Source organism: Streptomyces sp. 5K101, assembly GCF_046506645.1.
In the GTDB taxonomy this organism is placed as follows: domain Bacteria; phylum Actinomycetota; class Actinomycetes; order Streptomycetales; family Streptomycetaceae; genus Streptomyces.
Genome location: NZ_JBKFFO010000001.1, coordinates 227837 through 284464, shown reverse-complemented (window position 1 = coordinate 284464; position 56628 = coordinate 227837). Strand labels below are relative to the sequence as shown.

General features: G+C 73.1%; 54 protein-coding genes (2 of these 54 only partly in view). 39 read left to right on the top strand and 15 right to left on the bottom strand.

Features of this window, described 5'->3' with window-relative positions; genetic code table 11:
• Positions 1-349 carry the 3' end of a DNA polymerase III subunit alpha gene (dnaE, locus tag ACLB9X_RS01280; protein ID WP_410358290.1) on the top strand. Its footprint begins 3191 nt before the window's first position, so 349 of the gene's 3540 nt are visible here — the last part of the coding sequence; its start codon lies off the left edge, out of view; it ends in the stop codon at positions 347-349.
• A gap of 78 nt (positions 350-427) precedes the next feature.
• On the opposite strand, the gene ACLB9X_RS01275 is transcribed toward dnaE, so the two are convergent.
• The gene (locus tag ACLB9X_RS01275) at positions 428-598 is read right to left on the bottom strand and encodes a hypothetical protein (protein WP_410358289.1); all 171 of its coding nucleotides are present in this window, start codon (positions 596-598) and stop codon (positions 428-430) included.
• Between the two features lie 303 nt (positions 599-901).
• Here ACLB9X_RS01275 and ACLB9X_RS01270 point away from each other — a divergent pair, with 303 nt between their 5' ends.
• The 4 genes from ACLB9X_RS01270 (at position 902) to ACLB9X_RS01255 (ending at position 4695) form a co-directional block, all read left to right on the top strand.
• Positions 902-2143, top strand: a complete 1242-nt coding sequence (locus tag ACLB9X_RS01270) for an NYN domain-containing protein (protein WP_410358288.1) — start codon at positions 902-904, stop codon at positions 2141-2143.
• A gap of 68 nt (positions 2144-2211) precedes the next feature.
• The gene (locus tag ACLB9X_RS01265; RefSeq protein WP_410358601.1) at positions 2212-3177 is read left to right on the top strand and encodes an ABC transporter ATP-binding protein; all 966 of its coding nucleotides are present in this window, start codon (positions 2212-2214) and stop codon (positions 3175-3177) included.
• Complete coding sequence (locus tag ACLB9X_RS01260) at positions 3174-3992, top strand: ABC transporter permease (protein WP_410358287.1); 819 nt, start codon at positions 3174-3176, stop codon at positions 3990-3992. The genes ACLB9X_RS01265 and ACLB9X_RS01260 overlap by 4 nt, the downstream gene beginning before the upstream one ends.
• Before the next feature lie 34 nt (positions 3993-4026).
• A complete protein-coding gene (locus ACLB9X_RS01255; RefSeq protein ID WP_410358286.1) occupies positions 4027-4695 on the top strand; it encodes an ABC transporter permease in 669 nt (222 codons plus the stop codon).
• Positions 4696-5125: 430 nt separating this feature from the next.
• Here the strand turns inward: ACLB9X_RS01255 and ybaK are convergent, their stop codons facing one another.
• The 4 genes from ybaK to ACLB9X_RS01235 all read right to left on the bottom strand — a co-directional run bounded on the left by ybaK (position 5126) and on the right by ACLB9X_RS01235 (position 9141).
• On the bottom strand, positions 5126-5632 hold the full coding sequence (gene ybaK, locus ACLB9X_RS01250) for a Cys-tRNA(Pro) deacylase (RefSeq protein ID WP_410358285.1): 507 nt from the start codon (positions 5630-5632) through the stop codon (positions 5126-5128).
• Positions 5633-5650: 18 nt separating this feature from the next.
• Positions 5651-6391: an LON peptidase substrate-binding domain-containing protein gene (locus ACLB9X_RS01245; RefSeq protein ID WP_410358284.1), complete on the bottom strand. Its 741-nt coding sequence runs from the start codon at positions 6389-6391 to the stop codon at positions 5651-5653.
• 5 nt (positions 6392-6396) lie between these two features.
• Complete coding sequence (locus ACLB9X_RS01240; RefSeq protein WP_410358283.1) at positions 6397-7428, bottom strand: hypothetical protein; 1032 nt, start codon at positions 7426-7428, stop codon at positions 6397-6399.
• 111 nt (positions 7429-7539) lie between these two features.
• Positions 7540-9141 carry an oxidoreductase gene (locus ACLB9X_RS01235; RefSeq protein ID WP_410358282.1) on the bottom strand — a complete coding sequence of 534 codons (1602 nt, stop codon included), beginning with the start codon at positions 9139-9141 and terminating at the stop codon, positions 7540-7542.
• Between the two features lie 202 nt (positions 9142-9343).
• On the opposite strand from ACLB9X_RS01235, the gene hisD reads away from it, so the two are divergent.
• The 8 genes from hisD to hisF are packed head-to-tail and all read left to right on the top strand — an operon-like array spanning position 9344 to position 15109.
• Positions 9344-10666 (top strand): histidinol dehydrogenase, encoded by a 1323-nt coding sequence (gene hisD, locus ACLB9X_RS01230; RefSeq protein WP_410358281.1) that lies wholly within the window; start codon positions 9344-9346, stop codon positions 10664-10666.
• Positions 10663-11805 carry a histidinol-phosphate transaminase gene (locus tag ACLB9X_RS01225; RefSeq protein ID WP_410358280.1) on the top strand — a complete coding sequence of 381 codons (1143 nt, stop codon included), beginning with the start codon at positions 10663-10665 and terminating at the stop codon, positions 11803-11805. The genes hisD and ACLB9X_RS01225 overlap by 4 nt, the downstream gene beginning before the upstream one ends.
• Positions 11802-12395, top strand: coding sequence for an imidazoleglycerol-phosphate dehydratase HisB (gene hisB, locus ACLB9X_RS01220; protein ID WP_177148749.1), 594 nt, complete (start codon positions 11802-11804; stop codon positions 12393-12395). Before ACLB9X_RS01225 ends, hisB begins: the two co-directional genes overlap by 4 nt.
• A 4-nt stretch (positions 12396-12399) precedes the next feature.
• Positions 12400-12567: a hypothetical protein gene (locus ACLB9X_RS01215; protein WP_410358279.1), complete on the top strand. Its 168-nt coding sequence runs from the start codon at positions 12400-12402 to the stop codon at positions 12565-12567.
• A gap of 4 nt (positions 12568-12571) precedes the next feature.
• The gene (gene hisH / locus ACLB9X_RS01210) at positions 12572-13213 is read left to right on the top strand and encodes an imidazole glycerol phosphate synthase subunit HisH (RefSeq protein WP_410358278.1); all 642 of its coding nucleotides are present in this window, start codon (positions 12572-12574) and stop codon (positions 13211-13213) included.
• Positions 13213-13947, top strand: a complete 735-nt coding sequence (priA, locus tag ACLB9X_RS01205) for a bifunctional 1-(5-phosphoribosyl)-5-((5-phosphoribosylamino)methylideneamino)imidazole-4-carboxamide isomerase/phosphoribosylanthranilate isomerase PriA (RefSeq protein WP_410358277.1) — start codon at positions 13213-13215, stop codon at positions 13945-13947. Before hisH ends, priA begins: the two co-directional genes overlap by 1 nt.
• Entirely contained in the window at positions 13944-14357 is a 414-nt protein-coding gene (locus ACLB9X_RS01200) for a RidA family protein (RefSeq protein ID WP_410358276.1), read from the top strand. Before priA ends, ACLB9X_RS01200 begins: the two co-directional genes overlap by 4 nt.
• Entirely contained in the window at positions 14354-15109 is a 756-nt protein-coding gene (hisF, locus tag ACLB9X_RS01195) for an imidazole glycerol phosphate synthase subunit HisF (protein ID WP_410358275.1), read from the top strand. Before ACLB9X_RS01200 ends, hisF begins: the two co-directional genes overlap by 4 nt.
• A 154-nt stretch (positions 15110-15263) precedes the next feature.
• On the opposite strand, the gene ACLB9X_RS01190 is transcribed toward hisF, so the two are convergent.
• A complete protein-coding gene (locus ACLB9X_RS01190) occupies positions 15264-15896 on the bottom strand; it encodes a TIGR03085 family metal-binding protein (RefSeq protein WP_410358274.1) in 633 nt (210 codons plus the stop codon).
• 83 nt (positions 15897-15979) lie between these two features.
• Between ACLB9X_RS01190 and hisI the strand changes: the two genes are divergently transcribed.
• From hisI to lgt, 11 genes are all read left to right on the top strand, one after another.
• On the top strand, positions 15980-16345 hold the full coding sequence (gene hisI / locus ACLB9X_RS01185) for a phosphoribosyl-AMP cyclohydrolase (protein WP_410358273.1): 366 nt from the start codon (positions 15980-15982) through the stop codon (positions 16343-16345).
• Between the two features lie 11 nt (positions 16346-16356).
• Positions 16357-17853 (top strand): anthranilate synthase component I, encoded by a 1497-nt coding sequence (locus ACLB9X_RS01180; protein ID WP_410358272.1) that lies wholly within the window; start codon positions 16357-16359, stop codon positions 17851-17853.
• 14 nt (positions 17854-17867) lie between these two features.
• On the top strand, positions 17868-18506 hold the full coding sequence (locus ACLB9X_RS01175) for a TIGR02234 family membrane protein (RefSeq protein ID WP_410358271.1): 639 nt from the start codon (positions 17868-17870) through the stop codon (positions 18504-18506).
• 102 nt (positions 18507-18608) lie between these two features.
• On the top strand, positions 18609-18863 hold the full coding sequence (locus tag ACLB9X_RS01170) for an HGxxPAAW family protein (protein WP_410358270.1): 255 nt from the start codon (positions 18609-18611) through the stop codon (positions 18861-18863).
• 531 nt (positions 18864-19394) lie between these two features.
• Entirely contained in the window at positions 19395-19841 is a 447-nt protein-coding gene (locus tag ACLB9X_RS01165; protein WP_410358269.1) for a DUF2752 domain-containing protein, read from the top strand.
• Positions 19842-19953: 112 nt separating this feature from the next.
• On the top strand, positions 19954-20763 hold the full coding sequence (gene trpC, locus ACLB9X_RS01160) for an indole-3-glycerol phosphate synthase TrpC (RefSeq protein WP_410358268.1): 810 nt from the start codon (positions 19954-19956) through the stop codon (positions 20761-20763).
• Between the two features lie 7 nt (positions 20764-20770).
• Positions 20771-21016 (top strand): tryptophan biosynthesis modulator TrpM, encoded by a 246-nt coding sequence (trpM, locus tag ACLB9X_RS01155; RefSeq protein WP_410358267.1) that lies wholly within the window; start codon positions 20771-20773, stop codon positions 21014-21016.
• Between the two features lie 119 nt (positions 21017-21135).
• Positions 21136-22428 (top strand): tryptophan synthase subunit beta, encoded by a 1293-nt coding sequence (gene trpB / locus ACLB9X_RS01150; RefSeq protein ID WP_410358266.1) that lies wholly within the window; start codon positions 21136-21138, stop codon positions 22426-22428.
• Positions 22425-23240 (top strand): tryptophan synthase subunit alpha, encoded by an 816-nt coding sequence (trpA, locus tag ACLB9X_RS01145; protein ID WP_410358265.1) that lies wholly within the window; start codon positions 22425-22427, stop codon positions 23238-23240. The genes trpB and trpA overlap by 4 nt, the downstream gene beginning before the upstream one ends.
• Before the next feature lie 63 nt (positions 23241-23303).
• Positions 23304-24152 (top strand): DsbA family protein, encoded by an 849-nt coding sequence (locus ACLB9X_RS01140; protein WP_410358264.1) that lies wholly within the window; start codon positions 23304-23306, stop codon positions 24150-24152.
• A gap of 158 nt (positions 24153-24310) precedes the next feature.
• On the top strand, positions 24311-25285 hold the full coding sequence (gene lgt, locus ACLB9X_RS01135) for a prolipoprotein diacylglyceryl transferase (RefSeq protein WP_410358263.1): 975 nt from the start codon (positions 24311-24313) through the stop codon (positions 25283-25285).
• 606 nt (positions 25286-25891) lie between these two features.
• Here lgt and ACLB9X_RS01130 read toward each other — a convergent pair.
• The 7 genes from ACLB9X_RS01130 to ACLB9X_RS01100 form a co-directional block, all read right to left on the bottom strand.
• Positions 25892-26695: an HpcH/HpaI aldolase/citrate lyase family protein gene (locus tag ACLB9X_RS01130; RefSeq protein ID WP_410358262.1), complete on the bottom strand. Its 804-nt coding sequence runs from the start codon at positions 26693-26695 to the stop codon at positions 25892-25894.
• Positions 26692-27906: a CaiB/BaiF CoA transferase family protein gene (locus ACLB9X_RS01125; RefSeq protein WP_410358261.1), complete on the bottom strand. Its 1215-nt coding sequence runs from the start codon at positions 27904-27906 to the stop codon at positions 26692-26694. Before ACLB9X_RS01125 ends, ACLB9X_RS01130 begins: the two co-directional genes overlap by 4 nt.
• Positions 27903-28790: a ribokinase gene (rbsK, locus tag ACLB9X_RS01120; RefSeq protein WP_410358260.1), complete on the bottom strand. Its 888-nt coding sequence runs from the start codon at positions 28788-28790 to the stop codon at positions 27903-27905. The genes ACLB9X_RS01125 and rbsK overlap by 4 nt, the downstream gene beginning before the upstream one ends.
• Complete coding sequence (locus ACLB9X_RS01115) at positions 28787-30352, bottom strand: ADP-ribosylglycohydrolase family protein (protein WP_410358259.1); 1566 nt, start codon at positions 30350-30352, stop codon at positions 28787-28789. The genes rbsK and ACLB9X_RS01115 overlap by 4 nt, the downstream gene beginning before the upstream one ends.
• Entirely contained in the window at positions 30349-31563 is a 1215-nt protein-coding gene (locus tag ACLB9X_RS01110) for an ADP-ribosylglycohydrolase family protein (RefSeq protein WP_410358258.1), read from the bottom strand. Before ACLB9X_RS01110 ends, ACLB9X_RS01115 begins: the two co-directional genes overlap by 4 nt.
• A 75-nt stretch (positions 31564-31638) precedes the next feature.
• The gene (locus ACLB9X_RS01105; protein WP_410358257.1) at positions 31639-33195 is read right to left on the bottom strand and encodes an ADP-ribosylglycohydrolase family protein; all 1557 of its coding nucleotides are present in this window, start codon (positions 33193-33195) and stop codon (positions 31639-31641) included.
• Between the two features lie 45 nt (positions 33196-33240).
• Positions 33241-34293, bottom strand: a complete 1053-nt coding sequence (locus ACLB9X_RS01100; protein WP_410358256.1) for an ADP-ribosylglycohydrolase family protein — start codon at positions 34291-34293, stop codon at positions 33241-33243.
• 219 nt (positions 34294-34512) lie between these two features.
• Here ACLB9X_RS01100 and ACLB9X_RS01095 point away from each other — a divergent pair, with 219 nt between their 5' ends.
• The 10 genes from ACLB9X_RS01095 (at position 34513) to ACLB9X_RS01050 (ending at position 47811) form a co-directional block, all read left to right on the top strand.
• A complete protein-coding gene (locus ACLB9X_RS01095; protein ID WP_410358255.1) occupies positions 34513-35241 on the top strand; it encodes a VIT1/CCC1 transporter family protein in 729 nt (242 codons plus the stop codon).
• A 419-nt stretch (positions 35242-35660) separates the two neighbouring features.
• Positions 35661-40220, top strand: coding sequence for a glutamate synthase large subunit (gltB, locus tag ACLB9X_RS01090; protein WP_410358254.1), 4560 nt, complete (start codon positions 35661-35663; stop codon positions 40218-40220).
• Positions 40213-41673 carry a glutamate synthase subunit beta gene (locus tag ACLB9X_RS01085; RefSeq protein WP_410358253.1) on the top strand — a complete coding sequence of 487 codons (1461 nt, stop codon included), beginning with the start codon at positions 40213-40215 and terminating at the stop codon, positions 41671-41673. Before gltB ends, ACLB9X_RS01085 begins: the two co-directional genes overlap by 8 nt.
• Before the next feature lie 271 nt (positions 41674-41944).
• A complete protein-coding gene (locus ACLB9X_RS01080; RefSeq protein WP_410358252.1) occupies positions 41945-42688 on the top strand; it encodes a vWA domain-containing protein in 744 nt (247 codons plus the stop codon).
• A complete protein-coding gene (locus tag ACLB9X_RS01075) occupies positions 42685-43269 on the top strand; it encodes a HutD family protein (protein WP_410358251.1) in 585 nt (194 codons plus the stop codon). Before ACLB9X_RS01080 ends, ACLB9X_RS01075 begins: the two co-directional genes overlap by 4 nt.
• A gap of 109 nt (positions 43270-43378) precedes the next feature.
• Positions 43379-43852 (top strand): pyridoxamine 5'-phosphate oxidase family protein, encoded by a 474-nt coding sequence (locus ACLB9X_RS01070; RefSeq protein ID WP_410358250.1) that lies wholly within the window; start codon positions 43379-43381, stop codon positions 43850-43852.
• A 325-nt stretch (positions 43853-44177) separates the two neighbouring features.
• Positions 44178-44381, top strand: a complete 204-nt coding sequence (locus ACLB9X_RS01065) for a cold-shock protein (protein WP_290114082.1) — start codon at positions 44178-44180, stop codon at positions 44379-44381.
• Between the two features lie 89 nt (positions 44382-44470).
• Positions 44471-46063 carry a DEAD/DEAH box helicase gene (locus tag ACLB9X_RS01060; RefSeq protein ID WP_410358249.1) on the top strand — a complete coding sequence of 531 codons (1593 nt, stop codon included), beginning with the start codon at positions 44471-44473 and terminating at the stop codon, positions 46061-46063.
• A gap of 911 nt (positions 46064-46974) precedes the next feature.
• The gene (locus ACLB9X_RS01055; protein ID WP_410358248.1) at positions 46975-47385 is read left to right on the top strand and encodes a ribonuclease domain-containing protein; all 411 of its coding nucleotides are present in this window, start codon (positions 46975-46977) and stop codon (positions 47383-47385) included.
• 39 nt (positions 47386-47424) lie between these two features.
• Positions 47425-47811, top strand: a complete 387-nt coding sequence (locus tag ACLB9X_RS01050) for a barstar family protein (protein ID WP_410358247.1) — start codon at positions 47425-47427, stop codon at positions 47809-47811.
• 24 nt (positions 47812-47835) lie between these two features.
• On the opposite strand, the gene ACLB9X_RS01045 is transcribed toward ACLB9X_RS01050, so the two are convergent.
• Both ACLB9X_RS01045 and ACLB9X_RS01040 read right to left on the bottom strand, forming a co-directional pair.
• Positions 47836-49533 carry an ankyrin repeat domain-containing protein gene (locus tag ACLB9X_RS01045; protein ID WP_410358246.1) on the bottom strand — a complete coding sequence of 566 codons (1698 nt, stop codon included), beginning with the start codon at positions 49531-49533 and terminating at the stop codon, positions 47836-47838.
• A 23-nt stretch (positions 49534-49556) separates the two neighbouring features.
• A complete protein-coding gene (locus ACLB9X_RS01040; RefSeq protein ID WP_410358245.1) occupies positions 49557-50465 on the bottom strand; it encodes a hypothetical protein in 909 nt (302 codons plus the stop codon).
• Between the two features lie 262 nt (positions 50466-50727).
• Here ACLB9X_RS01040 and ACLB9X_RS01035 point away from each other — a divergent pair, with 262 nt between their 5' ends.
• From ACLB9X_RS01035 to ACLB9X_RS01015, 5 genes are all read left to right on the top strand, one after another.
• Positions 50728-51447, top strand: a complete 720-nt coding sequence (locus ACLB9X_RS01035) for a S1 family peptidase (protein ID WP_410358600.1) — start codon at positions 50728-50730, stop codon at positions 51445-51447.
• 340 nt (positions 51448-51787) lie between these two features.
• Complete coding sequence (locus ACLB9X_RS01030) at positions 51788-52675, top strand: helix-turn-helix domain-containing protein (RefSeq protein ID WP_410358244.1); 888 nt, start codon at positions 51788-51790, stop codon at positions 52673-52675.
• Positions 52676-52686: 11 nt separating this feature from the next.
• The gene (locus tag ACLB9X_RS01025) at positions 52687-53013 is read left to right on the top strand and encodes a chorismate mutase (protein ID WP_410358243.1); all 327 of its coding nucleotides are present in this window, start codon (positions 52687-52689) and stop codon (positions 53011-53013) included.
• 179 nt (positions 53014-53192) lie between these two features.
• Positions 53193-55682, top strand: coding sequence for an aminopeptidase N (gene pepN / locus ACLB9X_RS01020; protein ID WP_410358242.1), 2490 nt, complete (start codon positions 53193-53195; stop codon positions 55680-55682).
• A gap of 898 nt (positions 55683-56580) precedes the next feature.
• Positions 56581-56628, top strand: partial view of a pyridoxal phosphate-dependent decarboxylase family protein gene (locus tag ACLB9X_RS01015; RefSeq protein ID WP_410358241.1) — the 5' portion only. It continues 1323 nt past the right edge of the window; only the first 48 of its 1371 coding nucleotides appear in the window; it begins with the start codon at positions 56581-56583; its stop codon lies beyond the right edge, outside the window.

Genomic DNA, 56628 nt, shown 5'->3' with positions numbered 1-56628 from the left:
GTCCACGCAGCTCGTCGAGGACACCGTGGTGTTCGTCAAGGGGCGGCTCGACAAGCGGGAGGACGTCCCGCGCCTCGTCGCCATGGAGCTGATGGTCCCCGACCTGTCGTCGGCCGGGACCAACGCGCCGGTCGTCGTGACCATCCCGACCGTCAAGGTCACTCCCCCCATGGTCAGCCGCCTCGGCGAGATCCTCAGCCACCACAAGGGCAACACCGAGGTGCGGATCAAGCTCCAGGGTCCGCGCAAGACCACGGTGCTCCGGCTCGACCGGCACCGGGTCCAGCCCGATCCCGCCCTGTTCGGCGACCTCAAGGTGCTGCTCGGCCCGTCCTGTCTGGCCGGCTGAGCCGTCCGCCGGGACACACGAGACGCAGAAGGGGCGCGCCCGTCGTCACGGGCGCGCCCCTTCTGTTGGCCACAAGCGTCAGTTGTGGCCGAAGCGCTTCTGCCGGCCCTTGTGGGCCACATCGGACGGCGTCACCTGCGTCGCGCGCTGCTCGGCCTGCGCCTCCATGGACGACCTGGTCGCCTCCTGGCGGCCGCGCTCGGCCGGCGAGGACTTCTGACTGCGTTCGCGGTTCTTGTTCTTGGCCATGGTCGGTGCCTCCTGTGGGGTTCTAGGGGCCAGGGCCGCTGTCAGACTCACATAGGGGAATAACCAGCGCACTTTGGATCATTGCGGACCGTAATCGCCTGCCGGAGTACTGGACTCGACGACCCGCCACGCCGATGATCGAGTTCCGGCCGTTAACGCTGCGGCAGTCGGGCAGACTCGAAGGAAACCCGGAACAATCCCCGATCCGGACCTTTCCCGACCTCCGAGTCCCCACGGCCACCGGACGAGCGGTGATCGCGGAAGGACTCCCGGGAACGTCGCCGAAAGAGTCCCCGAAAGAGGGTGGAGCGCGTGGACCGCTGCGTCGTCCTGGTGGACGCCGGATATCTGCTGGGCGCCGCCGCGAGCCTTCTCGCGGGAGAACCGGCGCGGTCGCGGATCACCGTCGATCATTCCGCCCTCATCCAGGGTCTGCGCGACCTCGCCGAGGCCGACACCGAACGCCCATTGCTCCGCATCTACTGGTTCGACGGCGCCCCCGACCGGGTGCCCCAGCCCGAGCACCGCAGGCTGCGCGTCATGCCGCGCGTCACCGTCCGGCTCGGCGCCCTGACCCGCAGCGACGGCCGCTGGGCCCAGAAGGGCGTCGACGCGGCCATGCACGCCGAACTCACCGAACTGGCCAGGAACCGCGCCTGCTCCGACGTGGTGCTCGTCACCGGCGACGGCGACCTCCTGCCCGGCCTGATGTCCGCGAAGGAACACGGCGTCGCCGTCCACCTGTGGGCCGTCCAGGCCGCCGACGGCGACTACAACCAGTCCGAGGACCTCGTCGCCGAGGCCGACGAACGCCGTGTGCTCGACCGGGCCTGGATCACCCGCGCCGTACGGGCCAAGGAGCTGACCGGCATCTGCGCCCCGCCGCCCGCGCCCCGCCCCGAGATCGCCGCCATTCTGTCCGCGCCGCTGCCCGACTCGGCGCTCGCCGCCTCCGCCGACACCACACCCGCGACCACCCCGCGCAACGGCACGCCGACCGCGTCCGCCGCCACCGACACCGCACCGGCCCCCGCCCCGTCCAAGGGCGTGCCCACGCCCAAGGACCTCGCCGGACTGCGGGCCCCCGGCCAGCACCCCGCGCCGCCCACCCCCGCGAACGCCACCCTGCGCTGGTCCTCCGACAAGGGCTGGATCGACCGGTCCGGCCAGGGAGCCCTCGGCGAACCGCCCGAGAGCGCATCCCTGCCCACCCTCGCCCAGCTCACCAGCGCCGAGCAGCGCTGGGCCGACCGCGAGGAGGACATCACCACCGTCGGCGGCGACCCCTTCGAAGTCGGCCAGGTCTTCGCGCGCCGCTGGATGGCACGGCTGCCCGAGACCGGCCATGTGCAGAACCTGTCCAGCATGTACCCGCGCATCCCGCACCGCATCGACGGCGAACTGCTGCGCTACGCGGCCCGTTTCGGACTTCTCGCCCACAAGGACGACCAGATCGACGAGCACGACCGCTATGCCATCCGGGCGGGATTCTGGCGCGAGATCGACGTACGAACGGCCGCCGAGCACGCCCCGACGGGCGAGTAGTCGGGGCCCGACGGCATCCGGGGCGGCCGGACCCCGTAGTCTCGTACCTCGTGAGTACGGTGTGCGTGGTGCGGGATCTGGTCAAGACGTACCCCGCCGCGCGCGGCAGAAGGGGCACGCCCGGGACACCCGAGGTGCGGGCCACCGACGGGATCAGTCTCGACGTCCGGCGCGGCGAGATCTTCGGCCTGCTCGGACCCAACGGCGCCGGCAAGTCCACCCTCGTCCGCCAGCTCACCGGGCTCATGCGCCCCGACTCCGGCAGTGTCGAACTGCTCGGCCACGACCTGGTGCGCCACCCCGAGCGGGCGGCCCGGCTCGTCGGCTACCTCGGCCAGGAGTCCACCGCCCTCGACGAACTGACCGTCGCCCTCGCCGCCGAGACCACCGGGCGGCTGCGCGGGCTGACCGTACGGCAGGCACGCGACGAACGCGACGCCGTCCTCGACGAGCTCGGACTGACCGCCCTCGCCGCGCGCCCCCTCAAGAAGCTGTCCGGCGGCCAGCGGCGCCTCGCCTGTTTCGCGGCGGCCCTCGTCGGCGAGCGGCCCGTCCTCGTCCTCGACGAGCCGACGACCGGCATGGACCCCGTCGCCCGGCGTGCCGTGTGGGCGGCGGTCGACCGCCGGCGCGCCGAACACGGCGTGACCGTGCTCCTCGTCACCCACAACGTCATCGAGGCCGAGACCGTCCTCGACCGCGTCGCCGTCCTCGACCACGGGCGCGTCATCGCCTGCGACACCCCCTCCGGGCTCAAGGAGCGGGTGGCGGGCGAGGTCCGCGTCGAGCTGGTGTGGCGCGAGCGGGCACCGCTGGACGTCCCCGAGGTCGCCGCGCTGCAGGACTTCGCGCAGGAGTCGGGCCGCCGCTGGGTGCTGCGCCTCGCGCCCGAGGAGGCGCGGGCCGCGGTCGCCGCGGTGACGGGCGGGGCGGCGTTCGCGGCGCTCGACGACTTCACGCTGGCCACCCCGAGTCTGGAGGACGTGTACTTGGCACTCGGCGGGAACGCGACGAAGGGGCTGGTCAAGGCGTGAGCATCATCTCCGCCGCGACGGCGAGGACCGTGCGCGGGGCTGTGCCCGTCCCGGAGGAGGCCGCACCGCTCGCGCCACGGGCGCGACTGCTGCCGGCGCTCGCCGCGGTGTACCGCGCACAGCTGTCCCGGGCACGGGTCGCCCGGATCCCGCTGCTGTTCGTGGCGACCTTCCAGTCCGTCGGCATCATGATCCTCATGCGCGGGGTCGTCGACGGCGGCACCGAGGCGAGAGCGGTCGTCGCCGGCGCGAGCGTCCTCGTCGTCGCCTTCGTCGCGCTGAACCTGCTCGCGCAGTACTTCGGGCAGCTGCGCGCCGGGGGCGGCCTCGACCACTACGCCACGCTGCCGGTGCCGCCTGCGGCGGTGGTGCTCGGGGCGGCGGGCGCGTACGCCTCCTTCACCGTGCCGGGCACCGTCGTGACGGCGGTCGCGGGCAGCGTGCTCTTCCAGCTGCCGCTGACGCACCTGTGGGTGCTGGCCGCGGTGATCCCGCTGTCCGGCGCGGCACTGGCCGGCCTCGGCGCGGCCCTCGGCCTGCTCGCGCCGCGCCCGGAGCTGGCCACGCTGCTCGGCCAGCTGGGCATGTCGGCGGCGCTGCTGCTCGGGGTGCTCCCGGCGGACCGGCTGCCGGGACCGATCTCGTACGCGCGCGACCTGCTGCCCTCCACGTACGGTGTTGAGGCGCTCGCCCGTACCTTCGACGCGCGTCCCGACTGGGCGGCGGTGGGCCTGGACCTGGCGGTGTGCGCGGCCGTCGGCGTGGTCTCGCTGGCGGTGGCGACGTGGGCGTACCGGCGGGCGGCAGTCCGGTGAGGCGTCACTCGGGTGGGCCTGGCACGATGGCGGTGTGACCGCACCGCTGACTCCTCCTCACCGGCCGAACCGGCAGCCCTCGGGCGACAACCCCTGGCAGGCGCCGCCCACCGGGCCCGTCCCCGCGGACGCGACCTGGACGGGCGACGGGCCGACTGGGAAGGACGGGCCTGAGGCGGACGACCTGAGGAAGGACCTCAAGGACGGCGCCGTGGTGCTGGTGGCCGTGACGGTGCTCGGTGTGGTGCTCGGACTGCTGTGGCTGTGGCTGGCACCGCGGGTGCCGCTGGTGTCCAACGAGACCGGGGTCTTCCTCAAGGACACGGAGGGCGAGGCGGCCATCGGCGCGGACGGAACGTTTGTGCTGCTGGCGGCCGGGCTGGGCGCGCTGAGCGCGGCGGCCGTCTTCCTGTACCGCCGCCGCGGCGGGATCGTCCTGGTGCTGGCCCTCGCGCTCGGCGGCCTGCTGGCGTCGCTGCTCGGCTGGGGCGTGGGCGTCTGGTTCGGCCCGACGCAGGACGTGGTGGAACATGCGCGCCAGGTGGGGGAGGGCGTGACGTTCGACGCGTATCTGGAACTGGGTGCGAAGAACGCGCTGCTGGCGTGGCCGTTGGCGGCGATGGCGGTGCACTTGGGCCTGACGAGCCTGTTCGCCCCCCACGACCCCGAGCCGACCCCGCCCCGGCACGGCGCCTGGCCGTAACCGGTGGCTCCGCCCCCGGCCCCGTGCGCTCCCGCCCGGGTTGTTCCCCCACCCCGCCCCACCCCGTAACCGGGGTCTCCGCCCCCGGACCCCTGCGGCTGCAGCCCCGGACTCCGGGGGCTGTGCCCCGGTGGGCTTGCGCCCGGCGGGCGCAGTTTGGCTCCGCCCGGACCCCTGCGGCTTCGCCGCCGGGTCGGGCGGCCCTGCTCCGTGGCGGGCGCGGGCTGGGCTCGGACCCGGCGCCGGGCATCGTGCACCGGGCAGGCGTGGGTCGTGGCTTCGCCCCAAGCCCGCGGTCGTACGTATCGGGCGGCCCCTGCCTGCGCTGCGTGCGCTCAGCGCCGCCCGGCTATGGGGCTCAGGGCTGGAAATCTCAGCCCCGCCGGCGTTTGAGGCGCGGGGTTCGGGGCGGAGCCCCGACGAGGGGGAGTCAGGCGCGGCCGATGGGGGCCAGCTTCGCCGACGTCAGGGTGGCCAGCGCCTCGGGGGACAGCTCGACCTCGAGCCCGCGGCGGCCCGCCGAGATGCAGATCGTCTCGTGCGCCGACGCCGACGCGTCCAGCACGGTCGGGAGGCGCTTGCGCTGGCCCAGTGGGGAGATGCCGCCGCGCACGTAGCCCGTCGTGCGTTCCGCCGCCGCCGGGTCCGCCATCGTCGCGCGCTTGCCGCCCACCGCCGCCGCCAGGGCCTTCAGGTCGAGCTGGCCCGCGACCGGGACCACCGCCACCGTCAGCACCCCGTCCACGTCCGCGACGAGGGTCTTGAAGACGCGGTCCGCCGGTACGCCGAGCGCCTCCGCCGCCTCCTCGCCGTACGACGGCGTCGACGGATCGTGGTCGTATGCGTGGAGCGTGAACGGCGTACCCGCGGCCGTCAGAGCCACCGTCGCCGGCGTGCCACCCGTGCCGCCCGACTGCTTCTTCTGCTTCTTCGCCACCTTCAGTGGTCCCTCCCGTCAATTGGGGCTCGTCCTCTGCCGCGTGAGGTCCACCATCGGCAGCGACGGAAGGGCCCGCAGCACCGCCGTCTCCGCCCGCAGCAGCTTCAGTTCCTCGCGCAGCCGCGTCGCGGTGTCCGGCGCCTGGAGCAGCCGCTGCTTCGTGGGGGTGTCCAGCACCGCCGCCGCGGCGACCAGGTACGACACCACCGAGGGCTCGTCCGGCAGCTCCGCCCCCGTCGAGAGCGTCCGCTCGCGCGCCCCCGCCAGCCGCTGCTGGTACGTGCGGAAGGCCCGCAGTACGCCCTCGGCGAGCGCGCCGGCGCCGTCACCCGGCTTTTCGGGGACGTCCTCCACCTCCGCCGTCAGGAACGGACCGCTCGCGTCCACCGACAGCAGCCTCACCCGGGTCGTACCGGTCGCCAGGACCTCGAAGCTGCCGTCCTCCCGCTCCCGGATCGTCGCCGCGTCCGCGACGCAGCCCACCCGGTGGAACGCCTGGATCGGGTCGGACCCGAAACCGGCGGCCGGTCCGCGCTCGACGACCGCCGTCGGGTCGGGCATGCCGGGCGCGGTCTGCGCCACCTCCCGCCCGTCCCGGATCGCGACGACGGCGAAGCGCCTCGGCTCGTCCTCCTCCGTCTTCAACAGCTCGCGCATCATGGCGCGATAACGCTCCTCGAAGACGTTCAGAGGCAGCACGAGCCCAGGGAACAGCACCGAGTTCAGCGGGAAGAGGGGGAGGCGAGCGGTGGTCACAGCGCTCAAGAGTAATGGGCTCGGGTACGGGCCCCACGCCCGCGCCCGCGCAGCGGCATCGTGGACGCGACCTCGATCCGCACCCCGTCCCGGGCCCGCAGGAACTGCCCCAGCGGATCGTCCGTCACCGACGTCCAGGGGAAGGAGGTCGCGTACGGGCCGATCAGCCGGAACTGCTCCAGTGCCTCCGCCCACCGTCCCCGCGCCACGAGGACGTACGTGAGCAGGTTGCGCATCTCGGCCGGCCACGGGTCCCCGGCGGCGTAGTCCGCGGACAGCGCAATGGCCAGATCCGCCGCCGCGTCGATCCGGTCGTCCTGGACCGACGTGGTCGGCTCGCTGGTCAGCAGCTGGGCGAAGGCGGCCCGGACCGGCAGCGCCCGGACCAGCGAGCCGGGCAGCGCGTCGGCCGCCGCCTCCTCCGCGAAGTCGAAGCACTCGCGGTGCGAGCCGTACCACTGGGCGGACAGGTACTGCAGCGCGGCCACATGGCAGCCGTAGTGGTGCGACGACCGGCGGATGGCCCGCTCCCACAACGACTCGAACGCCGTGTGCGTCGCATGCGTCCCGCGGGCGTGGTCCAGCGCGATGCGCCACGGCACCGGGTCCTTCGGTTCGGCGTCCGCCGCCGCGTCGATCAGCGGGCCGACCTCCCGCAGCCGCTCGGCACGCGCCGGCGACTCCCACGCCCGCGCCACCGCGAGCTGCGCCTTCACGAGCAGGGCGTCCGCGTCGCGGGGCGAGGCGCTCAGCCAGCCGGCGAGCCACTCGTCCCGGTTGCGGGCGAAAGCGGCGAGACGCGACACGTACCGGTCGCGGTTCTCCCATTCGGCTGATTCCCGCGTGGTCGCAAGCAGCTTCGCGGCCCCTTCGTACTCGCCCTCGGCGGCCGCGACGAGGGCGGGACCGAGCCGCTCGTCGGGGGCGTCGAGCAGCACCGCGTCGTCGGGCACGAGGCCGTCCGACAGTCCGGGCGCAAAACGGATCATGCGCGCGGTACGGGTCAGGGCGCGGAGGAATGACATGGTGCGGACCATTGAAAACCGCAGGTGAACGCCGCGCCAGAGCCCGCCTGTGAATCTTTGGTAGCGGCGGAAAGGTTGCTCGGGAGCCGGTCAAGACACGGCAAAGAAACACCGTTCGGCACCTCATCCGCGCCGCAGCAGACGGGAGGCTCCCGCCGCCACTGTGGTGGCCAGAATCCAGCCGAGAAGGACCAGTGCCGCCGAAGCCCATTGCCAGCGCTCGTCGAGTCTCCAGTATCCGTCCTGGCCGAGATTGATCACCGGAATGAGCAGATCGAGAGCATAGAGAGCCGGATTCCACTCCGGGTGCTCCCCCTTCTTGATCGGCTCCGGGCCCACCTGCGCGAAGGCGATCGCGCCCGCCGCCCACAGCACCGCCATCCACAGCGCCGCCCGGCCGGGCCGGTAGCCGTACGCCACGGTCCAGTCCTGCAGGAAGCCCCACAGCTTCGCGGCCAGCGGCAGCGTCTCCCGCCGCCGGCGCTGCTTGGCCAGCAGCACCTCCCGGGCGTCCGCGTCCTCGCCGCTGTTGCGCAGGACGGTCGCGAGCCGTTCGTACGGCTCCGGGGAGTACTCGGGCGTCGCCGAGGCCACCCACTCCAGCCGGCGCGACAGCGGGAACTCCTCGTACGGGACGAGGTTCTCGTAGACGAAGCCGCCCATCGCCAGACCGCCCGGCCCCGGCCAGCTCGCCGCCAGGTCGATCAGCGTCACCACCTTGGCGCCGTTCAGCACGACCCGGCCCTCCTCGGGGCGCTCCGCGTTGAACCGCAGCTCCGGTGTGGTGATCCGGCGCAGCGACAGCTCCTCGTGCGGGCTCAGGCAGAACCGCGCGCGGTTCAGGTCGACCGCGTCGCCGAACCGCCCGTCGTCCAGGCGCACCCCGCCGTAGCACTCGAAGGGCTGGAGCCGCGAGCCGCGCACCGCCGTGCCGTCGGCGGCGATCCCGAACGGGGGAGTGGCGCCCTGGTTGCCGGTGGCGATGCTGACCCACGCGCCTGTCATGTACAGCGTGCGCTCCACGCTCAGCTGCGGGGCGTTCAGCGCGCGCCGCTCGGCGGCCGCCCGCAGCCGGCTGCCGCGCAGGCTGAGCGAGACGCCGATCTTCGCGCCGCGCAGGCTGAACTCCCCGTATGTCTCGATCAGTTCGGCCTGTAAGTCCTGCGCGACGGACAGGCCGTCCGCGGTGATGGCGCGCCCGCGGCGGTCCGGGCGCACATGGATCTGGTTGATCAGCAGGTCCGTGCCGATCTGCGCGTCGGTGAGCCGGATGCCGTGCTCCACCCGGCAGCGCGGCATGTGCAGATCGCCCTCCGTGCGCAGCCGGGCCGCCTCGACGCGCGGAATCGCGCAGCCGACCAGGCGCACGGTCGTGAAGTGCGCCTCGGGCATCAGCAGTTCGTTCTCGAAGCGGCAGCCGTTGAGCTCGACGTAGGGGCCGATGCTGCCGCCGGCGAGCTTGAGCGTGCCGGTGATCTGGACGCCGCGCAGCTTGAGCGCGGCGACCCGGCCCGGCCGTGCGGACGGCCCGCTGAGCAGCAGCCGCGCCACGATGGACGCGCGGACGCTGCGCTCGGGGCCCCAGGGGCGGGGGGAGAACGGGTCGTTCAGCAGGGGATCGGTGTCGCTGAGGTCGTACGTGCTTCCGTTTCTGAAGGCGTTCCACATGTTCTGCTCGGTCGGGCTCAGTCCCTCCGGGGGCCCGTCGTCAAGCGGCTCAGTCACTGCCGCTCCTCCGCTCGTTGGCTCGTACAGCTGTTCTTCCCGCTGAGTGACGGCCTGAACGCTAGTGGTGATGGTCGGCCGGAGATGACTGAGGTGGCTGTTTTTGGCCTCCGGGAGCGGTGGGAGCCGGGTGACGGGCGCGCCCGTATCAGTCACTGATACGGAAAACAACCGTCGGATCCGGTCTGAGAGAATTGGTTCCGTGATCTCTCGAATCGATCTGCGCGGCGACGCCCTCCCGGAGGGCGGCGCTCTGCGCGACCTGCTGCCCCGTGCCGATTTCGACGTGGAAGCCGCCCTGGAGAAGGTGCGGCCGATCTGCGAGGACGTGCACCATCGTGGCGACGCGGCGCTGATCGAGTACGCGGAGAGGTTCGACGGGGTCGTCCTCGACCAGGTGCGCGTGCCCGCCGCCGCCCTCACCCGGGCGCTGGGCGAGCTCGGCGCCGAGGTCAGGGCCGCCCTGGAGGAGTCGATCCGGCGCGCCAGGATCGTCCACCGCGCCCAGCGCCGCAAGGACCACACCACGCAGGTGGTCTCCGGCGGCACCGTCACCGAGAAGTGGGTCCCCGTCGACCGCGTCGGGCTCTACGCTCCCGGCGGCCGGTCCGTCTACCCCTCCTCCGTGATCATGAACGTGGTGCCCGCGCAGGAGGCCGGCGTCCCGTCCCTCGCGCTGGCGTCCCCCGCGCAGAGAGAGTTCGGCGGCCTGCCGCACCCCACCATCCTCGCGGCCTGCGCGCTGCTCGGCATCGACGAGGTGTACGCGGCGGGCGGCGCCACCGCCGTCGCGATGTTCGCGTACGGCACCGAGTCCTGCCCCGCGGCCAACATGGTCACCGGCCCGGGCAACATCTGGGTCGCCGCGGCCAAGCGGTACTTCACCGGCCGCATCGGCATCGACGCCGAGGCCGGCCCCACCGAGATCGCGATCCTCGCCGACTCCACCGCCGACCCGGTGCACGTCGCCGCCGACCTGATCAGCCAGGCCGAGCACGACCCGCTGGCCGCCGCCGTGCTCGTCACCGACTCCGAGGAACTCGCCGCCGCGGTCGAGCGCGAGCTGGAGCCGCAGGTCGCGGCCACCAAACACGTCGAGGACCGGATCAGGCCCGCGCTGGCCGGCAGGCAGTCCGCGATCGTCCTCGTCTCCTCGGTCGAGGACGGCCTCAAGGTCGTCGACGCGTACGGCGCCGAGCACCTGGAGATCCAGACCGCCGACGCCGCCGACATCGCGGCCCGCGTCCGCAACGCGGGTGCGATCTTCGTCGGCCCGTACGCGCCCGTCTCGCTCGGCGACTACGCCGCCGGCTCCAACCACGTCCTGCCCACCGGTGGCTGCGCCTGCCACTCCTCGGGCCTGTCCGTGCAGTCCTTCCTGCGCGGGATCCACATCGTGGACTACACGCGCGACGCGCTCGCCGAGGTAGCCCACCACGTGGTGACGCTTGCCGAGGCGGAGGACCTGCCCGCGCACGGGGCCGCCCTCAAGGCGAGGTTCGACTGGAAGGTGCCGGGACAGTGAGCGAGAACATCGGCAACACCCCCTTGTCCCCTTGGGACGAACTGCCGATCCGGGACGAGCTGCGCGGCAAGTCCCCCTACGGCGCGCCCCAGCTCGACGTCCCCGTCCGGCTGAACACCAACGAGAACCCCTACCCGCTGCCCGAGCCGCTCGTCGAGCGCATCGCCGAGCGCGTGCGCGACGCCGCCCGCGGGCTGAACCGCTACCCCGACCGGGACGCGGTCGAGCTGCGCACCGAGCTGGCGCGCTACCTCACCCGCACGACCGGGCACGAGGTCTCGCTCGCCAACGTCTGGGCCGCCAACGGCTCCAACGAGGTCATCCAGCAACTGCTGCAGACCTTCGCCGGCCCCGGCCGGGTCGCCATCGGCTTCGAGCCGTCGTACTCCATGCACGGCCTGATCTCCCGCGGCACCGGCACCGGCTGGATCTCCGGCCCGCGCGACGACGACTTCAGCATCGACGTCGCGCGGGCACGGGCCGCCATCGCCGAGCACCGCCCGGACGTCGTCTTCGTCACCACGCCCAACAACCCCACCGGCACCGCGGTCGACGCCGACACCGTCCTCGCGCTGTACGAGGCCGCGCAGGCGGCCAAGCCGTCCCTCGTCGTGGTGGACGAGGCGTACGTGGAGTTCAGCCACCACCCCTCGCTGCTGCCGCTCATCGAGGGCCGGCCCAACCTGGTGATCTCGCGCACCATGTCGAAGGCGTTCGGCGCGGCCGGGCTGCGCCTCGGCTACCTGGCCGCGCACCCCGCGGTGGTCGACGCCGTCCAGCTGGTGCGCCTGCCGTACCACCTGTCCGCCGTCACCCAGGCCACCGCGCTGGCCGCCCTGGAGCACACCGATACGCTGCTCGGGTACGTCGAGCAGCTGAAGACCGAGCGGGATCGGCTGGTCGCGGAGCTGCGCGCCATCGGCTACGAAGTCACCGACTCCGACGCCAACTTCGTGCAGTTCGGGCGCTTCGACGGCGAGGGCGGCGCGCAGGCGATGTGGCGGAAGATCCTCGACCACGGCGTGCTGGTCCGGGACAACGGCGTACCGGGCCGGCTGCGGGTCACCGCCGGCACGCCCGAAGAGAACGACGCGTTCCTCGATGCGGTTCGCGCACTGAAGAAGGAGCAGAGCTCATGAGCCGCACTGGACGGGTCGAGCGCACCACCAAGGAGACCTCGGTCGTCGTCGAGATCGACCTCGACGGCACCGGCAAGGTCGACGTCGCCACCGGCGTCGGTTTCTTCGACCACATGCTGGACCAGCTCGGCAGGCACGGCCTGTTCGACCTGACCGTCAAGACCGACGGCGACCTGCACATCGACACCCACCACACCATCGAGGACACCGCCCTCGCGCTCGGTGCCGCCTTCAAGCAGGCCCTCGGCGACAAGGTCGGCATCTACCGCTTCGGCAACTGCACCGTGCCGCTGGACGAGTCCCTCGCCCAGGTCACCGTGGACCTCTCGGGCCGCCCGTACCTCGTGCACACCGAGCCGGAGAACATGGCCCCGATGATCGGCACCTACGACACGACGATGACCCGGCACATCCTGGAGTCCTTCGTCGCCCAGGCGCAGATCGCCCTGCACGTCCACGTCCCGTACGGGCGCAACGCGCACCACATCGTCGAGTGCCAGTTCAAGGCCCTCGCCCGCGCCCTGCGCTACGCCTCGGAGCGCGACCCGCGCGCCGCCGGCATTCTTCCTTCCACGAAGGGCGCGCTCTAAGACAATGACCGGTCTGTCCACCATCCTCATCGTCGTCGGGCTGTTCCTCGCTGGCGGCGTCTACTCCTTCTCCAAACAGAAGATGCCCAAGGGGCCCGTCGTGCTGCTGGCCGCGGCCTCCGCGATGTGCCTCGTCGCCGGCGTCCTGCGGATTCAGGGAATCTGGGAGTAGCACCATGAGCGCACAGAAGAAGGTCGTCGTCTTCGACTACGGCTTCGGAAACGTCCGTTCCGCCGAGCGCGCGCTCGCGCGCGTCGGCGCGGACGTCGAGATCACGCGTGACTACGACAAGGCCATGGAGGCCGACGGGCTCCTCGTCCCCGGCGTCGGCGCCTTCGCCGCCTGCATGGAGGGCCTGACCCAGGCCCGCGGCCACTGGATCGTCGACCGCAGGCTCTCCGGCGGCCGGCCCGTCATGGGCATCTGCGTCGGCATGCAGATCCTGTTCGCGCGCGGCATCGAGCACGGCGTCGAGACCGACGGCCTCGACGAGTGGCCCGGCACCGTCGGACCGCTGAAGGCGCCGGTCGTGCCCCACATGGGCTGGAACACCGTCGAGGCGCCCGCGGACAGTGAGCTCTTCGCCGGAGTCGACGACGACGCGCGGTTCTACTTCGTGCACTCCTACGCGGTGCACGAGTGGAACTTCGAGGCCACCAACGCCGCCATGCGCGCGCCCAAGGTCACCTGGGCCACGCACGGCGAGCCCTTCGTCGCCGCCGTCGAGAACGGCGCGCTGTGGGCCACCCAGTTCCACCCCGAGAAGTCCGGCGACGCCGGTGCCCAGCTGCTGACCAATTGGATCGAGACGCTCTGATGCCGAAGCTTGAACTCCTCCCCGCAGTCGACGTCCGTGACGGCCAGGCCGTCCGCCTCGTCCATGGCGAGTCCGGTACGGAGACCTCCTACGGCTCCCCGCTGGAGGCCGCCCTCGCCTGGCAGCGCGCGGGCGCCGAGTGGCTGCACCTCGTCGACCTGGACGCCGCCTTCGGCACCGGCGACAACCGCGACCTGATCGCCGAGGTGGCAGTGAGCATGGCGGATCACGGCCTCAAGGTCGAACTGTCCGGCGGTATCCGCGACGACGCCTCCCTCGCCGCCGCACTCGCCACCGGCTGCCGCCGCGTCAACCTGGGCACCGCCGCCCTGGAGACCCCCGAGTGGGTCGCCAAGGTCATCGCCGAGTACGGCGACAGGATCGCCGTCGGCCTCGACGTGCGGGGCACCACCCTGCGCGGCCGCGGCTGGACCCGCGACGGCGGCGACCTGTACGAGACCCTGGCCCGCCTCGACTCCGAGGGCTGCGCCCGGTACGTGGTCACCGACATCGCCAAGGACGGCACGCTCCAGGGCCCCAACCTGGAGCTGCTGAGGAACGTCTGCGCCGCGACCGACAAGCCCGTCGTCGCGTCCGGCGGCGTCTCCTCCCTCGACGACCTGCGCGCGCTCGCGTCCCTGGTGCCCGAGGGCGTCGAGGGCGCGATCGTCGGAAAGGCGCTGTACGCCAAGGCGTTCACGCTGGAAGAAGCCCTCGCGGCGGTGTCCGCATGACGGCAGCCGTACGCCGGATCGGCTCGGGCGGTCCGTGGGAGGAGTCCTTCGGATACTCCCGCGCCGTCCAGCTGCCGAACGGCCTGGTCCTCGTCTCCGGCTGCACCTCCGTCGTCGGCGGCGGGATCTCCGCGGGCGGACCGTTCGAGCAGACGATGACCGCCTTCTCGGTGGCGCTCGACGCCCTGAAGGAACTCGGCCTCGGCGCCGAGGACGTCGTGCGCACCCGTATGTACATCACCCATGCCCGGGACGTGGACGAAGTGGGTCGCGCACACAAGGAGTTGTTCGGTGCGGTCCGTCCGGCCGCGTCGATGCTCATCGTCTCGGGCTTCGTCGACCCGTCGCTGGTCGTCGAGGTGGAGGTCGAGGCGTACCGGCCCACCGCAACCGAAGGAGGTGCCGCATGACCCTCGCGGTCCGCGTGATCCCCTGCCTGGACGTCGACGCCGGCCGGGTCGTCAAGGGCGTCAACTTCCAGAACCTGCGCGACGCGGGCGACCCCGTCGAGATGGCCAAGCTGTACGACGCCGAAGGCGCCGACGAGCTCACCTTCCTCGACATCACCGCCTCGTCCGGGAACCGGGAGACCACCTACGACGTGGTGCGCCGCACCGCCGAACAGGTCTTCATCCCGCTCACCGTCGGCGGCGGCGTACGCAGCGCCGAGGACGTCGACAAGCTGCTGCGCGCGGGCGCCGACAAGGTCGGCGTCAACACCGCCGCCATCGCCCGCCCGGAGCTGATCCGCGAGATCGCCGAGCGGTTCGGCCGCCAGGTGCTCGTTCTGTCCGTCGACGCACGGCGGACGGCGTCGGGGTCGTTCGAGGTCACCACGCACGGCGGCCGCAAGGGCACCGGCATCGACGCCGTCGAGTGGGCGCACCGGGCCGCCGAGCTGGGCGCCGGCGAGATCCTGCTCAACTCGATGGACGCCGACGGCACCAAGGACGGCTACGACACCGAGATGATCGCGGCCGTGCGCAAGCACGTGACGATCCCGGTGATCGCCTCGGGCGGCGCCGGCAAGCTGGCCGACTTCCCGCCGGCCGTCGACGCGGGCGCGGACGCGGTGCTCGCCGCCTCCGTGTTCCACTTCGGCGACCTGCGGATCTCGCAGGTCAAGGACACCCTGAGGGCGGCGGGCCACCCGGTCCGCTGACCTCGTCGCGAAGGGGTCCCGGGATCTTGTCCCGGGACCCCTTCGTGACGACGTCCGCGTCGTGTGCGCCCGGACCCGCGCTGCCGTGGAGCGCGAGGCCCGTCTGCCGGCGGACCGGCTCGGCGCGTTGCCCCCCGCCGGCGCCTCCGCGGCCCTACACCCCCAGCTGCGCCTCACGGACCCGCGCGATCGCGTCCTTGTCGCCCTCCAGGTCCACCCGCGCGGCGTCCTGGCGGCCGAAGGCGAACAGCGTCAGCTCGCCGGGCTCGCCGGTCACCGTCACCACGGGCGTACCGCGATGGGCCACCGTCGTCTGCCCGTCCGGCCGGCGCAGCACCAGACCCACCGGCGACCTGCGCCCGAGCAGCCGTGCGCCCTTCTCCAGACGCGACCACAGAACGTTCTCGAAGACCTTGTCCAGGTCACGCGGCGCCCAGTCCGGCTGCGCCCGCCGCACGTCCTCGGCATGGACGAAGAACTCGATCGTGTTCGCCGCCTCGTCGACCTGCTTGATGGCGTACGGGGACATCCGCGGCGGCCCCGTACGGATCAGCTGGACCAGCTCGTCGTACGGCTTCGCCGCGAACTCCGCCAGGATCCGCTCCGCACGGTCCTTGAGCGCCTTGATCAGGATCCCGCCGGCGGCGTCCGGCCTGCGCTCGCGCATGACCACGTGGGCCGCCAGTTCGCGCGTCGTCCAGCCGTGGCACAGGGTCGCGGCCTCCGGGCCCGCCGCCTCCAACACATCGGCGAGCAGAAGTCGTTCACGCTTCGCATGGGTCGACATGACCGCCAGCGTACGGCCGCCCCGCCGGGTCCGCCCACTGGACGCACCGTCCGGGCCGCCCCACGGCACGGCACAATGGGCGCATGACCAGCAGTGTCCCCGCCAGTGGCCTCGACCCCGCCATCGCCGCACGCCTCAAGCGCAGCGCCGACGGCCTCCTGCCCGCCATCGCCCAGCAGTACGACACCGGTGAGGTGCTGATGCTCGGCTGGATGGACGACGAGGCACTGCACCGGACCCTGACCACCGGCCGCTGCACCTACTGGTCGCGCAGCCGCCAGGAGTACTGGGTCAAGGGCGACACCTCCGGCCACGTCCAGCACGTGAAGTCCGTCGCGCTGGACTGCGACGCCGACACCGTGCTCGTCAAGGTCGACCAGGTCGGCGCCGCCTGCCACACCGGTGCCCGGACCTGCTTCGACGCCGACGTACTGCCCCTCGGCGAGTAGGGTCTGCCGCCATGGATCTCGAGACCTTCCGCAAGCTGGCCGCCGACCGCCGTGTCATCCCCGTCAGCCGTCGCCTGCTCGCGGACGGCGACACGCCCGTCGGGCTCTACCGCAAGCTCGCCGCCGAGCGCCCCGGCACGTTCCTCCTGGAGTCCGCGGAGAACGGCCGCTCCTGGTCGCGCTACTCGTTCATCGGCGTACGCTCCGACGCCACGCTCACCGTCCGTGACGGACAGGCGCACTGGCTCGGCGTGCCGCCCGTCGGCGTCCCCATGGACGGCGACCCGCTCGCCGCCCTGCGCGAGACCGTCCAGACCCTGCACACTCCGCGCGACCTGTCGTCGGGGATGCCGCCCTTCACCGGCGGCATGGTCGGCTACCTCGGCTACGACATCGTGCGCAGGCTCGAGAAGATCGGCCCCGGCGAGCGCGACGACCTGCGGCTGCCCGAGCTGACCATGCTGCTCACCTCGGACCTCGCGGTGCTCGACCACTGGGACGGCAGCGTGCTGCTGATCGCCAACGCCATCAACCACAACTGCCTCGACACCGGCGTCGACGAGGCGTACGCGGATGCCGTCGCCCGTCTCGACGCGATGGAGGCCGACCTCGCGCGGCCGCTCGCCTCCGCGCCCGCCGCCCTGCCGCCCTCGGAGCTGCCCGAGTTCTCGGCGCTGTGGGGCGGCAAGGACTACCAGGACGCCGTCGAGGACATCAAGGAGCGCATCCGGGCCGGCGAGGCGTTCCAGGTCGTGCCCTCGCAGCGGTTCGAGACCCCGTGCTCGGCGAGCGCGCTGGACGTCTACCGGGTCCTGCGCGCCACCAACCCCTCGCCGTACATGTACCTCTTCCGCTTCGAGGGATTCGACCTCGTCGGCTCCAGCCCCGAGGCGCTGGTCAAGGTCGAGGACGGGCACGCCATGGTCCACCCGATCGCCGGCACCCGCCCGCGCGGCGCGACCCCGCAGGAGGACCACGACCTCGCGGAGGAGCTGCTCGCCGACCCCAAGGAGCGCGCCGAGCACCTGATGCTCGTCGACCTCGGCCGCAATGACCTGGGCCGCGTCTGCGCACCCGGCAGCGTCGAGGTCGTCGACTTCATGTCGATCGAGCGGTACTCCCACGTCATGCACATCGTCTCCACCGTGACCGGCAAGGTCGCCGAGGGCCGTACCGCCTTCGACGTCCTCACTGCCTGCTTCCCCGCGGGCACCCTGTCCGGTGCGCCCAAGCCGCGCGCGATGCAGATCATCGACGAGCTGGAGCCCTCGCGGCGCGGCCTGTACGGGGGTGCCGTCGGCTACCTCGACTTCGCGGGCGACTCCGACACCGCCATCGCCATCAGGACCGCGCTGCTGCGGGACGGCACCGCGTACGTCCAGGCCGGAGCGGGCGTCGTCGCCGACTCCGACCCGGTCGCCGAGGACACCGAGTGCCGCAACAAGGCGGCGGCAGTGCTGCGCGCCGTGCACACCGCCAACCGGCTGAACGGCGCGGCGGGGCGGTAGGGGATAGTGGTCGCGTGAGTGCCGTACCCGTACCTCAGCCCCGCGCCGCCGCGGCGGCCGCCCCGAGCGGCAGCCGCCGCAGCCTGGCCGCCGCCCTCCTCCTCGGCGCCGTCGGCGCGACCGTCGTCCTCCTCGCCGCAGGGCAGGTCTGGGCGGAGGGCCGCGCCTCGGTCGGTGGCGGAGCCGTTTCGCTCGACGCCGACGGCGGGGACGTCACGGGCGTGCCCACCGCCCTCGCGGTCGTCGGACTCGCCGCGCTCGTCGCCGTGTTCGCCGTCCGCCGCGCCGGCCGCGTCGTCGTCTCCGGGCTCCTCGCGCTCAGCGGCGCGGGTGCCGCGCTGGCGGCGCTGCTGGGCGCGTCCGACACCGACGCGCTCGACGAGAAGGCGGCGCGGACCACGGGCGACGCCGCCGCGACGGCCGAGGCGCTCACCCACACGGCCTGGCCCTACGTGACCGCGGCCGGCGGCGCGCTGATCCTGCTCGCGGGCGTCGTGGCGCTGCGGTACGGACGGCAGTGGCCCGCCATGTCCGGGCGCTACGAGCGCGACGGCACACCGCGTCCCCGCAAGGCGGCCGCCGTGGACCCCGACCGGCCCGAGGACCTCTGGAAGGCCCTGGACCGCGGCGAGGACCCGACGCGCGAAGGGTGACCCCAGCTCACCGCGCGTGTTGTCGTACGGAACAATGACTGCGAGCGTCGGCTCAGCACGAGCACCAGCTCACGACAGCGCATCACAAACGAGGAGCAACTCATGGCGGGCAGCAGCCACGGACACACCCCGGCCGCCTGGACCGGTGTCACCATCTCGTTCATCGGCTTCTGCGTCGCAGGCGTCTTCATGGTGGCGGACAACCCGGTCGGCTTCTGGGCCGGTTCGGCCCTCATCGCGCTCGGCGCGGTCGCGGGCGGCGCCATGAAGATGGCCGGCCTCGGCACGCCGAAGGATCCGGACGAGGTGGTCGAGGCCCGCGCCCGCGCCGCCGCGCAGGAGCGGGCGACCGCGTGACACGGTGACGATCCGGGACGAAACGGCGCAGCACGGCACGACCGGGCTGCGCCGTTCTGCTGCAACGGCGAGAATCACGAAATGACCCCGACGCCCCCGCCCCACCAGACGCCCCGGGCCGCTCCCTCCGCGCCCTCGGGCCCGCCACCCGCCGGTGCCCGTGGGGCGGACGCCTCGGGCGCCGTGTCGGACGCGCCGTCCGCGGGCGTCGGAGGGCCTTCGGCGGCCGGCGGCGCGGCGGATGAGGTGGCCGGGCGGGTGCCGTGGCGGGACGCAGCGGGCCGGTCTCACGGCGTGTGGGCGTCGGACGGCGTTCCGGTCGCATGCACGGGGGCGGACGCCTCGGGCGCCGTGTCGGACGCGCCGTCCGCGGCCGAGGCCCCGGACGGACGGGTGCCCGATATGGCGGGGCTCGGGGCGCCGGTGCCCGCAGGCGGTGCGTCCGGGCCGACGTCGGGCGACGTATCCGGCCTTGCGGGGCTCAGCCGCGGGCCGCACGGCGCACCGGCCGTGAGTGTCGGGGACCATGCCGTGGCCGGCACGTGGGCCGGGCGCGACGGAGCCGGCGCGGTGCCCGCGCCGAGCGTGGCGCGGCGTGTGACCGCGCCCCTCGCCGCGCTCGCCGGCGTCGCCACCGCCTTCGCCTACGTCGGCACCGTCGACCCCAACGAGCCCGGTCACTACCCCGTCTGCCCCCTCCTCCGCTTCACCGGCATCTACTGCCCCGGCTGCGGCGGCCTGCGCAGCGCCCACGCCTTCGTCCACGGCGATCTCGGCACCGCCCTCGGCGCCAACGCCGCCGCCGTCGTCGGCTACGCCGTCTTCGCCGTCGTATGGGTCCTGTGGCTGGTTCGCGCCCTTCAGGGCAGGCCGCTGCAGATCGGTCTCGCCCCCCGTTGGTGGTGGGTCATGGGCGGAGCCCTGTTGATCTTCAGCGTGGTGCGGAACCTGCCGTTCGGATCGGCCCTCGCCCCGTGAGGTTCCAGGTAGTGGGACAGCGGCCGACCGGATGAGGACCGCGGGCGCTCCTGCGGATACCATCGAGTTGGCTGATCCATAACCATCACCGTCCCGGAAGGGGGCCGCTCGCGTGAGTGTGCTCGACGAGATCATCGAAGGTGTGCGCGCCGACATGGCAGAGCGGCAGGCGCGCGTCAGCCTCGACGAGCTCAAGGAGCGCGCCGCCAAGGCTCCGGCGGCCAAGGACGGCGTGGCCGCCCTGCGCGGCGAGGGCGTCAAGGTGATCTGCGAGGTCAAGCGCTCCAGCCCCTCCAAGGGCGCGCTCGCCGCGATCGCCGACCCGGCCGGACTCGCCGCGGACTACGAGGCGGGCGGCGCGGCCGTCATCTCCGTGCTCACCGAGCAGCGCCGCTTCGGCGGATCGCTCGCCGATCTGGAGGCCGTGCGGGCCAAGGTCGACATCCCGGTGCTGCGCAAGGACTTCATCGTCACCGCGTACCAGCTGTGGGAGGCGCGCGCGTACGGCGCCGACCTGGCGCTGCTGATCGTCGCCGCGCTGGAGCAGGAGGCGCTGGTCTCCCTGATCGAGCGCGCCGAGTCCATCGGCCTCACCCCGCTGGTCGAGGTGCACGACGAGGAGGAGGTCGAGCGCGCCGTCGACGCCGGGGCCAAGATCATCGGCGTCAACGCCCGCGACCTGAAGACGCTGAAGGTCGACCGTTCCACGTTCGAGCGGGTCGCCCCCGAGATCCCGGCGCACATCGTCAAGGTCGCCGAGTCGGGTGTGCGCGGTCCGCATGACCTGATCGCCTACGCCAACGCGGGCGCCGACGCCGTGCTCGTCGGCGAGTCCCTGGTCACCGGCCGCGACCCCAAGTCGGCCGTCGCCGACCTCGTGGCGGCGGGCGCCCACCCCGCGCTGCGGCACGGGCGGGACTGACCCGGAGATGACCGCCGTCCGCCGCCGCCGTACGACCCCGGGCTCGCGTCCGGGGGCCGTCGGCGTGCCCGCGGCGGCGGCGACACCGGCGTGCGGCCCGTACGCGCGCCTGGCCCGCGGCTGCCGACCGCGCGGCTGCCGGGCGCCGGCGCGGCGGGTGCACGGGCGGCGCGTGCGATACGTCATCGGCGACGAGCCGGGTCAGGTCAACGGGATGCGATGGCGCGCGGAGCTCGCGCGCGGTAGCCGCTGAGCCGTCGCCCCGACCCTTCGCCGGGCAGGGGAACGGCCCGCGGGCCGGCGCGCGTATACGCATCCCGGATCACCCGACACGTCCCGGGGCCCCGCCCCGACACAAGGAGCAGCGTCGCCATGTCCAGCGACTACTTCATTCCCGACCCCGAGGGTCACGTCCCCGACCCCGCCGGCTACTTCGGCGACTTCGGCGGAAAGTTCATCCCAGAGGCCCTCGTCGCCGCCGTCGACGAGGTCGCGGTCGAGTACGAGAAGGCCAAGTCCGACCCCGCTTTCGCCGCCGAGCTCGGCGAACTCATGGTCAACTACACCGGCCGCCCCAGCGCCCTCACCGAGGTCCCCCGCTTCGCCGAGCACGCCGGCGGTGCCCGCGTCTTCCTCAAGCGCGAGGACCTCAACCACACCGGCTCGCACAAGATCAACAACGTGCTCGGCCAGGCCCTGCTCACCCGCCGCATGGGCAAGACCCGTGTCATCGCCGAGACCGGCGCCGGTCAGCACGGTGTGGCCACGGCCACCGCCTGCGCACTGTTCGGGCTCGAATGCACCATCTACATGGGCGAGATCGACACCCGGCGGCAGGCGCTCAACGTCGCCCGCATGCGGATGCTCGGCGCCGAGGTCGTCGCCGTGAAGTCCGGCAGCCGCACCCTCAAGGACGCCATCAACGAGGCGTTCCGCGACTGGGTCGCCAACGTCGACCACACCCACTACCTCTTCGGCACCGTCGCGGGCCCGCACCCCTTCCCGGCGATGGTGCGCGACTTCCACCGGGTCATCGGCGTCGAGACCCGGCGCCAGATCCTGGAGCGCACAGGCCGCCTCCCGGACGCCGCGGTCGCCTGCGTCGGCGGCGGGTCGAACGCCATCGGCCTCTTCCACGCCTTCATCCCCGACACCGACGTCCGCCTGATCGGCTGCGAGCCCGCCGGCCACGGCATCGAGACCGGGGAGCACGCGGCCACCCTCACCGCGGGCGAGCCCGGCATTCTGCACGGCTCCCGTTCCTACGTCCTCCAGGACGACGAGGGCCAGATCACCGAGCCGTACTCGATCTCGGCCGGGCTCGACTACCCGGGCATCGGCCCCGAGCACTCGTACCTCAAGGACACCGGCCGCGGCGAGTACCGGGCGGTCACGGACGACGCCGCCATGCAGGCGCTGCGGCTGCTGTCGCGCACCGAGGGCATCATCCCGGCCATCGAGTCGGCGCACGCGCTGGCCGGCGCCCTGGAGGTCGGCCGCGAGCTCGGCAAGGACGGGCTGATCGTGGTCAACCTGTCCGGCCGCGGCGACAAGGACATGGACACCGCCGCCCGCTACTTCGGGCTGTACGACACCGACGCCGAGGTCGAGGCCGACGCCTCCGCCGACAACGGCGCCGCCGAGATCCAGGGGGACGCCAAGTGAGCGGCAACATCCGGCTTCTGAGCGACACGCTCGCGGCGGCGCGGAACGAGGACCGGGCGGCGCTCATCGCGTACCTGCCGGCCGGCTTCCCGACCGTCGAGATCGGCATCGAGGCGGTCAAGGCCGCGTTCGACGGCGGCGCGGACGTCGTCGAGGTCGGTCTGCCGCACAGCGACCCGGTCCTCGACGGGCCGGTCATCCAGACCGCCGACGACATCGCCCTGCGCGGCGGAGTCCGGATCGCCGACGTGATGCGCACGGTCCGCGAGGCCCACGCCGCCACGGGCAAGCCGGTGCTCGTGATGACGTACTGGAACCCGATCGACCGCTACGGCGTGGAGCGTTTCACCGCCGAGCTCGCCGAGGCGGGCGGTGCCGGGTGCATTCTGCCCGACCTGCCGTACGAGGAGGCGGGCCTGTGGCGGGAGCACGCCGAGAAGCACGGCCTCGCCACCGTCTTCGTCGTCGCCCCGAGCAGCAAGGACAAGCGCCTCGCCAAGATCACGGCGGCCGGTTCGGGCTTCGTCTACGCCGCCTCCCTGATGGGCGTCACGGGCACCCGTGAGTCGGTCGGGGCCCAGGCGCAGGATCTGGTGGCACGCACCCGCGCCACCACGGACCTGCCCGTCTGCGTCGGACTCGGCGTGTCCAATCCGCAGCAGGCCGCCGAGGTCGCCGCCTTCGCCGACGGCGTGATCGTCGGCTCCGCCTTCGTCAAGCGCATGCTCGACGCACCGGACGAGACGGCGGCCGTCGACGCCGTACGGGAACTGGCGGGCGATCTCGCCCGGGGAGTGCGCGGCAGCGCGTAGCTCGTACGGGTGGATGTGGGACCGGGGAGGCGTGCGCACGCCTCCCCGGTTCGTTTGCGGTTTGTGAGCGAGAACCAAGAACGTAAGCGGACCGCACGCGAGCGGCTCCAGCAGGAACGGGCCCAGGACCGGGCGCGCGAGAGGCGCAGGCGGACCCTGATCGTGGCCGCGGCCGTGGTCGGCGTCCTCGGCCTGGCCGCCGTCGTCGGCCTGATCGCGGCGAACAGCGGCAAGGAGGAGGACGGCACGGCGCAGACCGGTCCGCTCTCCGCGCCGAGCGGTGCGCAGGGCGACGACCAGCTCGCGATCCCGGTCGGCGCGAGCGACGCGCCCGCCACCCTCACGGTGTGGGAGGACTTCCGCTGCCCGGCCTGCGCCCAGTTCGAGAACGCCCTGCGGGACACGATCCACGAGCTGGAGCGGGCCGGCAAGATCAAGATCGAATACCGTCTCGCCACTCTCATCGACGGCAACATGGGCGGCAGCGGCTCCCTGCGCGCGGCGAACGCGGCGGCCTGCGCCCAGGACGCCGGGAAGTTCACCGCGTACCACGACGTGCTGTTCATCAACCAGCCGCCGGAGCCGGACGACGCTTTCGCCAAGAACGAGAAGCTGATCCAGCTGTCCGGCCAGGTCCCCGGCCTGGACACGCCCGCCTTCCGCAGCTGTGTGGAGGACGGCAAGCACGACCGCTGGGTCCGGAAGTCCAACGAGGCCTTCGAGAAGGGCGGCTTCCGCGGCACACCGACCGTGCAGCTCAACGGGGAGTCGATCTTCCCGACGAAGGACGGGGAGCAGATCTCCGTGGCCAACTTCAAGAAGTGGGTCGAGGAGGCCAACAAGGGAAAGAAGCCCGGCACGCAGCGGCCCACCGCGCCCACGGGAGCGTCCCCCGGGGCGTCGGGTTCCTGACCGTCTCTCTCCTGCCCCTCTCTCCTGACCGTTTTCGTCCTGACCGCGTCCGTCGGTCCGCGGCTTCGGCGCGCGCCCGGCGGGCGCGCGCTCGTTACCCAGACGTTGCCAGGTCGGTTGCCGTACGTCCCACCCGGCACGGTAGCGTCGGTGCTGCCATGGACATCGCCTACATTCCCAGCCCGTCGACCGGAGTGCTCCACCTCGGACCGCTCCCGCTGCGCGGCTATGCCTTCTGCATCATCATCGGCGTCTTCGTAGCCGTCTGGTTCGGCAACAAGCGCTGGATCGCCCGAGGCGGCAAGGCCGGTACCGTCGCCGACGTCGCCGTGTGGGCCGTGCCCTTCGGCCTCGTCGGCGGCCGGCTCTACCACGTGATCACCGACTACCAGCTGTACTTCAGCGAGGGTGAGAACTGGGTCGACGCCTTCAAGATCTGGGAGGGCGGCCTCGGTATCTGGGGCGCGATCGCGCTCGGCGCGGTCGGCGCCTGGATCGGCTGCCGCCGCCGGGGCATCCCGCTCCCGGCGTGGGCCGACGCCCTCGCACCCGCGATCGCCTTCGCGCAGGCCATCGGCCGCTGGGGCAACTGGTTCAACCAGGAGCTGTACGGCAGGGAGACCGACGTCCCCTGGGCCCTGAAGATCACCGAGGGGCCGAACCGCGAGGCGGGCCTCTACCACCCGACCTTCCTCTACGAGTCCCTGTGGTGCATCGGTGTCGCGCTGCTCGTGATCTGGGCCGACCGCCGCTTCAAGCTGGGCCACGGCCGTGCGTTCGCGCTCTACGTCGCCTCGTACTGCGTGGGCCGCGGCTGGATCGAGTACATGCGGGTCGACGAGGCGCACCACGTGCTGGGCCTGCGGCTCAACGTGTGGACCTCGATCGTGGTCTTCCTGCTGGCCGTCGTCTACATGGTGGTCTCGGCCCGGCTGCGCCCGGGCCGCGAGGAGATCGTGGAGCCCGGCGCGGTGGACCTGGCGAAGCCGGCGGCGGGTGAGTCGGACGCGGTTGACTCGGGCGCCGACGACGCGGCGGAGGACGTGCCCACGGCCGCCGCCGAGGCGTCCGACGGCGAGGACGCCGCACGTGCGGACGCGGACGCGGACGCCAAGTCGGCCGGCAAGGGCTGACGACCGACCCCTGACGCAGACCGCCGGAGGCGATGCCTCCGGCGGTCTGCGTGTTTCTTTGCCTCGGGCGGGTCCGGTCCGGGCCGGCCCAGCCCGGCGCCTGGCGGGTCTGCGCTGGGCCCATCGGGCCCCGGCCCGTTCGGCCTCGCGCTCGTCCGGTTCCGGCGGGTCCGGCCCCTGGCCCGTCCGGCCTTGAGGCCAGTCCGTCAGGCCTCCCAGTGCCGACCCCGGCCCTCCAGCCTCAGCCCATCCAGCCTGGCCCAGTGCGGGCAGCGACCCGCTCGGCCTGGCGCTCGTCCGGCCTTGGGCTCGTCCGGTCCTGGCGGGTCCGGTCCGTGGCGGGTCCGGCCCGTGGCGGGTCCGGCCCGGCCCGTTGGGCCTCGGGCGGTCCGGTCCCGGCGTGTCCACCCTCGGCGCGGTCGGACGCGGCCCAGTGCGGGCCCCGACCCGTTCGGCGTCGGGTCCGTCCGGTTGGCGGGACCGGCCTCTGGCGGTCCGGCCTCGGCCCATCCGGCCATCGGCGCGGCCGGCCTCGGCCCGTTCGGCCTCGGCCCAGTCCGGGCCTCGGCCCAGTCCGGGCCCCGGCCCAGCCCGGGATTGACCCCCTCAGGGGTCCCAGTCCCGTGCCGCGATGTCAAGGGTGCGTTGCGCCGCTGCCACGACCGCGGCGTCGACGAACCGCCCGTCCGGCAGGGCCATCGCGCCCTCGTCCGACGCCGCCGCCTTCACGATCTCCTCGGCGGCCTCGATCTCCTGCGGGGTCGGCCGGTACGCGCGCTCGATGACCGGAAGCTGACGGGGATGGATGGCCGCGCGGCCCAGGAAGCCGATGGAACGGCCGTGGGTGCACGAGGCGTGCAGCGCGTCGAGGTCGACGATGTCCGGGAAGACGGACTGCGTCGGCGGCGCGAGCCCGGCCGCACGGGCCGCGACCACCGTGCGCGTGCGCGGCCAGTCGAGCCCGGTGTCGCCGCGTACGCCGAGGTCGGCGCGGAGATCGGACTCGCCGAGCGCGATGCCGCGGACCGCGTCGTGTGCCGTGGCGATGGCGTACGCGTGCTCGACGGCGAGCGCCGACTCCAGCAGCGCGTACAGCGGGACGCCCGGCGCCGCGGCCGCGATCTGCTGAATGTCAGTGGCGTATGCGACCTTGGGAACACGCAGAGCTGTCAGACCCGGCAGCCCTGCGAGGGTCTCGACGTCCAGGGGGGAGTTGATGCGGACATGGACCGGCAGGGGCAAGTGGGAGGCGAGCAGTTCGGCCGTGGCGGCGAGGGCGTAGTCCTTGCGGCCCTGGGCCACCGCGTCCTCGAGGTCGACGATGACGACGTCCGCTCCGGAGGCGATGGCCTTGTGGACGACGTCGGGGCGGTCACCGGGGGCATAGAGCCAGGTCAGGGGGAAGGTCATAGCGCTCCTTCGGTGCGGAGTGCGGTGATGTCGGCCGGGGTGAGGCCCAGTTCGGCGAGGACCTCCTCGGTGTCGGCTCCATGGGGCCGGCCGGCCCAGCGGATGGCGCCGGGGGTCTCCGAGAGCCGGAAGAGGACGTTCTGCATACGCAGCGGGCCGAGCTCCGGGTCGGGGACCTCGGTGATCGTCCCGAGCGCCTGGTACTGCGGGTCGGCGACGATGTCGCGGATGTCGTAGACGGGGGCGATCGCGGCCTCGGCCTTCTCGAACGCGGCCACGGCGTCCGTGCGGGTGTGCTGGGCGATCCATCCGCCGACCGCCGCGTCGAGCAGATCGGCGTGCTCGGCGCGCCCGCTGCCGGTGGCGAACCAGGGCTCGTCGACCAGCTCGGGACGGCCGACCAGGTGCATGACCCGTTCGGCGACGGACTGGGCGGAGGTGGAGACGGCGAGCCAACTCCCGTCGGCCGTGCGGTAGATGTTGCGGGGGGCGTTGTTGCGCGAGCGGTTGCCGGTGCGCGGCTGGACGTAGCCGAGCTGGTCGTACCAGAGCAGCTGGGGGCCGAGCACGGCGAGGATCGGTTCGATGATCGCCATGTCGACGACCTGACCACGGCCGGTGGCGGTGCGGGCGGCGAGCGCCGTCATGACGGCGTAGGCGGTGGCGAGCGCGGCGACGGAGTCGGCGAGGCCGAAGGGCGGCAGAGTGGGCGGGCCGTCGGGCTCGCCCGTCGCGGCGGCGAATCCGCTCATCGCCTCCGCGAGCGTCCCGAAGCCAGGACGGTGGGAGTACGGCCCGAACTGGCCGAATCCCGTGACCCGGGTCAGGACCAGGCGGGGGTTGGCCGCGTTCAGTTCGTCCCAGCCCAGGCCCCACTTCTCCAGGGTGCCGGGGCGGAAGTTCTCGACGACCACGTCCGCGGTCCTCGCGAGACGCAGCAGCGTGGCCCGGCCGCCGGGGGTGGACAGGTCGAGGGTGACGGTGCGCTTGTTGCGGCCGAGGACCTTCCACCACAGCCCGATGCCGTCCTTGGCGGGACCGTGGCCACGGGACGGATCAGGGCGGGTGGGGTGCTCGACCTTGATGACCTCGGCGCCGAAGTCGCCGAGCAGGGTGGCACACAGCGGACCGGCGAAGAGGGTGGCCAGGTCGAGGACGCGGAGGCCGGCCAGGGGAGCGGGCGGGGTGTCCGGTGTGGGGGGCGGGGTCATGAGGCTGCGTCGATCTCGGGACGGTACGGCATGGAGGTGGACGCTCCTGGGCGTTGGACGGACAGGGCGGCGGCGGTGGAGGCCCACGCCAGGGCCTCGGGGACCGGTTTTCCCTCCCCGAGGGCGACGGCGAGGGCGCCGACGAAGGTGTCGCCCGCCGCGGTGGTGTCCACGGCGGTGACCTGCGGTGCGGGCACGGTGACGGGTTCGGCGTCGCGGGCGGCGTACAGGCAGCCCGCCGGGCCGAGGGTGATGACGACCTCGGGGACCTGCCGCAGCAGGGCCTCGGCGGCCCCGTGCGGGTCGGCGACCCCGGCGAGCGTGGCCGCCTCGTGCTCGTTGGGGACCAGCAGATCGATGGTGGCGAGGAGTTCGGGCGGCAGCGGCTGCGCGGGAGAGGGGGTGAGCACGGTGCGTACGTCGTGCCGGTGAGCGGCCTCGGCGCCGTCGAGCACGGCGCTGAGCGGAAGTTCGAGCTGAAGGAGGAGGATGCCGGCGGTGGCGATGAGGGCTTCGTCGCCGGGGGTGAGACCGGTGACGGTGCCATTGGCGCCGGGGATGACGACGATGGAGTTGCCGCCCTCGTCGTCGACGACGATGTGCGCCGTGCCGGACGGGCCCTCGGCGGTGCGCAGCAGGTCGATGTCGACGCCGGACGCGTCGAGGGTGTGACGGAGCACCGCGCCGAACTCGTCGGAGCCCACCGCGCCGATCATAATCACGTCGCCGCCCGCACGGGCGGCGGCCACGGCCTGGTTCGCCCCCTTGCCGCCGGGGATCGTACGGAACTCCCGTCCCGTGACGGTCTCTCCCCGCTTCGGGGCCCGCGCGACGTAGGCGACGAGGTCCATGTTGGTGCTGCCGAGCACCACGATGCCGGTCATGGGCGGAGTGCCTCCTTCAGCGTCAGGCGGGCGAGGGTGTCGAAGCCGGTGCCGTCGAATCCGGCGACGGACGTGGCGAGCCGGTTCTTCAGCGGGGCCGTCCAGCGGTCCGGCAGCCGGCCGGGATCACCGGCGAGCAGCCCGGTGAGGGAGCCGGCCGTCGCACCGTTCGAGTCGGTGTCGAGCCCGCCGGAGACGGCCCGGCAGATGGAGCCGGTGAAGTCGCCGTCGGCGTGGGTGAGGGCGGCGGCGAGCAGAGCGGCGTTGGGCAGCGCGTGCACCCAGTGGTACGCGCCGTAGGCCGCGTGAATGAGGTCCACGGCGCGGTCGAAGTCGGTTTCCGCACGGGCCGCCTCGACTCCGAACCGCACGGCGCGCGCGAGTCGGGAGCGGGGCGGGACGACGGTCAGGCCGACGGCGATCGCCTCGTGCACATCGGTGGTGCCGCCGGCTGCCGCGGCGATGGCGGCGGCGGTGAACATCGCGCTGTACACGCCGTTCGCGGTGTGCGTGAGGACGGCGTCGCGGTACGCCTGCTCGGCCGCGGCGGCGGGATCGCCGGGGTTGGTCCAGCCGTGCGCGTCGGCCCGGATCGCGGCGCCGATCCATTCGCGGAAGGGATTGCGGTAGGTGGCGGTGACCGGGGGCTCGATGCCGGAGAGGAGGTTGCGGTAGGCGACGCGTTCGGCGGTGAAGGTCCGGCCGGCCGGCAGTTCGTCCAGCCACAGGGCCCCGACCTGTGCCGTGGTGAAGGCGCGGCCGTGGCGGCGGAGGAGCAGGAGCGCGAGGAGGGGGTAGTTCAGGTCGTCGTCCTCGGGCATGCCGTCGATGTTCTCGGCGAGCGAGGTGGCGGCGCTGCGCCGGTTCCAGGGGTGGGCGGCGGCGAGTTCGGCGGGCAGGCCTCGGGCGGTGAACCAGGTGGTGAGCGGCCAGTTGCCGGTGGCGCGGCCGATGTCGCGGATGGCATGGAGGGGCAGCTTCTCGACGGGCTTTCCCAGCAGGCATCCGACGGCCCGGCCGAGCCAGGCGGCGTGCAGGGCGTGCTCGTTGAGGGCCGGTCGCGCCGGCCCGGTGGGCGGGTGCCCGTTGTCGGGGGCCGTGGCGTCGCGGACCGGGTGCGGTGCGGAGTCCGCCGGGTGCGGTGCTGAGCCGGTCGGTTGCGGTGCGGAGTCAGGTGGCCGGGGTGCCGGGCCCGTCCGGTGCGGTGCGAGACCCGCCGGATGGGGTGAGGGACGCGACCGGCGGGGCGCGGGACCCGGCGATCGGAGGGAGGGCCGGTCCGGGCAGGCCGCGGCGATCGAGGGCCAGTCCGTCGGTTCGTCGCCCGCCAACGGGGAAGGAAGCATGGCCAGTTCGTCGAGCAGCGCTTCTGCGAGCGTCCGCAGTTCCGGGCGCGGCGGGCCCGGGGAGGCGCCCGCGCGGGGCGGGGCCAGCATGCCGCCGGCGGCCAGCCAGCGGTCGCGGACGGCCGTCGCGTCGCGGCCGTCCTCCTCCGCCTGCCGCAGCTCGTGCCCGACGAGGTCCTCGGGCTGCACCCAGGTCAGACGCAGCAGACCGGTCATCGCGCGTCCGTCAGCTCGGCGAACGCCGCCTCGTGGGCCCGGCGGCGGGCCAGGTCCCGGAGGTGGATCTCCCGCGCCACGGCCGTCAGCTCGACGGCGGGCGCGTGCAGGTCGACGCGGCTCGCCTCGGCGACCTGCTTCGCCCACTCACGGGGCACCGCCGCCTCGCCGTGCAGCGCGCCCGCGATCGCGCCCGCCATCGTCGCGATGGAGTCGCAGTCACGGCCGTAGTTGACGCAGGACAGGACCGTACGGCGGTAGTCGCCGTCGCAGACCAGCAGCATGCCGAGGGCGATCGGCAACTCCTCGATGGCGTGCAGGCGGGACGGCCTCCGGGCGCCCAGGGAGGGGGAGCGGTAGTCGGGGCCGACGGTGTCGAACGGTGCCACCGCGGCCCGCAGCGGGCCGAGCGCCGATTCGAAGTCCGCGTGTCCCGCGGCGGTTTCGGCGACGGCTTCGATGGCGGCCTGGGTGCCGTCCTTGGCGAGGGCGAGCGCGGCGTCGACCACGGTGGCGGGTGTCGCCTCGGGCAGGCACGCCGCGGCGACCGCCGCGGCGAAGACGCCCGCCGCCTCGCGGCCGTACGAGGACTGGTGCGCGCCGGCGATGTCGAGGGCCTCGTGGTAAGCGGCCGTCGGGTCGGCGGCGTTGACGAGGCCCACGGGGGCCATATACATCGCCGCTCCGCAGTTGACGATGTTGCCGACGCCCGCCTCGCGCGGGTCGTTGTGCCCGTAGTGCAGGCGGTGGACGATCCATTTCTCGGCGAGGAAGACCCGGTGCAGGGGGAGGGTCTCCGCCTCGAGCTCGGGGATCCAGCGGGTGTGGGAGATCAGGTCCGGGACGAGGTGGTCGGCGACGGCGTAGGCATCGAGGTGGTCGCGGACGGTGGCGTAGACGCGGACCAGGGCGTGGGTCATCAATGTGTCGTCGGTGATGTGGCCGTTGCCCTTGTGGTACGGGGCGAGCGGGCGCGCGGTGCGCCACTCGTCGCCGTTCCAGGGGCCCACGATGCCGTCGATGCGGCCGCCGTGCCGTTCGACGATCTGCTCGGGGCTGTACCCCTCGACGGCGCCGCCGAGCGCGTCGCCGACGGCGGCGCCGACGAGGCTGCCCGTGAACCGGTCGTCGAGTGAGGGGTGCGGGGGAGTCGTGCGCTCTGCCGGGGTCGAGCTCGTCGCGGTCGCCGTGTTCGCCGTCGCTGTCGTCATGCCCGGATTGTCTCCCTGGTGCGGCGGTTGGCCGAGCACCGCGCGCCCGGATTCGGCCGCGGCCCCTCGGCTGCCCTACAGCGCGTCGTCGAGCAGACCGGCGAGTTCGACGAGGTCGGTGCCGGCGAGGTGGGGCAGGGCACAGCCCGCCAGGGTGCGGCAGGTGTCGCGCCAGGTACGGGGTACGCAGTCGCCGCCGCCGAGTACGCCGGTCAGCGCGCCGGCCAGCGCGGGGGCGGAGTCGGCGACGCGGGAGAGGCAGGCCGCGGCGGGCACCGCCTCGGCGACCTGGCCGTGCGCGGCGGTGGTGACGGCGAGTGCGACGGGGACGGTCTCGGCCGCGGCGATGCCGTAGCTGTAGACGTGGTCGACGATCTGATGCTCCAACAGGGGCACGAGCTCGAACGCGCCGCCGGCCTCGCGGGCGAGTCCGACGGCGTGGCGCGCGTTGCGGCCGATCTCGGTGGACTCGGGGAGCTGGGCGAGCGCGGCCCCGACCGTGTCCTCGACGGACGCGCCGCCGAGCGCCGCGGCGACGGCGGCGGCCATGGCGCGGGCGCCGTGGACGCCGTCGCCGTCCTGGGTGTAGCGGGCGTCGAACTCGGCGAGTTCGGCCGCGGCGTCCGGGTCGCCGGGGTGCACGACGGCGAGTACGGCGGCACGGACGCAGGCCGCGTCGTCGAAGTAGTGCGGGTTGTCGTGACCGGTGGCGGGCGGGCGCAGTCCGGTCGCGAGGTTGCCCAGTCCTGCGCGTACGGAGATCCGGGCGCGCAGGGGGAGCACGGCGGACTCGACCTCGGGGGCGCGGTCGGCTGCCGCGGCGACCTGGCTGGCGAGGGAGTTCCAGGCCAGGTCCACGGCTGCGCGCAGACGGCGGCCGGGGGCGAGCCCGCGGAAGTGGTCCCCCCAGGCGGTGAGGACGGTCCCGGCGGCGAAGGCGGCCCACTCGGCGTCGTCGGAGGGGCCGAGCCGAAGGGGCTCGGGCGGCTGGTTGAGGGCGATGGGGACGGGGAGGGTGGTGGTGGCGTTGTGCTCGGCGAAGGTGTCGAGCTCGCGGGTGAGACGGCGGGTCCACTCGGGCATGCGGCCTGCGCGGTGCCGGGCGGCGGGCCAGCCGGCGGCGTCGCCGGCGGCGAGCCCGAGGAGCAGGCCTTCGACAGGTCGGGTGCGGCTCGTTCGCTTGTCCCCCACCCCGCCCTTTCCCGAAACGGGGGCTGCGCCCCCGGGCCCCTGCGGCTCGCGCTCGGCGTGTGCCGTCGTCGGCGCGTCCGCGTCGTGTGGGTGTTTCGCCGGCAGCGTGCGATCGGGGAGGGGGGCGCCGTCAGGGCCCGGGCCCGTGTGCTTTTCCCTCACCCCGCCATTCCCCGAAACGGGGACCCCGGCCCCCTGCGGCTCGCGCTCGGCGTGCGGCGACATCGGCGCGTCCGCGTCGTGTGGGTGTTCCGCCGGCAGCGTGTGTCCGGGGAGGGGGCCGCCGGCCCCGGCCGCCTGCGGCTCACGCGCGGCGTGTGGCGTGTCTCCGGGCGGGGCCGTGCGTCCCCGGGCTTGCACCGCGTGCGTCGTCGCCGGTGCGTCCGCGTCGGGGTGCCGGGCGGGGCTGGGGCGCGTGGCGTCAGGGCCCGGCGGACGCACCCGCGGCGACCTGGGCCTCGGGCGCGTCCGTGTCCGGCGTGGGGGTCATCGGGGTGGGGGTGGGGTCAGGAGCGTTGCCACGTCGAGGACGTGGCGGCCGCGCATCGACGGGAGGCAGCTGCCGCGGACCGGGCCGATCGCGGACGACCACGCTTCCGGGATCGCCCCGGCCCCGGACACCGCTCCCGCCAGCGCGCCCGCCACCGCCGCCGTCGTGTCCGCGTCGCGGCCCATGTTCACCGCCGTGAGCACCGAGTCGCGGAAGTCTCCGCGGGCCGCCGCGAAGGCGCCGAAGGCCAGACCCACCGCCTCCGGGGCCAGGTCCGTCCAGGGGTAGCCGCCGATCACCACCGTCGAGCGGATCGCCCGTTCCCTGGACAGCGCGTCCGGGTACGCGCGGCCCGCCGCCACCACCGCGCGGCGCATCGAGCGGGCCGTCCACGAGTCCATCGGGACCACCGACAGAGCCGCCCCGATCACCCCGGCCGGGCCCGCCCCGCCCATCGCCGCCGCGACCCCGGCCGCGACCGCCCGGCCTCCGTGGATGCCCTCGCCGTCGTGGCTGACGCTCCCGTCGATGGTCACCAGCCGGGCGGCCTCCTCGGGCCGCCCGGCCGCGAAGACGCCGAACGGCGCCGCCCGCATCGCCAGGCCGTCGCTCCACGCGTGGCGGTGCTGCGCCGAGACCGGGGCGGCGAGGCCGCGGCGGAGGTTCTCCAGCGTGCCCCGCTCGCTGAAGCCGGCCCCGCGGAAGGGGCCCTCGTCCAGGTCCGCGATCCACGCGTGCCAGGCCGACTCGACGTGCGCGACGGTGAGCTCCGAGCCGTGCCGGGCGAGCAGCAGGCCCGAGAAGATGGCGTACTCGGTGTCGTCCGTGCCCGAGGGATCGTCGCTGACGAAGCCCTCGATCCGGCCCCAGCGGCGGCGGATTTCGGAGGGCCGCAGGTTCTCGGCGGGCGCGCCGAGCGCGTCGCCGACCGCGAGGCCGAGCAGCGCGCCCCGCGCCCGGTCGTGCAGGTCCGCGGCGGCGGGAGCGGCGGCGGCCGCCTCCCCCGTGGCCGCCGGGGCGGCCGTATACGACTCGGTCAGCAACTCCATGGAAGGGGCCCTTTCGCGCGCGCGAGCCTGTTCCCGGATGTCTGCCACGCGCGGCCCGCGAAACAGTCAGAGAAACGTTTCTGTCACCCGGCTTGCCGCACTCTCCCGGCCCAGGTTAGTAAAGCCTGCCTTGCTGGCGCGCCCCTTACATCGTGCGTATTTTCGAGGGTGTTCAGGGCGCGCGGGCCCACTGGGTCCGCTGCCGGAGAGGGGAGAGCTGTGTCCATCATCGAAACCGAGGCCACGCTTCACGAGGCGCACCGTGACAACCACACGCACCGTGACGTGAACGGCGGCTGGCTGCGCCCGGCGGTGTTCGGCGCGATGGACGGGCTCGTGTCCAACCTCGCCCTGATGACCGGCGTCGCGGGCGGAGCGGTCTCGCAGCAGACCATCGTCATCACCGGGCTGGCCGGACTCGCGGCGGGCGCGTTCTCGATGGCCGCGGGCGAGTACACCTCCGTCGCCTCGCAGCGGGAGCTGGTCCAGGCCGAACTCGACGTCGAGCGGCGGGAGTTGCGCAAGCATCCGGTCGACGAGATGGAGGAGCTCGCCGCGCTCTACGTCGCCCGTGGTGTCGAGCCCCCGCTCGCCCGCGAGGTGGCGATGCAGCTTTCCCGGGACCCCGAGCAGGCGCTGGAGATCCACGCCCGCGAGGAGCTGGGCATCGACCCCGACGACCTGCCCTCGCCCGTCGTCGCCGCCGTCTCGTCCTTCGGCTCGTTCGCGCTCGGCGCGCTGCTGCCGGTCCTGCCGTATCTGCTCGGTGCGAGCGCTCTGTGGCCGGCCGTGCTGGTCGCGCTCCTCGGGCTCTTCGCCTGCGGTGCGCTGGTCGCCCGGGTCACCGCCCGCAGTTGGTGGTTCAGCGGTCTGCGCCAGCTCGCGCTGGGCGGGGCCGCCGCGGCCGTCACGTACGGGCTGGGCGTGCTCATCGGCGGCGCGGTCTGACGCCGATCAGGCGCAATCATCCGCACCGGCCCAAGTCAAGGGCTGGTGCGGTGGCATTTTCGGGCCCCGTCACGGACCCTGTGACGTACGTCCTCTCCTCGGATCGGGGTCAGGATGAGACACTATGCAAGGCGCAACATAAATAGCCGTTACCCGGCGGTTTCGACGGCGTAATCCCCGGGCATGAGCCGTAGGCGCTGCGGGCAATGAAGCCCGCTCCTGCGATGGTCCTCCGAATCCCGATCCGTCCGGTCCGTTCGGCTGTGACCCACCCTTCACCGCCTGGCGCGGTGTCCGCATGCTGGAATGACCTATCCGCTTTCCGAGAAGCACTCCATCATGTAACCTGCACGAAATTTCGCGGAGGGCCAACGTCGTCCCTCGGCACTGCACATGCCACGACGACGACGGGAGAGCCGATGCGTTCCGACGCCTGGTCGCCCATGGACGGTCGCCCTGCCCCCCAGGGGATGTACGACCCCCGTAACGAACACGACGCCTGCGGTGTCGGGTTCGTGGCCACCCTCACCGGTGTAGCCAGCCATGAGCTGGTCGAGCAGGCGCTGACCGTACTGCGGAATCTCGAGCACCGCGGTGCCACCGGATCCGAGCCGGACTCCGGCGACGGCGCGGGCATCCTGATGCAGGTGCCGGACGCCTTCCTGCGTGACGTCGCCGGATTCGACCTCCCCGAGGCCGGCTCCTACGCCGTCGGCATCGCCTTCCTTCCCGCCGACGGCTCCGCACAGGCCGTCTCGCGGATCGAGACGATCGCCGCCGAAGAGGGCCTGAACGTCCTCGGCTGGCGTGAGGTCCCCGTCACGCCCGACCTCCTCGGCAACGGCGCCCGCGCCACCATGCCCGTCTTCCGCCAGCTCTTCGTTGCCGACGGTGTCAGCAGCGGCATCGCGCTGGACCGCAAGGCCTTCGTGCTGCGCAAGCGCTCGGAGCGCGAGGCCGGGGTGTACTTCCCCTCCCTCTCCGCCCGCACGATCGTCTACAAGGGCATGCTGACCACCGGCCAGCTGGAGCCCTTCTTCCCGGACCTGTCCGACCGGCGCTGCGCCACCGCCGTCGCGCTCGTCCACTCCCGGTTCTCCACGAACACCTTCCCGAGCTGGCCGCTGGCCCACCCGTACCGCTTCGTCGCGCACAACGGCGAGATCAACACGGTCAAGGGCAACCGCAACTGGATGCGCGCCCGTGAGTCGCAGCTCGCTACCGGCCTGTTCGGCGAGGGCGCCCTGGACCGGATCTTCCCGGTCTGCACCCCCGACGCCTCCGACTCCGCCTCGTTCGACGAGGTCCTGGAGCTGCTGCACCTCGGCGGTCGCTCACTGCCGCACTCCGTGCTGATGATGGTCCCCGAGGCGTGGGAGAACCACGACTCGATGGACCCGGCCCGGCGCGCCTTCTACCAGTACCACTCCACGATGATGGAGCCCTGGGACGGCCCGGCCTGCGTCACCTTCACCGACGGCACGCAGGTGGGCGCCGTGCTGGACCGCAACGGTCTGCGCCCCGGCCGCTACTGGGTCACCGACGACGGACTCGTGGTCCTGTCGTCCGAGGTGGGCGTGCTGGACATCGACCCGGCGAAGGTCGTCCGCAAGGGCCGCCTGCAGCCCGGCAAGATGTTCCTCGTCGACACCGCCGAGCACCGCATCATCGAGGACGACGAGATCAAGTCCGCCCTCGCCGCCGAGGCCCCCTACGCCGAGTGGCTCGAGGCCGGCGAGATCCAGCTCGAGGACCTCCCCGAGCGCGAGCACATCGTCCACACCCACGCCTCGGTCACCCGCCGCCAGCAGACCTTCGGCTACACCGAGGAGGAGCTGCGCGTCCTCCTCGCCCCGATGGCCCGCTCCGGCGCCGAGCCGATCGGCTCCATGGGTACCGACTCGCCGATCGCGGCTCTCTCCGAGCGCCCGCGGCTGCTGTTCGACTACTTCACCCAGCTGTTCGCGCAGGTCACCAACCCGCCGCTGGACGCCATCCGCGAGGAACTCGTCACCTCGCTGCACTCCTCGCTCGGCCCCCAGGGCAACCTGCTGGAGCCGACCGCCGCGTCCTGCCGCAGCGTCACCCTGCCCTTCCCGGTGATCGACAACGACGAGCTGGCCAAGCTCATCCACATCAACGCCGACGGCGACATGCCGGGGATGACGGCCGCCACGCTCGCCGGCCTCTATCGGGTCTCCGGCGGCGGCGACGCGCTGGCCGCCCGGATCGACGAGATCTGCGCCGAGGCCGACGCCGCCATCGAGAACGGCGCGCGCCTGATCGTGCTCTCCGACCGGCACTCGGACGCCGAGCACGCGCCGATCCCCTCGCTGCTGCTCACCTCCGCCGTGCACCACCACCTCATCCGCACCAAGCAGCGCACCCAGGTGGGTCTGCTGGTCGAGGCCGGCGACGTCCGCGAGGTGCACCACGTCGCGCTGCTCATCGGCTACGGCGCCGCCGCGGTCAACCCGTACCTGGCCATGGAGTCCGTCGAGGACCTGCTGCGCGCCGGTACGTTCATCGAGGGCATCGAGCCCGAGAAGGCCATCCGCAACCTGATCTACGCCCTCGGCAAGGGCGTCCTCAAGGTCATGTCCAAGATGGGCATCTCCACGGTCGCCTCCTACCGCGGCGCACAGGTCTTCGAGGCCGTCGGCCTGGACGAGGCGTTCGTCGAGAAGTACTTCAACGGCACCGCCACCAAGATCGGCGGCGCCGGGCTCGACGTCGTCGCCCAGGAGGTCGCCGCCCGCCACGCCAAGGCGTACCCGGCCTCCGGCATCCCTTCCGCGCACCGCGCGCTGGAGATCGGCGGCGAGTACCAGTGGCGCCGCGAGGGCGAGCCGCACCTGTTCGACCCCGAGACGGTCTTCCGCCTGCAGCACGCCACGCGCAACAAGCGGTACGACATCTTCAAGAAGTACACGGACCGCGTGAACGAGCAGTCCGAGCGGCTGATGACGCTGCGCGGCCTGTTCGGCTTCAAGAGCGACCGCGAGCCGATCTCCCTCGACGAGGTCGAGCCGGTCAGCGAGATCGTCAAGCGCTTCTCCACCGGCGCCATGTCGTACGGCTCCATCTCCAAGGAGGCGCACGAGACCCTCGCCATCGCCATGAACCAGCTGGGCGGCAAGTCCAACACCGGTGAGGGCGGCGAGGACCCGGAGCGCCTGTACGACCCCGAGCGCCGCTCGTCCATCAAGCAGGTCGCCTCCGGCCGCTTCGGTGTCACCAGCGAGTACCTGGTCAACGCGGACGACATCCAGATCAAGATGGCCCAGGGTGCCAAGCCCGGCGAGGGCGGCCAGCTGCCCGGCCACAAGGTCTACCCGTGGGTCGCCAAGACCCGGCACTCCACCCCGGGTGTCGGCCTGATCTCCCCGCCGCCGCACCACGACATCTACTCCATCGAGGACCTGGCTCAGCTGATCCACGACCTCAAGAACGCCAACCCGGTCGCCCGCATCCACGTGAAGCTGGTCTCCGAGGTCGGCGTCGGCACGGTGGCCGCGGGTGTCTCCAAGGCGCACGCGGACGTCGTCCTCATCTCCGGCCACGACGGCGGTACGGGCGCGTCCCCGCTGACCTCGCTGAAGCACGCGGGCGGCCCCTGGGAGCTCGGCCTCGCCGAGACCCAGCAGACGCTGCTGCTCAACGGCCTGCGCGACCGGATCGTGGTGCAGACCGACGGTCAGCTGAAGACCGGCCGCGACGTCGTCATCGCCGCACTGCTCGGCGCCGAGGAGTTCGGTTTCGCGACCGCGCCGCTCGTCGTCTCCGGCTGCGTCATGATGCGCGTGTGCCACCTGGACACCTGCCCGGTCGGCATCGCCACGCAGAACCCGGTGCTGCGCGAGCGGTTCTCCGGCAAGGCCGAATTCGTCGTCAACTTCTTCGAGTTCATTGCCGAGGAGGTCCGCGAGATCCTCGCCGAGCTGGGCTTCCGCAGCGTCGAGGAGGCCGTCGGCCACGCCGAACTGCTCGACACCACGCGGGCCGTGAACCACTGGAAGGCGCAGGGCCTCGACCTCGCCCCGCTCTTCCACGTGCCCGAGCTGCCCGAGGGCGCCGTGCGCCACCAGCTGGTCGAGCAGGACCACGGCCTGGAGAAGGCCCTGGACAACGAGCTCATCGAGCTGGCCGCCGACGCGCTGGGCGCGGCGAGCGCCGAGGACGCGCAGCCGGTGCGTGCCCAGGTCGCGATCCGCAACATCAACCGCACTGTCGGCACCATGCTCGGCCACGAGGTGACGAAGCGGTTCGGCGGCGCGGGTCTGCCCGACGACACCATCGACATCACGTTCACGGGCTCCGCCGGCCAGTCCTTCGGCGCCTTCGTGCCGCGCGGCATCACGCTGCGCCTGGAGGGCGACGCCAACGACTACGTCGGCAAGGGCCTGTCCGGCGGCCGGATCGTCGTCCGCCCGGACCGCGGCGCCGACCACCTCGCCGAGTACTCGACGATCGCGGGTAACACCATCGCATACGGCGCGACCAGCGGTGAGCTGTTCCTGCGCGGCCGCACCGGCGAGCGGTTCTGCGTCCGCAACTCGGGCGCGACCGTCGTCTCCGAGGGCGTGGGCGACCACGGCTGCGAGTACATGACCGGCGGCCACGCGGTGGTGCTCGGCGAGACGGGCCGCAACTTCGCGGCCGGCATGTCCGGCGGCATCGCGTACGTGATCGACCTCGACCGGGACAACGTCAACTCCGGGAACCTTGAGGCGATCGAGGCCCTGTCCGACGCCGACAAGCAGTGGCTGCACGACGTCGTGCGCCGCCACCACGAGGAGACGGGCTCGACCGTCGCCGAGAGGCTGCTCGCCGACTGGGCCGCGAACGCGGACCGGTTCAGCAAGATCATCCCGACCACGTACAAGGCAGTGCTCGCCGCCAAGGACGCCGCTGAGCTCGCCGGTCTCTCCGAGCAGGAGACCACCGAGAAGATGATGGAGGCGGCGACCAATGGCTGACCCCAAGGGCTTCCTGACCACCGGGCGCGAGGTCGCCACGACCCGTCCCGTCGAGGAGCGCGTCAAGGACTGGAACGAGGTCTACGTTCCCGGCTCCCTGCTGCCGATCATCAGCAAGCAGGCCGGCCGCTGCATGGACTGCGGCATCCCGTTCTGCCACAACGGCTGCCCGCTCGGGAACCTCATCCCCGAGTGGAACGACTACGCCTACCGCGAGGACTGGTCCGCCGCGTCCGAGCGGCTGCACGCGACCAACAACTTCCCGGAGTTCACCGGTCGGCTGTGCCCCGCTCCTTGTGAGGCGGCGTGCGTGCTGGGCATCAACCAGCCCGCCGTCACCATCAAGAACGTCGAGGTCTCCATCATCGACAAGGCGTGGGACTCCGGCGACGTGACCCCGCAGCCGCCGGAGCGCCTGTCCGGCAAGACCGTCGCGGTCATCGGCTCGGGCCCGGCGGGCCTGGCCGCCGCCCAGCAGCTGACCCGGGCGGGTCACACGGTCGCCGTGTACGAGCGCGCCGACCGCATCGGCGGTCTGCTGCGGTACGGCATCCCCGAGTTCAAGATGGAGAAGGTGCACATCAACCGGCGCATCGAGCAGATGCGCGCGGAGGGCACCAAGTTCCGCACCGAGATCGAGATCGGCCGCGACATCGACGCCGCGAAGCTGCGGCAGCGGTACGACGCGGTGGTCATCGCGGCCGGCGCCACGGTCTCCCGCGACCTGCCGGTCCCGGGCCGTGAGCTGGGCGGCATCCACTTCGCGATGGAGTACCTGCCGCTCGCCAACAAGGTGCAGGAGGGCGACTTCGTCGCCCCTCCGATCACCGCCGAGGGCAAGCACGTCGTCGTCATCGGCGGCGGCGACACCGGCGCGGACTGCGTCGGTACGGCCCACCGGCAGGGCGCGGCGTCCGTCACGCAGCTGGAGATCATGCCGAAGCCGGGCGAGGAGCGGTCGGCGGGCCAGCCGTGGCCGACGTTCCCGATGCTCTACAAGGTCACCTCCGCGCACGAGGAGGGCGGCGAGCGGGTCTACTCCGTCTCCACCACCCACTTCGAGGGCGACGAGGACGGCAACGTCCAGTTCCTCCACCTCGTCGAGGTCGAGTTCGTCGACGGCAAGCTGGAGCAGAAGCCGGGCACGGAGCGGAAGATCCCCGCCCAGCTGGTCACCCTCGCCATGGGCTTCACCGGCACGGACCAGGCCAACGGCCTGGTGCAGCAGTTCGGCCTGGAGCTGGACGAGCGCGGCAACATCGCGCGTGACGCCGACTTCGCGACGAACGTCGACGGTGTGTTCGTGGCCGGCGACGCGGGCCGCGGCCAGTCGCTGATCGTGTGGGCGATCGCCGAGGGCCGCTCGGCGGCACGCGGCGTCGACCGCTACCTGACGGGGGCGAGCGAACTGCCCGCCCCGATCCGCCCGACGGACCGAGCGCTGACGGTCTGACGCGGAGCCCCTGAACGTCCCGTACAACGGCGTGCGGAACTGATCGCGGCGCCTGCCCCTGTCCCCGACCGGACGGGCAGGCGCCGCGGTGCGTCCGGGCGCCGGGGCGTCTGCTCCGGGCTCGCGCCTCAAGGGGATTGGCCCTCGGGGGGATTGGGGTACGGACTCCCCGGTGCGGACCCCCCGGTGCGCACCCCCGGTGCGGCCCCCGGAAGGTACTCTCGGGACGATCTCCCCGCGCACCCGCACGACACGACGAACGGAGCGCCGCATGGCCCTCGCCGGCACCACCCCGGGCCCGGCCATCAGCATCCGCAAGATCGAGGAGCGGGCGCCCGCGCTCGTCAGCCTCTACAAGTCCGCCGGCGTCAGCCTCCGGAAGCACGGGCTGCACGGGCAGCGCGCCGCCGTCTATCTCGTCCTCGACTACTCCGGGTCCATGAAGGAGTACTACGAGGACGGCAGCGTCCAGGCGCTCGCCGACCGGGTCCTCGGACTCTCCGCCAACCTCGACGACGACGGCCGCGTCCCCGTCGTGTTCTTCTCCACGGACGTCGACGCCGTCACCGACATCGCCCTCGACCGCCACCACGGGCGGATCGACGAAATCGTCGCCGGTCTCGGCCACATGGGCAGGACGAGCTACCACCTGGCCATGGACGCCGTGCTCGACCACTACATCGACAGCGGGTCGACCGCCCCCGCGCTGGTCGTCTTCCAGACCGACGGCGGCCCCATCAGCAAGCTCGCCGCCGAGCGCTACCTGTGCAAGGCGGCGCGCCTGCCGCTGTTCTGGCAGTTCATCGGTTTCGGCAACAAGCGCAGTACGCAGTTCGACTTCCTGCGCAGGCTCGACGAGCTCGCCGTCCCCGCCAAGCGTCCCGTGGACAACGCCGGTTTCTTCCACGCCGGGCTCGACCCGCGCCAGGTGCCGGACGCCGAGCTGTACGACCGGCTGGTCGGGGAGTTCCCGCAGTGGCTCGCCGCCGCCCGCGCCCAGGGCATCGTCCGGTGAGCGTGCGCGTCCTGCGTGCCGCGGGCCGCATCGCCGTGCCGTGGAAGAACGGCGGCGGCGTGACCCGGGAGATCGCCGCCTCGCCCGAGGGCGCGCCGATGGACGCCTTCGACTGGCGCATCAGCCTCGCCGACGTCGCGGCGGACGGCCCGTTCTCCGCGTTCCCGGGCGTGGACCGGACCCTCACCGTGGTGGACGGCGCGGGCATGGACCTCACGGTCGGCGGCGAGAGGCTCCTCGTCGACGAGCGGTTCGTGCCCCGGGACTTTCCCGGCGACCGGCCCACCGACGGCCGGCTCCTCGGCGGCCCGGTGGTCAACTTCAACGTCATGCACCGCCGCGACCGCGCCGAGGTCGTCACCGGGGTCGTGCGAGGCAGCCTGCCCGTCGTCGTCCCGGACCGTGCGGTCGTCGTGGTCGTGGCCCTGCGGGGGACGGCGGTGCTGGAGGCGCGGAGCCCCGAATCCGAGCGCGTGACGCTCGGCCGGTACGACGCGGCCGTCCTGGACGGTCATGCGGGTGTCCTGCGGACGGACGGCGACGCCGCCGTGGTCACGATCCGCGTTCCGGCCGCCGACTGAGCCCTGCCGGAGCGGACGCCGCCGTCCGGCGTCCAGGCACCCCGGTCCGTACGAACGAGGCAGCAGAAACCCGACGGAAGATGTCCGGTTTCCCTGCTGGGATGAGGTCATGACCTTCGTCCCCTGGTCCGCCTTCCGGACCGCAGAGCCCGCCTTCGCCGAGACCGTCCAGCACCGCTTCGAGCGCTACCGGCACCATGTGCTCGCCACCCTCCGCAAGGACGGATCACCCCGCCTGACCGGCCTGGAGGTGGACATCCGCTTCGGTGAGCTGTGGCTCGGCATGATGCCCTACTCCCGAAAGGCGCAGGACCTCCAGCGCGATCCGCGCTTCGCCCTGCACACCAATCCGGGTGTCGACGACTCCATGGACGGCGGCGACGTGCGCATCTCCGGGCGGGCGGCCGAAGTGACCGATCCCGACGTGACGGCGCGCTTCGCCGCCGAGGCCGAGCCGCCCGAGCCCTTCCACCTCTTCCGGGCGGAGCTCGGCGAGGTGGTGCACACCTGTGTCGAGGGCGACGAACTGGTCATCCGGACCTGGCGTCCGGGCGCGGCGCTCAGGACGATCCGGCGCCGCTGACCGCTGCGGGGCGCGGGCGGACCCGCGCCGACCTCGGCATCCGGCTCACCTGCCGCGTCGTGCGCGACACCGGGTGGGTCGCGGCGTGCCCGCCACGGCGGCCCCGAAAGGGGCACCGCCCCCATACCCCGTACCCGACGTTCTGGCCGTATACGTGCTAGTGTGACGACGTTGCAGTTTTGGTACCCATGAACTTTGTGTGCGCCTGACGGGAATGCTTCCTCAGGCGCACGTTTTGTTTCCGGCACTCCCGGATGGGGTCAATGCAGCGACGGGGAATGCGCGCAGTGTGTATTCCCGGCTTGCCCCGTTTGAGGAGAATGACATGGCAACCGGCACCGTGAAGTGGTTCAACGCGGAAAAGGGCTTCGGCTTCATCGAGCAGGACGGCGGCGGCGCCGACGTCTTCGCCCACTACTCCAACATCGCCACCTCGGGCTTCCGTGAGCTCCAGGAGGGCCAGAAGGTCACCTTCGACGTCACGCAGGGCCAGAAGGGCCCGCAGGCGGAGAACATCCTCCCGGCCTGATCGCTGGCGTACACCTCGGCCGGGGTCCGCACCTGCTCGGTGCGGGCCCCGGCTCGTTCTGTCCACAGGGACCAGGAAGGCATGGCCTCATGAACCGCTCCGAACGTCCGGCACGCAGGCGACCGGCAGGCCCCGGCGCCGCTGCCCGCGCCACCTCGCGTGGCAAGGCCCCGGCCAAGCGCGCCGCGAGGCCGGCCGCCCGCGGGCCGGCCGCGCCGCAGGAGTTCACGCTGCCGGAGACCGTCACGCCGGCGCTGCCCGCCGTCACGGCGTTCGGTGAGCTGGACATGCCGGCCGCGCTGCTCAAGACCCTTGCCGCGCAGGGTGTCACCGACCCCTTCCCCATCCAGGCGGCAACCCTCCCGAACACCCTGGCCGGCCGTGACGTCCTCGGCCGCGGGCGCACCGGCTCGGGCAAGACGCTCGCCTTCGGGCTCGCGCTGCTCGCCCGCACCGCGGGCCGGCGCGCCGAGCCGAAGGCGCCGCTGGCTCTCGTCCTGGTGCCGACACGCGAACTCGCCCAGCAGGTCACCGACGCCCTCGCCCCGTACGCGACCTCGGTGCAGCTGCGGCTCGCCACGGTCGTCGGGGGGCTGTCCATCAACAAGCAGGCGGGGGCGCTGCGCCGCGGCGCCGAGGTGCTCGTGGCGACGCCGGGCAGGCTGATCGACCTCGTCGACCGCGGCGACTGCCGCCTCGACCAGGTGTCCGTCACGGTCCTCGACGAGGCCGACCAGATGGCCGACATGGGCTTCATGCCGCAGGTCACGGCGCTGATGAAGCAGGTCGAGCCGGACGGTCAGCGGATGCTGTTCTCCGCGACGCTGGACAAGAACATCGACCGGCTGGTCCGGCTGTTCCTCAGCGACCCCGTCGTGCACTCCGTGGACCCGTCCGCCGGTGCGGTGACGACGATGGAGCACCACGTGCTGCACGTCGCCGACGAGACGGACAAGAAGGCCGTCGCCGTACGCATCGCGGCCCGCGACGGCCGGGTGATCCTCTTCGTCGACACCAAGCGGACCGCCGACCGGTTCGCCAAGCGGCTGCTGGCCAACGGCGTGCCGGCGGCGGCCCTGCACGGCGGCCGTTCGCAGCCGCAGCGCAACCGCACGCTGGACCAGTTCAAGAACGGCCAGGTCACCGCGCTGGTCGCGACGAACGTGGCCGCCCGGGGCATCCACGTCGACGACCTGGACCTGGTCGTCAACGTGGACCCGCCCGTCGATCACAAGGACTATCTGCACCGCGGCGGTCGCACCGCCCGTGCGGGGGAGTCCGGCCGTGTCGTGACGCTGGTGCTGCCCGAGCAGCGCCGCGAGATGACGCGGCTGATGGCGGACGCGGGCATACAGCCGCGGACGGCGAGGATCACGTCCGGCGACGAGGAACTGGCGCGCCTCACGGGGGCGCGGGAGCCGTCGGGCGTGCCGGTCACGATCGAGGTCCCGCAGCCGCCGGTGCCGGCGTCCCGCCGACGCCGTACGGACGCGCCGGGGGCGTCGCGCAACGACTCCCGGACGACGCGTTCGCGCGGCCGCGGCCCTGCGCAGACCGAGCCGTCCGGCCGCGGCCGCGCACGCACCCAGGCCGAGCCGGGAGGCCGTGGCCGTGCGCGTGCGCAAGGCGAAGGGTCCGGCCGCGGCCGTGCCCGCCGCGGGGGTGGCGGCGGGGGAGCCTGACGTCCCGCCGCGCGGGGGCCGGGGGCGCGCTGCCCCCGCGCCTCACCCCCCTACGGCTTGGCGGCCGCGGGGGGCGGCGGGCGGGGGAGCCTGACGAGGTGCTGCGCGGGGATTGCCCCAGGGGCGCTGCGCCCGGCGCCTGAACCTGGCGCGCCGCGGGGCGGCGGCCGGGGGGGAGCCTGACGGCGCGCTGCGCGGGGATTGCCCCGGGAGCGCTTCCCCCGCGCCTCAACCCCCTACGGCCTGGGGGCCGAGGTCCGGCGCGGGCCCTTTCCCATGCCATAGCCGGCCTGGAGCGACAGGAGCCGGGCAGTGGAGGTCTCGATGACCTCGGCCGGTCCGCGTCCTGGGCGTAGCCCATCGCGGTCACGCTGGTGCCGGCCTCGATCGCCTGCCGCAGCTTCCGATTGTTCCGGACGATCTCGGCGTAGTAGGAGGTGTTCGCCGCCGTGGGCACGATCTCCCCGGCGAAGCCAGGCGAAGTGCCCCCAGCGGGGCTGGATTTCGCGGAGCGAAGTCAGCCCGTCTGGGGCCCCCTTCCACGGCCGTCAGGCCGCAGGGGGAGTTTGAGAACACCGCGCGCAGCCAGGTACGGGGTCTGGAGCGAAGCCTCAGCTTCGGGGAGCTTCGCCCCTGGCGAAGCCCGTGGGCGAATGAGGACGCCGCTGCGCGGCGCGGGGCGGGGTCTGAGGCGGAGCCCCAGTTTCGGGAAGGGGCGGGTAGGGGAACAGCCCGCGCAGCGCCCGACGCACGCCCGCACGCCACCCCGGCGGGATCACGCCTGCCGGGCCCGGCAGTCCGCGGACGGCGCGTGAAGGCTCCTGGCACAACAGCCCTGAGCCGATTAACTCCCGGGAAATTACGCCCAGTTGACGTTGACGCGGCCGGGTCTACGCGCATCAATGGTCCCCATGCGAATCCCCCCACGAATAGCCGCAGCCGGCGGTGTCGCCGCCCTCGTCTCGACCCTTCTCCTCGGCGGCCAGGCCGCCACCGCCGCCACCGCCGCCCCCGCGTCCCCCGCGTCCCCCGCAGCGGTCGGCGACATCTGCTACGCCGCCCTGCCCTCCCAGGCGCACGACACGCTCGATCTGATCGAGCAGGGCGGGCCGTACCCCTACGAGCAGGACGGCACCGTCTTCCAGAACCGCGAGGGCATCCTGCCGTCGCAGTCGTCCGGCTACTACCACGAGTACACCGTCGTCACGCCGGGTTCCCCCACACGCGGCGCGCGCCGGATCGTCACCGGAGAGGCGGCCGAGGAGGACTACTACACCGCCGACCACTACGAGTCCTTCGACCTCGTCGGCTACGGCTGCTGAACCGCTGAACGACAGCCCGCCATCGGTACCCTCCGCCCCGTGACGACCACTTACGTGATCGACGGGGCGGAGGTCACCGACCTGGAGAGTTTCTGGACGGTGATCGGCGAAGCCGTGAACGGCCCCGGCGGATACTTCGGCCGCAACCTCGACGCCCTCGCCGACTGCCTCGGCGGCGGCATGGGCACCCCCGACAACGGCGACTTCGTCGTCGAATGGCACGACCACGAGCTCTCCCGTCGCGCCCTCGGCCGGGAGGAGACCGTACGGCAACTGGGCCTGCGTGCCAGGCGCGCGCATCCCGACGACCGCGCCGCGATCCTCGACCAGCTCGCGCGCGCCCGCGCCGGAGCGGGACCCACCGTCTTCGACTGGATCGTGGCGGTCTTCGAAGAACGCGCGCCGGGCAGACTCCGACTGCTGTGATCCTGCGCGGGCGCCCGGCCGGTCCTACGGCCGCCGTGGCACCGTCGCCGCCAGGCGCCGCCGCAGCCGGTCGTCCCTGATGTGGCGCACCGCGTCCGTCGCCGTGCCGTGCGCGGGACTCTCCGGGTCCCCGTCGGCGAGCAGCCGCACCAGCACCCCCTCGGCGCGCGGGTCCTGTCGGATCGCCAGCCCGCGTGCCGCCTCCGCGGCGGTGTCCGCGTCGGGGTCCTCCATCCGGGCCGCCAGCGCCTCGCGGATCTCCGGGGTGTCGGCCTCCAGCTCGGCAAGCGCCGTCGTGGACCAGTCCCTGACCTCGCGCGCCGCGTCCCCGCTCAGCGCGATCAGCGTCGCGACGGCCTCCGCGTGGTCGCCCGGCACCAGTCCGCACAGGGCCAGCGCCACCCGGTGGCGTACCGCCGCGTCCGGGTGCCCGGTGTGCCGCAGGATGTCGTCCAGCGCCGACGGGTCGGCGTGGTGCCCGAGCGCCGTGACCGCCGCCTGGATCAGCTCGGAGTCACGGGCCTCCCGCGACAGTTCGCGCAGCAGGGGCAGCGCCCGCGCCGCGAAGGGCCGCGCGACACCGTCCGCGGTCCGGGCCTCCGCGCCGCCGCGTACGTCCCCGGCGCGCCGAGCGTCCCCGGAGCGGCGTTCCTCCCCGGAGCGCTGAGGGTCCCCCGTGCGCGGAGCGTCCCCGTTCTCCCGCGCGCCGTCGCCCCCGGTCCCCTCCGTACCGGTGTACGCGAACCCCAGTTGGCCCAACACGTCCGCCGCGAACGCCTGGTGCAGCGGGTCGTCGCTCGCGCACCACGCGGCCGCCGCCTGGAACGTCTCCTCGTCGCCGCGCCGCCACAGCGCCGAGACCGACTCGATCCAGTCGTCCCGCTCCGGGTCGCCCTCGCGCAACGCCCGTTCCGCCAGGCTCGCGTACGGGGTGAGGATGCCGAGTTCCTCCTCCAGAAGGGTGGCGATGGCCCCGTGCCCGGTCTGCTGCTCGTTGCCCGCCGCCGGCCTGCCGTCCCGCAGCACCTCCACCACGACCGTCGTCCCGCCGTCCTCGGCCACGCGCCGCGAGACGGTCTCGGCTCCCGGGTCGTGGGCCAGGAGCCCCTCCCGCAGATGCCGTTCCACGTCCAGCGTCAGCCACCGGCGGGCCTCTGTCAGCGCCTCGGCCCGCGCGCTCGCGCCGTGCCGCAGCAGCGCCCGCACGGTCGACGGCGATCCGCGCCTGGCCGCCACCACCAGCGGCGGCTCACCGCTCGGACAGGCGAGGTCGGGGTCTGCGCCGCGTTCCAGCAGGGCCTCCGCCGTCCCGGCGTGCCCCTGACCCACCGCCCAGGTCAGGGCGGTGAAGCCGAGCAGCTCCCGCCGGTCCGGCGCCGCGCCCGCGGCGAGCAGGGCCCGCACGACCTCGGTGTGGCCGCCGACCGCCGCCCCGCACAGCGGCAGGTCGTCGCGCTCGGGGCCGCTCGCCCGGTCGGGGTCGGCACCCGCGGCGAGCAGCAGCCGGACGATGCCCGCATCGCCTGCCACGGCCGCCAGGTACAGCGGCGTCTGCCGGTCCTCGTCCACGGTCTCGGCCGGTACGCCCGCGCGCAGCAGCCGCACCACGGCGTCGTCGTCGCCGTCGTACACCGCCGCGAAGAGGGCGCGTGCGTCCTCCGCACGCTTCGCGTCCGCCGTGACCTCACCCGTGCGGCCCTCGTCCACGTGACTCTCGTCCATGACACGACCCTACGGAGGACGAGTCAGGTGTCGCACTCGAGAATCGTCCGGCACAGGCCGCACCGGGCACGCACCCGTCCCCGCACCGGCACCCGGATGCGCTGGTGGCAGGTGGTGCACGGGAAGGAGACCCGCATCCCGTCGGGGCCGGGTTCGAAGACGTACGCGCCCTCTCCCGCGTGCCGGTGCCAAGGGTCGTCCAGCGCGTGGCGGCGGTCCTTCGCGTAGCGGTGGCGGGCGAGGCGGCCGGCCGTCGTGAGCGGCGGGCGGCGGGCGTCGCGCAGGGCCTCGGCGCGTCCGGTTGTGTAGGCCCGGTACCCCTCGGCGCTGGTGAACCACGGCGAGGGGTCCTCGCCGAAGGCCAGGGCCCGTCCGGCGAGCACGTACCCGAACTCCTCCGGGGTGAGATAGCCGAGCTTCTGGCTGGACACGCCGTCCTCGCGGAACGCGTCCAGCAGCAGCCAGCCCGCGCCGAGATAGGTGGTCACCGTGTCGGTGAGGATCTCGTTGTCCCGCAGGCCGGGGAAGGAGAGCCCGAGCCGGTGCAGCAGCACATGGGTGATCTCGTGGGCGAGGGCGGCGCCGATGTCGCGCCGGTGGGTGCGGAAGCGGTCGTTCAGCTCGATGAAGTACTCGGGTCCCGCCGCCAGTTCGACGCTCGCCGCGTGATGCATCTCGCGGAAGCTCACGATTACGCGGGCGTCGGGAAGCCGCAGGTGCCGCACCAGCGCGCCGGCGACCCGCTGGGCGCCCAGATGCAGGTCGTCCCGGTCGTCGAAGGCCACGTCGGCGGGCAGCACGCTCGACGCGTAGGAGTGCACGCCCTCGGGTGAGAGCCGGCGGTACAGGGCGGTGACCGCCGACCGCACGGTGTCGAGGTGCGGGAAGCCGTGCACCACCTCGCTGCCGTTCGCCACGTCTCGTACCCCCATGCACGCCAGTCGGCCGCCTTCAACTCTACGACCGGGGCACGGCCCGCGGCCGAGGCCGGACGCCGGATCAATGGCCGGATTGCACTCCTTGTGGGGTCCGCAATCCGGTGCTCATAATCCGGGCAGGCCCTTGTCGGGCACATGTCATCACTCGCACTGCCGCACTGTGCCCGGCCCCGGGGCGCACACTCAACCCCCCACGAAAGGCAGTCAGTTGAAGCTTCTGAGCGTGCTCAAGAGATGCGCCGCCGCCGGCGCCGTCATGCTCGCCGCCATCAGCCTCCAGCCCACCTCCGCGTCGGCCGCCACCCCGCCCGTCGTCGGCGGCACCCGTGCCGCGCAGGGCGAGTTCCCGTTCATGGTCCGGCTCTCCATGGGCTGCGGCGGTGCCCTCTACACCCAGGACATCGTCCTGACCGCCGCCCACTGCGTGAGCGGCTCCGGCAACAACACGAGCATCACCGCGACCGCGGGAGTCGTGGACCTGAACAGCTCCAGCGCCATCAAGGTCCGCTCCACCAAGGTCCTGCAGGCCCCCCGCTACAACGGCTCCGGCAAGGACTGGGCGCTGATCAAGCTCGCCCGGCCGATCAACCTGCCGACGCTGAAGATCGCCGAGACGACGGCGTACAACAGCGGCACGTTCACCGTCGCCGGCTGGGGCGCGGCCCGCGAGGGCGGCCCGCAGCAGCGCTACCTGCTCAAGGCGCAGGTCCCGTTCGTGTCGGACGCCGACTGCCGGCAGGCGTACGACGAACTCATCCCGGGTGAGGAGATCTGCGCGGGCTACAACGAGGGCGGCGTCGACACCTGCCAGGGCGACTCCGGCGGCCCGATGTTCCGCCGGGACAACGCGGGCGCCTGGATCCAGGTCGGCATCGTGAGCTGGGGCTACGGCTGCGCCAGGGCCGGCTACCCGGGCGTCTACACCGAGGTGTCGACCTTCGCATCGGCCATCAAGTCCGCGGCCGCCTCGCTGTAGGGGGTCCCGCACAGCGCACCGGGAGGGGCGGGCCGGCGGGCCCGCCCCTCTTCGTGTCCGTCGGTGCTCCGGGGGCCGTGCCCTTGTGGCCACCGTCCTCGGGCCGGGCCCTTGCGGCCGCCCGCGTCCCGGGGCCGGGCCCCGTCCTCTCGGGGCCGTCCGCACCCGGGGGACGGGCCTCGTGCCAGGGTGCCGCTCGTCCTTCTCGGGACGACCGCCGTCTGGCGTGCGGCCGGTCCATGGACAAAGATCGGCCTGTCTTGGGCCAGGGTCCGAGCAGCGGCCTTTCCGATCGGGCCGATCCGGCGGAAGGACCCTGGGGGAGGGAGCGGAAAACGGCATGTACCACACCTGGATGCGATATTTCACCCCGAGGCCCGTCCACCACCGGCTGGGTCTCGTGTGCCTCGGCGTCGGCCTCCAGCACGGGCAGCTGCCCACCGTGGGCCCCCGCACCCTCGACCACCACGTCGCTGTCGTGATCAGCGCCGGCAGCGGCTGGTACCGCGGCGCCGACGGCCGGCGCACCAGCGTCACCGCCCCCGCCCTGATCTGGCTCACGCCCGGCGTCCTCCACCACTACGGACCCGACCCCGCCGCCGGCTGGGACGAGAGCTTCGTCGACTTCACCGGTCCCGCCACCGCCACCTACACCGAGCTCGGCTACATCGAACCCGACCGGCCCGTCGTACCCCTGTCCGACGCCGCCGGCGTCCGCGCCGCCGTCAGCCGCATCACCCGCGCCGCCCGCCGCGAGAATCCACTCCTGGAGGTCGAGACCGGCGCGGCCGTCCACGAACTCCTCGTCGCCCTGCGCCGTGCCCGCGCCGACACCAACGCCGACGGCGACCCCGTCCTCACCGCGCTCGCCCGCGACGCCTTCCAGCCCCTGTCCGTCGCCGCGCACGCGGCCCGCCACGGCATGACCCCCGCCGAGCTGCGCACCGTCGTCCGGCGCGGCGCCGGCTGCAGCCCGAAGGACTATCTCCTCGGCATCCGCCTCGGCCACGCCAAGGAGCTCCTCGCGACCACCGACCTGCCCGTGGCCGCCGTGTCGCGCCGGGTCGGCTACGAGGACCCGGCCTACTTCTCCCGGCTGTTCACCCGCCGGGTCGGCCTCGCGCCCATCCGCTTCCGCGAGCAGCAGGGCCGCAACGTCCCCGGCGGCTGGAGCAACCGCGTCCCGGACCCTGAACACCCCCCGACCATCGCCGGTACCTGGACGTAAGCTCGTTGACCATGACCACGAAGGACATCGACGAGAACGTGCGCGCCGAACTGACCCGCCTGCGCGAGAGCATCGACAACATCGACGCGGCGGTCGTGCACATGCTCGCCGAACGCTTCAAGTGCACCCAGCAGGTCGGCCACCTCAAGGCCGAGCACCATCTGCCGCCCGCCGACCCGGCCCGCGAGGCCCGCCAGATCGAGCGGCTGCGCCAGCTCGCGGAGAGCGCGAAGCTGGACCCCGCGTTCGCCGAGAAACTGCTGAACTTCATCATCGCCGAGGTGATCCGGCACCACGAGACCATCGCGGGCGGGCCCCCACCGGCGCCGGAGGAGTAGGAGCGAGGCCGCTCGCGGACGCGTGGTGTTCCGCGCACGGGGCGCACAGGGTGCAGCGGTGTTCCGCGCACGGGGCGCACAGGGTGCAGCGGTGTTCCGCGCACGGGGCGCACAGTGTGCGCTGACAGCGGAACACAGCCCCCTGTGCCGTTCCGGGGCCATCGGGCAGCATGGCCCCCATGTCCGTACTGACGCGCGACGAAGCGCAGACCCGAGCCCAGCTGATCGACGTACACCGCTACACGATCGACCTGGATCTGACGACCGGCGAGGAGACCTTCGACTCCCGCACCGTCATCCACTTCACCGCACGCGAGGCCGGGGACACCTTCGTCGAGCTCAAGCCCGCGGAGCTGCGCTCCCTCACCCTGGACGGACAGCCGCTCGACCCCGCCGCGCTCGACGGCAACCGCTACGCGCTGACCGGCCTCACCGCCGGCGACCACGAACTGCGCGTCGACGCGAGCATGCGCTACTCCCGCACCGGCGAAGGCATGCACCGTTTCACCGACCCCACCGACGGCGAGCGGTACGTCTACACGCAGCTGTTCATGGAGGACGTCCAGCGCGTCTTCGCCGCCTTCGACCAGCCCGATCTCAAGGCCGTCTTCGCCCTCACCGTCACCGCGCCCGAGGGCTGGACCGTCCTCGGCAACGGCATCGCGACCCACGAGGGCAACGGCCGCTGGACCTGCGCGCCCACCCCGCTGCTGTCCACCTACCTCGTCGCGGTCGCCGCCGGCCCCTGGCACTCCGTCCGCACCCAGCACGCCGGGCTGCCCTTCGGCCTCCATGTGCGCCGCTCGCTCGGCGCCCACCTCGACGCCGACGCGGACGAACTGTTCGAGATCACCCGCCAGTGCTACGACCGGTACCACGAGAAGTTCGAGGAGCCGTACCCCTTCGACTCCTACGACCAGGCCTTCGTGCCCGAGTTCAACGCCGGCGCCATGGAGAACCCCGGGCTCGTCACCTTCCGTGACGAGTTCGTCTACCGTTCCGCCGTCACCGACACCCAGCGCCAGACCCGCGCCATGGTCATCGCCCACGAGATGGCCCACATGTGGTTCGGCGACCTCGTCACCCTGAAGTGGTGGGACGACATCTGGCTCAACGAGTCCTTCGCCGAGTACATGGGCTACCAGACGCTCACCGAGGCCACCCGCTTCACGGACACCTGGGTCGACTTCGGCATCGCCCGCAAGGCATGGGGCTACGACGCCGACCAGCGGCCCTCCACCCACCCCGTCGCCCCCGACGCGGACGCCGTGCCCGACACCGCGTCCGCGATGCTCAACTTCGACGGCATCTCCTACGCCAAGGGCGCCTCCGCGCTGCGCCAGCTCGTGGCCTGGCTGGGCGAGAAGGACTTCCTCGCCGGCATCAACATCCACTTCAAGCGGCACAGGTTCGGCAACGCCACCCTTGCCGACTTCATCGACTCCCTCGCGCAGGCCACCGACCGGGACGTGCACGCCTGGGCCGAGGTGTGGCTGCGGACCACCGGAGTCGACACGCTCACCCCGTCCGTCACCGGGACCGAGGGCGGCTGGACGCTCGGCATCGACCGCGACGGCAGCCGCCCCCACCGCATCACCGTCGGCGCCTTCGACGCCGACCCGATCGAGCCGGGCCGCCTGGTCCTGCGGGACCGCTTCGACGTGGACGTACCGCTCACCGAGCACGACGTCCACCCCGGGCGCCGCCCGTCGCTCGTCGTCCTCAACGACGGCGACACCACCTACGCCAAGGTCCGTCTCGACACCGAGTCCTGGGCCACCGCACTGCGCTCCCTGTCCGGCATCCCCGACCCGCTGACCCGCGCCGTCGTGTGGAACGCCGCGCGGGACATGGTCCGCGACGGCGAACTGGCGCCCACCGCCTACCTGGAGGCCGCCCGCGCCCACCTCCCCAGGGAGAGCGACCTCGCCGTCGTCCAGGGCGTGCTGGCCTTCGCCACCGGGCCGATCGCCGACTGCTACCTGCCCGCCGACCAGCGCCCCGCCGCCCTCGCCGTGCTCACCGAAACCTGCCGGGCCCTGCTGCGCCACACCGAGGACGGCAGCGACCCCGGCCTGCGCCTGACCGCCGTGCGCCACTTCATCGACGCCGCGTCGCAGCCCGCGTCGATCCAGGAGTGGCTCGCCGACGGCAGCGTCCCCGGCGGCCCCGAACTCGACCCCGAGCTGCGCTGGCGCATCCTCACCCGCCTCGCCGTCCTGGGCGCGGTCGGCGAGAAGGAGATCGCCGCCGAACTGGACCGCGACCCGAGCGCGATGGGCCAGGAGGGCGCGGCCCGCTGCCGCGCGGCCCTGCCGACGGCGGAGGCGAAGGCGGCGGCCTGGTCCCGGCTGTTCGAGTCGGACGACCTGTCGAACTACCTGTTCACGGCGACGGCCCAGGGCTTCTGGCAGCCCGAACAGGCCGCGCTCGTCCGGGAGTACGTCCCGCGCTACTACCCCGACGCGGTCGCCCTCGCCGCCCGCCGCGGCCCGGCGATCGCGGAGGCCGCGGGCCGGTACGCCTTCCCGCTCCACGCGGTGGACGCGGAGGCACTGGCCCTGGGCGAGGAGTGCCTGCGCGACGCGTCCCCGATCCCGGCACTCCGCCGCAAGCTGGTGGACCAACTCGACGACCTGAACCGCGCCCTCCGCATCCGGGGCGCGTAGCGAACGGATTCACCCGGGGAGCGCACCCCGCGCTCCCCGGACCGCCTGTCGGTGAGGCTCCTTGCGCGGGCTGCCCCGGGAACCCTGCCGCTGCCGGGCCGTCTGCGGGGTGGGCTCTTTATGCGGGGGCTGCGCCCCAAACCCGGCCGCTACGGGCCGTCCGCCGGCGTGGCTCCCGCCTCTCGGCGGGGTCTTTGCCGGGGCTGGCCCCGGACTCCGCCGCTGCGGGGCCGTCTGTGGCCGGTGGTTCGTGCCTGTCTGCGAGCCTCTTTGCCGGGGCTGTGCCCTGAACCCTGCCGCTGCCGGGCCGTCTGCGGGCGGGGCTCCTTGCGGGTGCCTGCGTCCCGGGCTCCGCCGCTGCCGGGCCGTCCGCCCGCGTGGCTCCCGCCTGTTGGCGGGACTCCTTGCCGGGGCTCCGCCTGGAGCACCCGGCACTGCAGGACGGCCCGACGGCGAGCAGCGTCAGGGCTCACCCCCGGACCACCGCGCGTGAGTGCCTCCCAGCGCGGCTGCATCGCAGCCCGTCCGGCGTTTGAGGACACCGCGCGCAGCGCGGGTACGGGGTCCGGGGCGAGCCCCGGCGTGGGCGCAGGGCATGGGCTCCGGGCCGAGCCCGTGCCCGCCACGGCGCAGGCCATGGGGTCCGGGGCGGATGCCCCGGGTTCGGGGTGTGGGTACCGCCCACGGCCGCCAGGCCGAAGGGGAGGGCTGGTAGGGGAACAGCCCGCCGCAGGCGCCCCGCCCCCGTCGCCCGCCGCAGGGCGCGCCCCGCCCCCGTCACCCGCCTCCGCACCACCCACCCCCACCCAATACCCCTTCCGCTCCGGATCGTTGAGCCTCAAGGGCAGCAGCCCCCCGCAGCCCCCGCCCCGCCCCGACCCGTCGCGAAGGACCCCGCATGCCCCCGCCGCTCCCGTCCCTCGCCGGCGGGTCCGCCGGACCCGAC

Bases quoted from the DNA above. Each gene is read 5' to 3' on its own strand.
- ACLB9X_RS01070 (WP_410358250.1), top strand. From the start codon at position 43,379: ATGACCTTCGTCCCCTGGTCCGCCTTCCGGACCGCAGAGCCCGCCTTC.
- ACLB9X_RS01080 (WP_410358252.1), top strand. From the start codon at position 41,945: ATGGCCCTCGCCGGCACCACCCCGGGCCCGGCCATCAGCATCCGCAAG.
- ACLB9X_RS01215 (WP_410358279.1), top strand. From the start codon at position 12,400: ATGACCGGTCTGTCCACCATCCTCATCGTCGTCGGGCTGTTCCTCGCT.
- ACLB9X_RS01170 (WP_410358270.1), top strand. From the start codon at position 18,609: ATGGCGGGCAGCAGCCACGGACACACCCCGGCCGCCTGGACCGGTGTC.
- ACLB9X_RS01190 (WP_410358274.1), bottom strand. From the start codon at position 15,896: ATGTCGACCCATGCGAAGCGTGAACGACTTCTGCTCGCCGATGTGTTG.
- hisF (WP_410358275.1), top strand. From the start codon at position 14,354: ATGACCCTCGCGGTCCGCGTGATCCCCTGCCTGGACGTCGACGCCGGC.
- hisB (WP_177148749.1), top strand. From the start codon at position 11,802: ATGAGCCGCACTGGACGGGTCGAGCGCACCACCAAGGAGACCTCGGTC.
- ACLB9X_RS01115 (WP_410358259.1), bottom strand. From the start codon at position 30,352: ATGACCGGTCTGCTGCGTCTGACCTGGGTGCAGCCCGAGGACCTCGTC.
- ACLB9X_RS01200 (WP_410358276.1), top strand. From the start codon at position 13,944: ATGACGGCAGCCGTACGCCGGATCGGCTCGGGCGGTCCGTGGGAGGAG.
- hisI (WP_410358273.1), top strand. From the start codon at position 15,980: ATGACCAGCAGTGTCCCCGCCAGTGGCCTCGACCCCGCCATCGCCGCA.
- ACLB9X_RS01055 (WP_410358248.1), top strand. From the start codon at position 46,975: ATGCGAATCCCCCCACGAATAGCCGCAGCCGGCGGTGTCGCCGCCCTC.
- gltB (WP_410358254.1), top strand. From the start codon at position 35,661: ATGCGTTCCGACGCCTGGTCGCCCATGGACGGTCGCCCTGCCCCCCAG.
- ACLB9X_RS01060 (WP_410358249.1), top strand. From the start codon at position 44,471: ATGAACCGCTCCGAACGTCCGGCACGCAGGCGACCGGCAGGCCCCGGC.
- ACLB9X_RS01065 (WP_290114082.1), top strand. From the start codon at position 44,178: ATGGCAACCGGCACCGTGAAGTGGTTCAACGCGGAAAAGGGCTTCGGC.
- trpB (WP_410358266.1), top strand. From the start codon at position 21,136: ATGTCCAGCGACTACTTCATTCCCGACCCCGAGGGTCACGTCCCCGAC.
- ACLB9X_RS01275 (WP_410358289.1), bottom strand. From the start codon at position 598: ATGGCCAAGAACAAGAACCGCGAACGCAGTCAGAAGTCCTCGCCGGCC.
- ACLB9X_RS01025 (WP_410358243.1), top strand. From the start codon at position 52,687: ATGACCACGAAGGACATCGACGAGAACGTGCGCGCCGAACTGACCCGC.
- hisH (WP_410358278.1), top strand. From the start codon at position 12,572: ATGAGCGCACAGAAGAAGGTCGTCGTCTTCGACTACGGCTTCGGAAAC.
- ACLB9X_RS01125 (WP_410358261.1), bottom strand. From the start codon at position 27,906: ATGACCCCGCCCCCCACACCGGACACCCCGCCCGCTCCCCTGGCCGGC.
- ACLB9X_RS01100 (WP_410358256.1), bottom strand. From the start codon at position 34,293: ATGGAGTTGCTGACCGAGTCGTATACGGCCGCCCCGGCGGCCACGGGG.
- ACLB9X_RS01045 (WP_410358246.1), bottom strand. From the start codon at position 49,533: ATGGACGAGAGTCACGTGGACGAGGGCCGCACGGGTGAGGTCACGGCG.
- lgt (WP_410358263.1), top strand. From the start codon at position 24,311: ATGGACATCGCCTACATTCCCAGCCCGTCGACCGGAGTGCTCCACCTC.
- ACLB9X_RS01180 (WP_410358272.1), top strand. From the start codon at position 16,357: ATGGATCTCGAGACCTTCCGCAAGCTGGCCGCCGACCGCCGTGTCATC.
- ACLB9X_RS01110 (WP_410358258.1), bottom strand. From the start codon at position 31,563: ATGACGACAGCGACGGCGAACACGGCGACCGCGACGAGCTCGACCCCG.
- trpM (WP_410358267.1), top strand. From the start codon at position 20,771: ATGACCGCCGTCCGCCGCCGCCGTACGACCCCGGGCTCGCGTCCGGGG.
- pepN (WP_410358242.1), top strand. From the start codon at position 53,193: ATGTCCGTACTGACGCGCGACGAAGCGCAGACCCGAGCCCAGCTGATC.
- ACLB9X_RS01240 (WP_410358283.1), bottom strand. From the start codon at position 7,428: ATGGTCCGCACCATGTCATTCCTCCGCGCCCTGACCCGTACCGCGCGC.
- ACLB9X_RS01030 (WP_410358244.1), top strand. From the start codon at position 51,788: ATGTACCACACCTGGATGCGATATTTCACCCCGAGGCCCGTCCACCAC.
- ACLB9X_RS01130 (WP_410358262.1), bottom strand. From the start codon at position 26,695: ATGACCTTCCCCCTGACCTGGCTCTATGCCCCCGGTGACCGCCCCGAC.
- ACLB9X_RS01035 (WP_410358600.1), top strand. From the start codon at position 50,728: ATGCTCGCCGCCATCAGCCTCCAGCCCACCTCCGCGTCGGCCGCCACC.
- rbsK (WP_410358260.1), bottom strand. From the start codon at position 28,790: ATGACCGGCATCGTGGTGCTCGGCAGCACCAACATGGACCTCGTCGCC.
- ACLB9X_RS01040 (WP_410358245.1), bottom strand. From the start codon at position 50,465: ATGGGGGTACGAGACGTGGCGAACGGCAGCGAGGTGGTGCACGGCTTC.
- priA (WP_410358277.1), top strand. From the start codon at position 13,213: ATGCCGAAGCTTGAACTCCTCCCCGCAGTCGACGTCCGTGACGGCCAG.
- ACLB9X_RS01085 (WP_410358253.1), top strand. From the start codon at position 40,213: ATGGCTGACCCCAAGGGCTTCCTGACCACCGGGCGCGAGGTCGCCACG.